The sequence below is a fragment of the Acidimicrobiia bacterium genome (genome assembly GCA_041676705.1).
GTDB lineage: Bacteria > Actinomycetota > Acidimicrobiia > Acidimicrobiales > SKKL01 > Actinomarinicola.
In genome coordinates this window covers 1-57671 of record JBAYRL010000004.1, presented here as the reverse complement: position 1 = coordinate 57671, position 57671 = coordinate 1, and the positions used below count along the sequence as shown (strand labels likewise).

General features: G+C 54.6%; 53 protein-coding genes, 2 tRNA genes, 1 other RNA gene and 1 pseudogene (1 of these 57 running past the window's edge). 34 read left to right on the top strand and 23 right to left on the bottom strand.

Going from position 1 to position 57671, the window contains the following annotated elements; genetic code table 11:
* Positions 1-1927, top strand: partial view of an AAA family ATPase gene (locus tag WC184_08020; protein ID MFA7477827.1) — the 3' portion only. It extends 1541 nt beyond the left edge of the window; 1927 of the gene's 3468 nt are visible here — the last part of the coding sequence; its start codon lies off the left edge, out of view; the stop codon is at positions 1925-1927.
* Between the two features lie 150 nt (positions 1928-2077).
* Here WC184_08020 and WC184_08015 read toward each other — a convergent pair whose 3' ends face one another.
* Positions 2078-2863, bottom strand: a complete 786-nt coding sequence (locus tag WC184_08015) for a nitroreductase family protein (GenBank protein ID MFA7477826.1) — start codon at positions 2861-2863, stop codon at positions 2078-2080.
* Between the two features lie 39 nt (positions 2864-2902).
* The gene (locus tag WC184_08010; GenBank protein ID MFA7477825.1) at positions 2903-4123 is read right to left on the bottom strand and encodes an acyl-CoA dehydrogenase family protein; all 1221 of its coding nucleotides are present in this window, start codon (positions 4121-4123) and stop codon (positions 2903-2905) included.
* 168 nt (positions 4124-4291) lie between these two features.
* Here WC184_08010 and WC184_08005 point away from each other — a divergent pair, with 168 nt between their 5' ends.
* The 6 genes from WC184_08005 (at position 4292) to WC184_07980 (ending at position 11827) form a co-directional block, all read left to right on the top strand.
* Positions 4292-5533, top strand: a complete 1242-nt coding sequence (locus tag WC184_08005; GenBank protein MFA7477824.1) for a thiolase family protein — start codon at positions 4292-4294, stop codon at positions 5531-5533.
* Positions 5534-5638: 105 nt separating this feature from the next.
* A complete protein-coding gene (locus WC184_08000) occupies positions 5639-7219 on the top strand; it encodes an AMP-binding protein (protein ID MFA7477823.1) in 1581 nt (526 codons plus the stop codon).
* Positions 7220-7288: 69 nt separating this feature from the next.
* The gene (locus WC184_07995) at positions 7289-9073 is read left to right on the top strand and encodes an ABC transporter substrate-binding protein (GenBank protein MFA7477822.1); all 1785 of its coding nucleotides are present in this window, start codon (positions 7289-7291) and stop codon (positions 9071-9073) included.
* A gap of 204 nt (positions 9074-9277) precedes the next feature.
* On the top strand, positions 9278-10099 hold the full coding sequence (locus tag WC184_07990) for an acyltransferase (GenBank protein ID MFA7477821.1): 822 nt from the start codon (positions 9278-9280) through the stop codon (positions 10097-10099).
* Between the two features lie 8 nt (positions 10100-10107).
* Complete coding sequence (locus WC184_07985) at positions 10108-11430, top strand: acyltransferase (GenBank protein MFA7477820.1); 1323 nt, start codon at positions 10108-10110, stop codon at positions 11428-11430.
* Positions 11431-11446: 16 nt separating this feature from the next.
* Positions 11447-11827 carry an FKBP-type peptidyl-prolyl cis-trans isomerase gene (locus tag WC184_07980; GenBank protein MFA7477819.1) on the top strand — a complete coding sequence of 127 codons (381 nt, stop codon included), beginning with the start codon at positions 11447-11449 and terminating at the stop codon, positions 11825-11827.
* A 140-nt stretch (positions 11828-11967) separates the two neighbouring features.
* Here WC184_07980 and WC184_07975 read toward each other — a convergent pair whose 3' ends face one another.
* The 3 genes from WC184_07975 to WC184_07965 form a co-directional block, all read right to left on the bottom strand.
* Positions 11968-13143 carry a hypothetical protein gene (locus WC184_07975; GenBank protein MFA7477818.1) on the bottom strand — a complete coding sequence of 392 codons (1176 nt, stop codon included), beginning with the start codon at positions 13141-13143 and terminating at the stop codon, positions 11968-11970.
* A 104-nt stretch (positions 13144-13247) separates the two neighbouring features.
* Positions 13248-13436, bottom strand: a complete 189-nt coding sequence (locus tag WC184_07970; protein ID MFA7477817.1) for a hypothetical protein — start codon at positions 13434-13436, stop codon at positions 13248-13250.
* A gap of 15 nt (positions 13437-13451) precedes the next feature.
* On the bottom strand, positions 13452-14399 hold the full coding sequence (locus WC184_07965) for a hypothetical protein (GenBank protein MFA7477816.1): 948 nt from the start codon (positions 14397-14399) through the stop codon (positions 13452-13454).
* 379 nt (positions 14400-14778) lie between these two features.
* Here WC184_07965 and WC184_07960 point away from each other — a divergent pair, with 379 nt between their 5' ends.
* From WC184_07960 to WC184_07940, 5 genes are all read left to right on the top strand, one after another.
* Positions 14779-15822, top strand: a complete 1044-nt coding sequence (locus tag WC184_07960; protein ID MFA7477815.1) for a hypothetical protein — start codon at positions 14779-14781, stop codon at positions 15820-15822.
* 160 nt (positions 15823-15982) lie between these two features.
* Positions 15983-16771, top strand: coding sequence for a SprT family zinc-dependent metalloprotease (locus tag WC184_07955; protein ID MFA7477814.1), 789 nt, complete (start codon positions 15983-15985; stop codon positions 16769-16771).
* 253 nt (positions 16772-17024) lie between these two features.
* Positions 17025-18611, top strand: coding sequence for an AMP-binding protein (locus WC184_07950; protein ID MFA7477813.1), 1587 nt, complete (start codon positions 17025-17027; stop codon positions 18609-18611).
* A gap of 108 nt (positions 18612-18719) precedes the next feature.
* Positions 18720-20339: an AMP-binding protein gene (locus tag WC184_07945; GenBank protein MFA7477812.1), complete on the top strand. Its 1620-nt coding sequence runs from the start codon at positions 18720-18722 to the stop codon at positions 20337-20339.
* A gap of 172 nt (positions 20340-20511) precedes the next feature.
* Entirely contained in the window at positions 20512-22167 is a 1656-nt protein-coding gene (locus tag WC184_07940; GenBank protein MFA7477811.1) for an ABC transporter substrate-binding protein, read from the top strand.
* 186 nt (positions 22168-22353) lie between these two features.
* Here WC184_07940 and WC184_07935 read toward each other — a convergent pair whose 3' ends face one another.
* Both WC184_07935 and WC184_07930 read right to left on the bottom strand, forming a co-directional pair.
* Entirely contained in the window at positions 22354-22842 is a 489-nt protein-coding gene (locus WC184_07935) for an SRPBCC family protein (GenBank protein MFA7477810.1), read from the bottom strand.
* A complete protein-coding gene (locus WC184_07930; protein MFA7477809.1) occupies positions 22839-23174 on the bottom strand; it encodes a metalloregulator ArsR/SmtB family transcription factor in 336 nt (111 codons plus the stop codon). The genes WC184_07935 and WC184_07930 overlap by 4 nt, the downstream gene beginning before the upstream one ends.
* A 342-nt stretch (positions 23175-23516) precedes the next feature.
* Between WC184_07930 and WC184_07925 the strand changes: the two genes are divergently transcribed.
* The gene (locus WC184_07925) at positions 23517-24254 is read left to right on the top strand and encodes a sulfite exporter TauE/SafE family protein (protein MFA7477808.1); all 738 of its coding nucleotides are present in this window, start codon (positions 23517-23519) and stop codon (positions 24252-24254) included.
* 30 nt (positions 24255-24284) lie between these two features.
* On the opposite strand, the gene WC184_07920 is transcribed toward WC184_07925, so the two are convergent.
* Complete coding sequence (locus WC184_07920; protein ID MFA7477807.1) at positions 24285-24749, bottom strand: GNAT family N-acetyltransferase; 465 nt, start codon at positions 24747-24749, stop codon at positions 24285-24287.
* A gap of 47 nt (positions 24750-24796) precedes the next feature.
* On the opposite strand from WC184_07920, the gene WC184_07915 reads away from it, so the two are divergent.
* From WC184_07915 to WC184_07905, 3 genes are all read left to right on the top strand, one after another.
* Positions 24797-25357: an AAA family ATPase gene (locus WC184_07915; GenBank protein ID MFA7477806.1), complete on the top strand. Its 561-nt coding sequence runs from the start codon at positions 24797-24799 to the stop codon at positions 25355-25357.
* Between the two features lie 260 nt (positions 25358-25617).
* The gene (locus WC184_07910; GenBank protein MFA7477805.1) at positions 25618-26196 is read left to right on the top strand and encodes an RNA polymerase sigma factor; all 579 of its coding nucleotides are present in this window, start codon (positions 25618-25620) and stop codon (positions 26194-26196) included.
* Entirely contained in the window at positions 26196-26870 is a 675-nt protein-coding gene (locus WC184_07905; protein ID MFA7477804.1) for a hypothetical protein, read from the top strand. The genes WC184_07910 and WC184_07905 overlap by 1 nt, the downstream gene beginning before the upstream one ends.
* 95 nt (positions 26871-26965) lie before the next feature.
* Here the strand turns inward: WC184_07905 and WC184_07900 are convergent.
* Positions 26966-27181, bottom strand: a pseudogene (locus tag WC184_07900) (HisA/HisF-related TIM barrel protein).
* A 362-nt stretch (positions 27182-27543) separates the two neighbouring features.
* Between WC184_07900 and WC184_07895 the strand changes: the two are divergent.
* On the top strand, positions 27544-28149 hold the full coding sequence (locus WC184_07895) for a hypothetical protein (protein MFA7477803.1): 606 nt from the start codon (positions 27544-27546) through the stop codon (positions 28147-28149).
* A gap of 167 nt (positions 28150-28316) precedes the next feature.
* On the opposite strand, the gene ssrA is transcribed toward WC184_07895, so the two are convergent.
* Both ssrA and smpB read right to left on the bottom strand, forming a co-directional pair.
* Positions 28317-28707, bottom strand: a transfer-messenger RNA (tmRNA) gene (gene ssrA / locus WC184_07890).
* Between the two features lie 273 nt (positions 28708-28980).
* Positions 28981-29478 carry an SsrA-binding protein SmpB gene (gene smpB / locus WC184_07885; protein MFA7477802.1) on the bottom strand — a complete coding sequence of 166 codons (498 nt, stop codon included), beginning with the start codon at positions 29476-29478 and terminating at the stop codon, positions 28981-28983.
* A gap of 103 nt (positions 29479-29581) precedes the next feature.
* Between smpB and WC184_07880 the strand changes: the two genes are divergently transcribed.
* From WC184_07880 to WC184_07850, 7 genes are all read left to right on the top strand, one after another.
* On the top strand, positions 29582-29989 hold the full coding sequence (locus WC184_07880) for a M67 family metallopeptidase (protein MFA7477801.1): 408 nt from the start codon (positions 29582-29584) through the stop codon (positions 29987-29989).
* A 54-nt stretch (positions 29990-30043) separates the two neighbouring features.
* The gene (locus WC184_07875; GenBank protein MFA7477800.1) at positions 30044-30991 is read left to right on the top strand and encodes a PLP-dependent cysteine synthase family protein; all 948 of its coding nucleotides are present in this window, start codon (positions 30044-30046) and stop codon (positions 30989-30991) included.
* Between the two features lie 87 nt (positions 30992-31078).
* Positions 31079-32323, top strand: coding sequence for an acyl-CoA dehydrogenase family protein (locus tag WC184_07870; protein MFA7477799.1), 1245 nt, complete (start codon positions 31079-31081; stop codon positions 32321-32323).
* 41 nt (positions 32324-32364) lie between these two features.
* Positions 32365-33195: a glutamate racemase gene (murI, locus tag WC184_07865; GenBank protein ID MFA7477798.1), complete on the top strand. Its 831-nt coding sequence runs from the start codon at positions 32365-32367 to the stop codon at positions 33193-33195.
* A 10-nt stretch (positions 33196-33205) separates the two neighbouring features.
* On the top strand, positions 33206-33979 hold the full coding sequence (rph, locus tag WC184_07860) for a ribonuclease PH (protein MFA7477797.1): 774 nt from the start codon (positions 33206-33208) through the stop codon (positions 33977-33979).
* A gap of 5 nt (positions 33980-33984) precedes the next feature.
* Positions 33985-34668, top strand: a complete 684-nt coding sequence (gene rdgB / locus WC184_07855) for an RdgB/HAM1 family non-canonical purine NTP pyrophosphatase (GenBank protein MFA7477796.1) — start codon at positions 33985-33987, stop codon at positions 34666-34668.
* An 87-nt stretch (positions 34669-34755) separates the two neighbouring features.
* The gene (locus WC184_07850) at positions 34756-35235 is read left to right on the top strand and encodes an inorganic diphosphatase (GenBank protein ID MFA7477795.1); all 480 of its coding nucleotides are present in this window, start codon (positions 34756-34758) and stop codon (positions 35233-35235) included.
* A gap of 140 nt (positions 35236-35375) precedes the next feature.
* Here the strand turns inward: WC184_07850 and mscL are convergent, their stop codons facing one another.
* A complete protein-coding gene (gene mscL / locus WC184_07845; GenBank protein MFA7477794.1) occupies positions 35376-35771 on the bottom strand; it encodes a large conductance mechanosensitive channel protein MscL in 396 nt (131 codons plus the stop codon).
* Positions 35772-35837: 66 nt separating this feature from the next.
* Between mscL and WC184_07840 the strand changes: the two genes are divergently transcribed.
* Positions 35838-37352 (top strand): MFS transporter, encoded by a 1515-nt coding sequence (locus WC184_07840; protein MFA7477793.1) that lies wholly within the window; start codon positions 35838-35840, stop codon positions 37350-37352.
* A gap of 112 nt (positions 37353-37464) precedes the next feature.
* Here the strand turns inward: WC184_07840 and WC184_07835 are convergent, their stop codons facing one another.
* Positions 37465-37968, bottom strand: coding sequence for a hypothetical protein (locus WC184_07835; GenBank protein ID MFA7477792.1), 504 nt, complete (start codon positions 37966-37968; stop codon positions 37465-37467).
* Positions 37969-38212: 244 nt separating this feature from the next.
* Between WC184_07835 and WC184_07830 the strand changes: the two genes are divergently transcribed.
* The gene (locus WC184_07830; GenBank protein MFA7477791.1) at positions 38213-39742 is read left to right on the top strand and encodes a DUF4214 domain-containing protein; all 1530 of its coding nucleotides are present in this window, start codon (positions 38213-38215) and stop codon (positions 39740-39742) included.
* A gap of 92 nt (positions 39743-39834) precedes the next feature.
* On the opposite strand, the gene WC184_07825 is transcribed toward WC184_07830, so the two are convergent.
* A tRNA-Leu gene (locus tag WC184_07825) sits at positions 39835-39916 on the bottom strand.
* A gap of 198 nt (positions 39917-40114) precedes the next feature.
* Between WC184_07825 and WC184_07820 the strand changes: the two genes are divergently transcribed.
* On the top strand, positions 40115-40690 hold the full coding sequence (locus tag WC184_07820; GenBank protein ID MFA7477790.1) for an ATP-dependent Clp protease proteolytic subunit: 576 nt from the start codon (positions 40115-40117) through the stop codon (positions 40688-40690).
* A 93-nt stretch (positions 40691-40783) separates the two neighbouring features.
* Here WC184_07820 and WC184_07815 read toward each other — a convergent pair whose 3' ends face one another.
* Both WC184_07815 and rpe read right to left on the bottom strand, forming a co-directional pair.
* Complete coding sequence (locus tag WC184_07815; GenBank protein ID MFA7477789.1) at positions 40784-41194, bottom strand: hypothetical protein; 411 nt, start codon at positions 41192-41194, stop codon at positions 40784-40786.
* A 3-nt stretch (positions 41195-41197) separates the two neighbouring features.
* Entirely contained in the window at positions 41198-41899 is a 702-nt protein-coding gene (rpe, locus tag WC184_07810; protein MFA7477788.1) for a ribulose-phosphate 3-epimerase, read from the bottom strand.
* A gap of 62 nt (positions 41900-41961) precedes the next feature.
* Between rpe and WC184_07805 the strand changes: the two genes are divergently transcribed.
* Together WC184_07805 and WC184_07800 are read left to right on the top strand one after the other, a co-directional pair.
* Positions 41962-43185, top strand: coding sequence for a TRAM domain-containing protein (locus WC184_07805; GenBank protein MFA7477787.1), 1224 nt, complete (start codon positions 41962-41964; stop codon positions 43183-43185).
* A 64-nt stretch (positions 43186-43249) separates the two neighbouring features.
* Entirely contained in the window at positions 43250-44302 is a 1053-nt protein-coding gene (locus tag WC184_07800; protein ID MFA7477786.1) for a phosphotransferase family protein, read from the top strand.
* A 72-nt stretch (positions 44303-44374) separates the two neighbouring features.
* Here the strand turns inward: WC184_07800 and WC184_07795 are convergent, their stop codons facing one another.
* The 4 genes from WC184_07795 to WC184_07780 all read right to left on the bottom strand — a co-directional run bounded on the left by WC184_07795 (position 44375) and on the right by WC184_07780 (position 47912).
* The gene (locus WC184_07795) at positions 44375-45826 is read right to left on the bottom strand and encodes a bifunctional glycosyltransferase/class I SAM-dependent methyltransferase (GenBank protein MFA7477785.1); all 1452 of its coding nucleotides are present in this window, start codon (positions 45824-45826) and stop codon (positions 44375-44377) included.
* Positions 45827-45886: 60 nt separating this feature from the next.
* Entirely contained in the window at positions 45887-47149 is a 1263-nt protein-coding gene (locus WC184_07790) for an acyl-CoA dehydrogenase family protein (GenBank protein MFA7477784.1), read from the bottom strand.
* A 78-nt stretch (positions 47150-47227) separates the two neighbouring features.
* Positions 47228-47374: a hypothetical protein gene (locus WC184_07785; GenBank protein ID MFA7477783.1), complete on the bottom strand. Its 147-nt coding sequence runs from the start codon at positions 47372-47374 to the stop codon at positions 47228-47230.
* 61 nt (positions 47375-47435) lie between these two features.
* A complete protein-coding gene (locus WC184_07780; GenBank protein ID MFA7477782.1) occupies positions 47436-47912 on the bottom strand; it encodes a carboxymuconolactone decarboxylase family protein in 477 nt (158 codons plus the stop codon).
* Positions 47913-48215: 303 nt separating this feature from the next.
* On the opposite strand from WC184_07780, the gene WC184_07775 reads away from it, so the two are divergent.
* Positions 48216-49298 carry an HNH endonuclease family protein gene (locus WC184_07775; GenBank protein ID MFA7477781.1) on the top strand — a complete coding sequence of 361 codons (1083 nt, stop codon included), beginning with the start codon at positions 48216-48218 and terminating at the stop codon, positions 49296-49298.
* 83 nt (positions 49299-49381) lie between these two features.
* Here WC184_07775 and WC184_07770 read toward each other — a convergent pair whose 3' ends face one another.
* Together WC184_07770 and WC184_07765 are read right to left on the bottom strand one after the other, a co-directional pair.
* Positions 49382-49972 (bottom strand): DUF4214 domain-containing protein, encoded by a 591-nt coding sequence (locus WC184_07770; GenBank protein ID MFA7477780.1) that lies wholly within the window; start codon positions 49970-49972, stop codon positions 49382-49384.
* Between the two features lie 304 nt (positions 49973-50276).
* Positions 50277-50348 (bottom strand) — tRNA-Lys (locus tag WC184_07765).
* A 276-nt stretch (positions 50349-50624) separates the two neighbouring features.
* Between WC184_07765 and WC184_07760 the strand changes: the two genes are divergently transcribed.
* The 4 genes from WC184_07760 to WC184_07745 all read left to right on the top strand — a co-directional run bounded on the left by WC184_07760 (position 50625) and on the right by WC184_07745 (position 55241).
* A complete protein-coding gene (locus tag WC184_07760; protein ID MFA7477779.1) occupies positions 50625-51368 on the top strand; it encodes a beta-phosphoglucomutase family hydrolase in 744 nt (247 codons plus the stop codon).
* Complete coding sequence (locus WC184_07755; protein MFA7477778.1) at positions 51365-53800, top strand: glycoside hydrolase family 65 protein; 2436 nt, start codon at positions 51365-51367, stop codon at positions 53798-53800. The genes WC184_07760 and WC184_07755 overlap by 4 nt, the downstream gene beginning before the upstream one ends.
* Positions 53801-53851: 51 nt before the next feature.
* Complete coding sequence (locus tag WC184_07750) at positions 53852-54355, top strand: O-acetyl-ADP-ribose deacetylase (GenBank protein ID MFA7477777.1); 504 nt, start codon at positions 53852-53854, stop codon at positions 54353-54355.
* A gap of 628 nt (positions 54356-54983) precedes the next feature.
* Positions 54984-55241, top strand: a complete 258-nt coding sequence (locus tag WC184_07745; GenBank protein MFA7477776.1) for a helix-turn-helix domain-containing protein — start codon at positions 54984-54986, stop codon at positions 55239-55241.
* 25 nt (positions 55242-55266) lie between these two features.
* On the opposite strand, the gene WC184_07740 is transcribed toward WC184_07745, so the two are convergent.
* Positions 55267-57471, bottom strand: coding sequence for a chromosome segregation protein SMC (locus WC184_07740; protein ID MFA7477775.1), 2205 nt, complete (start codon positions 57469-57471; stop codon positions 55267-55269).
* Positions 57472-57671: the final 200 nt, after the last annotated feature.

The window sequence follows — 57671 nt, the reverse complement described above, 5'->3', positions numbered from 1 at the left end:
TTTGCATGCCCGCACAGGGGGCTTGGCGTTCTTTAGCGCTGAGTTGGCCCGTGCGGCACGCAGTTCGGGGGTGCCGATCGACCCCCATACTGTTCCTTTAGCAGCCCGGGATTGGGTGGTACATCGGGTTGCGAGTCTGTCAGAACCCGAGATTCGTATCCTGGAATGGGCAGCGGCACTAGGACTTTCGGTTGACATTGAGACCCTGGAGGCATGTGCTCTTGATATTGATGCCGATGTGTTTGAGGTTTGTGATTCCCTAGTGCAACACGGTTTATTTACCGATGCCGTTGACGATGGCACGCTCGAATTTTCCCACGCCATCACTCGAGATGTTATTTATGAAGGGCTAAGCCGTACCCGTCGTTTGCGTTTACACCGCCAAATTGCCGAGGTGTTGGCCAATGATTATCAATCACAGAGCCAGCTAACCCCCCAAGATCACGGCTTGTTGGCCTATCACTACAGTCGCAGTGGTTCCAGAGGCATGCGCTTGGCCGCCGAACAGGCACTATACGCCGGTGAAAAGGCTCTGGCCCTAGGAACTTGGGAAAGTGCCGTTCTCCACTTTGACCAGGCTTTGGCGCTGAAACCTTCAGCCCATGTTACGGCTCGAACGCAGATTGGCTTAGCACGTGCCAACCAGTATTTGAACGTGACCGAGGCGGCTTACGAGCTCATTCAGTTAGCGATTTCTGAGGCCCGCGAATGGGAGCTTTCGATCGAATTGTCGGAGGCGTATTTGGCGTTGGTGGGTCGTGCTGGCCGGGGCATTGTGGAGCTCCCGGATCATGAACAGGTCCGATTGATGCGCGAGGCGTTGGCCGCATTGGTGCGTGATGAAACGAAATACTCGAACGATCTTCGTGAACCGGCCCCAGGGGTGGCCAGCAATAAGTATCGCTACGAGATGGTTCGGGGCCAGGTCGAACAAGAATTAGCTTCAGCCTTGTTGTTCTTGGCCGGTTTTGAAGAACGTCGCCAACTTCTTGAAGGCTCGCTGGCACGGGCCCAAGCACTGCAACCGATGAACCAGGCAGCTTTGGTTTCGGCCCTTTTTGGTATGCGAATCGTGAAGCTCGACGAAGCGGGAATTCGGTCTCGCCTAGGAGACCTCGACCAGGTGCTTGGGGTTCCAACTCGTAAAATTGGCCAAGAAGCTGTTGTGGCCGCCCACAAGTATCGGCATGAAGATCTGCTGCTATTACAAGACTGGCAACAGTCGAAGAATGCTTTGGAAGAAGCTGCTTACTATGCCAACCGTTATGGCTTCCCTTATTGGCAATGGGCCATACACGCTTGGCGGGGTTTGCGAGCCAATATTGCCGGAGACCTCGAGGCCGCCGAGCAAATAGCTCTTGAAGCTGCTGGAATGAGACCCGATGTTGCCGGTGCCGAGGCTTGTGTGGGTGTCAACCTGGTTAATATTCGCCTCTATCAAGGTCGGGTTCACGAAATGCTCGATTTGCTGGCCAGCGCGGTTGACGGATTTCCGTTGATCCCTTGTTATCGGGCCGTGCTAGCACTTTGCGCTATCGAAAGTGGTGACGAGAAGTTAGCCGAAGACTCTTACCGATTCTTTGCCGACCAGAACTTCACCAATCTGCCCATGGATTCGAACCAGTTTTTGGGGCTTGGAGTGCTTAGTCACGTAGCCGTGGAGTTAGGTGATCGTGCCGGTGGGGCGAAATTAGAAGAGCTTTTGCTCCCATTTAGAAACTGTTGGGTAACACTTAATTGTTATGGTGGCGGCGGTGCCCATTGGGGTCCTACCAGCCACCAGCTTGGTCGTTTGGCGGTACTCGATGGTCGCAAACGAGAAGCTGAACAACTTCTTGAAGAGGCATTGAGGGCAGCCGTGCGCGCAAATTCACCATTTGTTCAGGCCCGGATTGAAACAGATTTGACACTTCTGCGGCGCTCTTAGTTCAGGGGCGTCGGATCGCCGCTGGCTTTGGTACTGGCCAGTGGGGGACAATCACTAGCCAGCACCAAATAGGTGCAACTGTTTATTGGGTTTGGTACCCAATTCCAATCAGTTGCCAAAGTTAGCTGGCCGCCACAGCCAGTTGAGCTACTAAATAAGGCCGTGCCCGGTAAGTCCCAGTTTTTGACGAAGTTCTTCTAATTCCTCTTCGCGGCCGGGTAGAGGTGCTGGCGCGGTGAACATGCCGTCACTGGTCAGCTCTTCTACCACTTCTTCAGAGCGAGGGAAGGCTTCACCATAGGTGTTGAGCTGGAACAATTCCTCGAAAGGCAGTCGCGGCCGCTGGCCCCCAGCCTCCCAATTTTCTAAAGGGTAGCCAACTGTTTGCACCACCAAGACCCGGGCGGTTTCAGGCAGATTCAAGGCCTTGTGAATTTGCTCGGCCTTGCCGCCGAGGCAACAGGTGCCAAGCCCATCTTCAAAGGCCATGAGGGTAGCTTGAGCGATGCCTTGACCACCGTCCACCTCGCCCAAACCGGGTGCTTTAAGCGCTGGGCGAACCTTGTCAAAGAATGGAATAAGTTGCTCTTCTAGACCGGCATGCTTCTCTTCGCCGAAGCCCAAGGCGCCCACGTTTACTAGTTCGCGCAGACGATCGCCCTGGTGGTCGACCGCTTCGGTTTCTAAGTACCAGACGATAATCACCGGCGCGATACGAAGCTGCCAACCCACAATCAGCGCTTCCATAGAATCCAAAACTTCTTGGGGAGCGCTATCGCGCATTACCACTACGGCTCGCAGACTCTGGACGTTGCCCCAATGTGAGGCAATTCGAGCGGCTTCCAACATACGCTGGATTTTTTCCATCTCGACCGGACGGTTTGGGTCTAAGAAACGAATTGATCGCCGCCGACCGATAACCTCACGCAGCTCCATTGATGTTTTCTCCTGTTTGTAATCGTTGAAATTGGGTGGTTACTGAAAGAGTTTTTGGCCGCCAATAATGGCCAGTAGGTCGTTGCAACCGTCTTCAATCATCGAAGCGCGAGCGTCTCGCATAATTTTTTCGATGGGGTATTCACGAGTAAGCCCGTTACCACCAAAGATCTGAATAGCGTCACTGTTCACTTCGAAAGCGGTACGGGTTGAGAAGGTTTTGGAAGCGATGGAACGCTGCACCAATCCCGGTGGCTCGGTGGCATTTAGGGCCACGGTTTGGCGCGCTAGCGCCCTGGCCGCTTCAACCCGCGCGAACATTGAAAACATTCGGCTTTGCACACTTTGGTGCTCGGTGATGGGCTTCCCACCTTGAGTACGATTTTTGGCGTAATCTAAGGCCAGCTCGTAACCAGCACGGGCGGTTCCCACAAAGGTGCAGCCCATAGAGGCGTTGGCGCCAGTCAAAATGGTTTCCACAGCCGTGGTGTAAAGCTCGGGGCTGACCACCATGTAGCGACCTGGAATCCGAACCTGGTCAAAATGGATTTCACCTTGGTTTAAGGCCCGCTGGCCTAACTTATCGAGCGGCTTACCCCGCGAAACCCCTGGTAGATCTAATGGCACTACTGCCACACCGCCATGAGCGAAACCTTTGTCACCGTCGATAGTGCAATAAAGGGTGGCTACGGTTGCGATCGTTCCGTTTGAGACCCACGCCGATTTGGAACCGTTGATGATGTAATCATCGCCATCTCTAGTTGCGATTACGTTCGCCCGCACATTGCCGTCGTTCCAGTGGGGTTGGGTGAAAGCTAGCGAGTCGCTGCCATGGTCGGCTTCGGTTATGGCCCAGCAGCCAATTTCAGTGGAATTTTCAGTTAAATAGCGGTCAGCTAATTCAAGGTCTTCAGTTAGAGCGGCAAAGGTTTTGTGAAAGTTAGCTACGCCAAAGCTGATGGCCAAACCCGAGTCACCCCAACCGAATTCTTCGCTGATGCGAGCATTGAAAATAGCTTGATCGACGGGGTCCCAATCGGCTTGGGGTAATCGCAAGGAACTGATATCTAGTTGGCGATAGCGTTCGAACGCTTCCCACAGCGGTGAACCCGCCGCGATCACATCGGCCGGGTCGTGCATCCGGTCGAGCTCTTGTCCAATCGGTCGCATGACCTCTGCGGCGAAGCGATGAACATTACTAACGAACTCGTTCTGCAAATCTCGGTCAGAAATTGAGGTCTTAATATTCGTCTGATTCATGCTGCTACCTGCACTTTCGCACTTTTGTGTGCTACTTCGAATGGGTGCTGCTCGATAATAACAGTTATTATGGCAGGTGGCACGTGGTATACAATGTACAGCTGTAGCTGCGTGTGTCACGTGGCTACGAACACCAACCACCCGTACTTCTCGAGCAGGGGGAACCAAATGACAAACGACCAGGTTGTGGTAGCCGGAGTCGGAATGACCAACTTTGGCAAGTTCTTTGACCGTGGTCTGAAGAGTTTGGCCGCCGAAGCGGTGAGTGGCGCGCTCAAAGATGCCGGTGTGGGGGTCGGCGACATTGAAGTAGCGGTGGTGGGTAACGCGGTGGCCGGATTAATAACGGGCCAGGAGATGATTCGCGGTCAGGTGGTACTGCGCGAAATTGGCATTGGGGGAATACCGATTTTCAACGTTGAGAATGCCTGTGCCTCAGCATCCTCGGCGTTTCATCTTGCTTGGCAACAAGTTGCAACCGGTCAAGTAGACGTAGCGTTGGCGTTGGGGGTCGAAAAGCTAACGCATGCCGATAAGGCCGTCTCATTCCAGGCCTTCAACGCCGCGGTCGACGTTGAAGGCCTGGCCGCGCTCAAAGAGTCTCTTGCGGCCTCCGAGGCTGCCGCCAATCCCAATGCGGGTTCAGCGGGTAGCGGATCGGGGGGCAACAAATCGATGTTCATGGACATTTACGCCGCTGGTATCAGGCGTCATATGGACGCCTACGGCACCACCGCCGAACAAATGGCCAAGGTCGCGGTGAAGAGCCACTACAACGGATCACTTAATCCTCGGGCGCAATATCGTGATCGCTACACGGTGGAAGACGTTCTGGGCTCTCGCTTAATTGCCTACCCACTAACCCTTCTTATGTGTTCACCCATCGGCGACGGTGCCGCCGCAGCAATTCTAATGTCACCCGAATACGCCCGATTCCGGGGTATTTCAGGGCCGAGGGTGGCAGCTTCAGTGGTTCGATCGGGTCGATTGCCGGGAAGTGATGAGGCTATGGCCGATGCCCGTGCGGTGGCAGCGGCTTATGAAATGGCTGGTTTGGGGCCCGAAGATATCGACCTAGCTGAGGTGCACGACGCCACCGCAGCGGCCGAGCTGACCGCCTATGAAACTCTCGGCTTTTGCGGTGAGGGCGAAGGGGGCCGCTTGATCGACGAAGGGGTTACCGCTCTCGGTGGTGCTAAGCCGGTGAATACTTCGGGTGGTCTGGTTTCGAAAGGTCATCCGGTTGGAGCATCGGGCATTGCTCAGATATGTGAAATTGTCTGGCAACTTCGCGATGAAGCCGGTGAACGCCAGGCCGAGGGTGTGCAGGTGGGCATGACGCAAAACGGTGGCGGTTCGCTTGGAAACGACGCCGCGGCCCAAGCGGTGCACATTCTTACTAATAATTAATAATATGCCGACAGTTTGCCAACCTATTTAATGTAAGTCGGTTGGTGAATTGCGCTGGAATAGGTGATTGTCGGTTTATCCGTTGGTTTATTGAAGGAGGGGTTAATGAAACCAGTTGAGGGCACAGTAGGTGCAACGCTGCTTAATGCAAAAGCACTACGTGGTGATGATCCATTTCTAGTCTTTGGCGAAGATACTTATAGTTACGCCGATACCGAGCAAGAATCAGCTAAAGCGGCGGCTGGCCTGCGTGAGCTTGGCATCGAGCGGCACGCACATGTCGGCATGATCATGCCTAACTCGCCTGAGTTTCTGTGGTCGTGGTTCGGCGCTGCTCGAATTGGGGCCCCGGTGGTGCCCGTTAATACCGCGTTGCGTGGCGACGGACTGGTACATATCCTCGATCATTCCGATGCGGAAAGCTTGATCGTTCACGCTGAATTTCTCGACCGCTTCTTGGCCGTACGTGACCGTCTGCCGAAGCTGAAGCGGGTGATTGTTGTTGGGGGTGATGGCCATAGCACGCATGGCGACGACATCGCCTGGGAAAAGCTAATCGCCAATGTTTCGAACGACATCGACGATGTAGATGACAGTTCAATTTCACCCACCGACCTTATGATGTTGATGTACACATCGGGCACCACCGGGCTTCCCAAGGGCGTAACAATTCCCCAGGTCAGCGGCAGTGGTGGTTCATCCAGTTTACTGACTATGGCGGGGTTAACCCCCGAAGACGTGTTCTACACCTGCCTGCCGCTGTTCCACGCCAACGCGGCCTTGATCTCGGTTTGGGGCACCTTTGGTTTGGGCGCTCGATTGGTATTGAGCCCCCGATTTTCAGCATCTCGATTCTGGGACGAAATTCGTCATTACGGCGCTACGCAATTCAACGCCTTGGGCGCCATGATGCCCATCCTCTATAAACAACCCGCCAAACCCGACGACGCCGATAATCCTTGCCGCATAGTGCTTTCCGCCGCTTGCCCTAAAGAAATTTGGGAAGACTTCGAACGCCGTTTCGGGGTGAGTATCGTCGAATTTTATGGCACGGTTGAAGGTGGCATGACCATGGCCGGTCCTGACGCACCCATTGGCTCCATAGGTAAACCTTTGCCAACCAACGAAATGCGGGTGGTTCGCGATGACGACACTGATTGCGATGCTTTTGAAGTGGGTGAGTTGATTTCCCGTCCTGTAGGTGGGCGGCCAACGGTTCAATATTATAAGAACCCCGATGCCACGGCAGAAAAAACTAAAGGTGGTTGGCTTCGTTCCGGTGATAATGCCTATTTCGATGATCAGGGTTATTTGTGGTATTCCGACCGTAAGAAAGATTTCATGCGAAGGCGAGGGGAAAACATTTCTTCGTTCGAAGTTGAAAAAATTCTGAACAAACACCCCGACGTTTTAGAAAGCGCGGTTTATGCCGTTCCTTCAGAACTAGGTGAAGACGAGGTCATGGCAGCTTTGGTGATGCAGCCAGGTGCCAACTTGGACCCTTTGAGCATCATGGCGCACTGCGAAGAGCACATGGCCTACTTCATGGTGCCAAGATACCTGCGAGTGGTGGATGAGTTCGAGAAAACCGGAACACACCGAGTGCAGAAACAGTCACTGCGCGAGGTAGGAATCACCAGCGAAACCTGGGATCGTGAGGCCGCTGGATATGAACTTAAGCGTTGAACTCCGCACGCTAAGCCATGCCATAGACGTTAGAGGTGAACGTTCATAAGCAAAGTAGATGGGGGATATATGAAAAGAATGTTGGGTAGCAGGTCGAGCCAAGCCTTAAGCGCCTTGGTGCTGGTGCTAGTGCTAGCTCTGGTGGCGACTGCTTGTGGTGGTAACAGTAACGACAACTCACAAGGATCAAATTCATCGACCACGGTCGACCCGACGGGAAATGAAACCACAAGCCCCGGCACCGAGAGCGGAGATGAAACCGAAGCTAGCTATGGGGGAGCGATTTCGGTCGGGTTACGGGCTGAGACCGCCAACTGGATTCCCGGGGAAGCAGTGGGTACCGGTGCCTTGATGGTCGCCCTCTCTATATACGATCCCCTGGTGTCATTAACGGCTGATGGCGACTTCGAACCGTTCTTAGCCGAGTCAATTGACCACAACGATGATGCCTCGGAATGGACCGTGACCTTGCGTGACGGGGTTCTCTTTGCCGACGGCTCGCCTCTAGATGCCGAAACTTTGAAGTGGAACTTCGACACCATCCACCATCGCGAGGGTTCTCGCACTCTAAGCACACTCACTAATGCTGGCGTGCTGGATATGGAAGTTGTTGATCCACTAACCGTGCGTTATCTACTCGATGGTCCAAACGCCGGTTTCCCCGATGTTTTGCGTGGCGCCGTGGGCTGGCCAATTTCCAGGTTGGCCTATGAAGCCGACCCCGAGGGCTACGGTCAGAACCCCGTTGGCACCGGTCCTTTCGTAATGACCGAATGGATTCGCGACGACCGAATTGTGGTGAAACGGAACGAGAACTACTGGTTCAAGGCGGCCAACGGCGATCAGCTGCCCTATCTCGATCAAATCACTTTCCGACCGATTCCCGATGAGAACAGCCGTACTCAAAGCTTGGCCTCAAACGACCTGCAAATGATTCACAGCTCGCGGGGCAGCTTCATCAAACAGATCATCGATCTTGTCGAGGCCGGGCCATATGAATACAACCTGCACACTGGTAACACGGCGGCGGCCACCTATTTGAATGTGTTGGTGCCTCCATTTGATGACACCCGGGTGCGTCAGGCGTTGGCTTATGCCAGCAATATGGACGCCATTGCACAGATTCTGGGCGACGATGGGCTGACCGAACCCACCTTTCAGTTATTTAGCACCGACAGTCCTTGGTATTCACCGGCTGCTGACGCCGCCTATCCCGAAGCCGACGGTAGAAACCTTGACGCTGCAATCGAGCTGCTAGATGCGTACCGGAATGATCCTAACCGGTCCGATGGTAAAGCCGTGGGTGCCGCTCTCGACCCCATAAAATATATGTGTCCAACCGATCCTGTACAGGTGCAGATGGCAGCGCTGTATCAAGGATTGTGGGATGACCTTGGTGTCGAGGTGAAGGTTGACACTGTAGATGAGCCAACTTTGGTAAGCCGCTTTGTTGGGTCGGCCGACACCTCACCACCCTTCGTAGGCGACTACGACACTAGTTGCACCTATATCTCCGGTGGGGAAGGTGACCCCTTCACCGCCATTGCCGGTGCCTTCGGGCCGGTGGCGACCACCCCCGGTAATATCACCAACTTCACCGACCCGCGTATCGACGATCTGCTCGAAGACCTCAAGTCCACCGTCGATCTGGCTACGCGTAAAGAAATCGTTGAGAAGATCAGCATCATTGTGGCCGAGGAAGCCCCCATAATTTGGGCTTCAAAAACACCCACCATCGTGGCCTACAGCAACAAACTTCACGGCGTTAAAGACTGGAGGTTACCAAGTGGCGAGCTGGGCAATGGCACTCCAGTAGGAGATGCTCGGTTCCACCAGGTCTTTATCGCCAAATAGTGTCATATGGTCCCTCTGAGCTAGCTCTATTGGTGGTAGGCAGCTAACCATATGACCTGTTACGCCGAGGCGGTCATCCCCTGTACTATGTACAGCCGTGAACCGTCTCGGCGTTAACAAACATTTTCACCACGTTCGTGGCCCAAGTCGTGAGCGTCGCATTGTTGAGTTGAGCGTTATAGCGCGGTCTTGCTGGTCGCCATCTTGAGCACGCCACGCCGAAACTTTGGTCTCGATTCGTTGCGAGGCTTGGCAGTGGTGGCCGTTCTGGCTTACCACCTGGGCTTCCTAAGCGGGGGTTTCCTAGGCGTAGACGTGTTCTTCGTGCTGTCAGGGTACCTTGTGACCGTCCTGGCGCTTAGAGAGAAAAGCACGACCGGAACGTTCAATGCCAAGCAATTCTGGCTACGACGCTTCAAACGCTTAGCCCCAGCTGTTTTTGTGGTGGTACCCACAGTATTGCTGGGTGCCTACTTGCTTGGCTGGGAGCGGTCTGGTTTCAAGAGCTTGGGTTGGGATGCCACGGCCACTCTTGGCTGGTGGGCCAACTGGCGACAAGCCTACGGTGCCGACACCGGTTATTGGGGTGGTGCCCCATCGCTGTTTCGCCACACCTGGAGCCTTTCGGTCGAAGAACAGTTTTATCTGGTGTGGCCTCTCTTGTTGCTAGCGGCTTTCGGTATGGCGTCTCTAATGCAATCGTTCATTGGGAAGCGGCGCCTTCGCTTAGATGATCGCTCACAATTCGCCGACGAAACTGGCCCCAGTGGTGCTGCTCAGCTGAGTGTGGGTACCAGTGCCAAAGCAGGCGTCAGCATTTCGGCGGCACCAAAGGTGGGCATTACCGACGAAAATGGCATGCGCAAGTCGGCGGCACCAAGGGTGGGCATTGCCGTGGCCTGGGTAGCAGCGGCCGTGGTAGCCACTTCGGCTACTTGGATGTTGTGGTTGTCGCACCAAGTAGCGCCCGGTGGATTTAACCGCATCTACCTGGGCACCGACACTCGCATTTTCGCTCCCGCTTAGGTGCACTTTTGGCGGTTGTTTGGCCATTGGATCGACAAATCACTAGGCGGACATCTAAATCAGCACTCCGAGTCGCGGCGCTTGGCTCGGCTCTGGTGGTGATTTGGCTCATGACCAAGGTTGAGGTTTTCGACCCAGCTCTTTATCGCCACGGGGTGCTGCTGCTCGTGGCCGCGTTGAGCGCGGTCATGCTGGTGGGTTTTTCAACCTTGCCCCGGGTTGATCCGTTGACCAGCTGGCTAGGTCGCCGCTCTTATGGCATCTACTTGTGGTCTTGGCCGATTCAACTTTTTGTCAGTGACAAGTGGCCCTATGCCAGCCAGACCGTGGTGGCCTCAATAGTTGTCGCCATATCGTTGATCGCTGCTGAAATTTCCTGGCATCTAGTTGAATACCCTGTGCAGCGTGGTGTGCGGTGGGCACGGTATTCCACCAACCGACGCCGGGTTGGCGCAGTTATGGCGCTCGCCAGCTTGGTGGCAATCTCGGCGGTGTTTACAACTTCGACGGCCCGATTCGGTTTGCCCCAGGTTCCCGATGACCTGCACCTGGTGACAGCGGCCCTTGCCGAGGGTGGTACCACGTTAGATTCCAATGGTCACGGCCTACCCACAGAAATGTCTGATGATTCCGTCAGTGCTGACCAGGTGGTATTGCTGTACGGCGACAGCGTGGCTCTCACTATGTATGAGTACTTCCCTTGGGGCGACCCGCCTGACAATATTGTCTCGGTGATTGGCCGTGCCGACATTGGCTGTGGGCTCCTAGCGCCCCTCAAATACGAATTTCCCTATGTCGGTATTTATGCTTCGGTAACTCGTGAACACTGTGTTAACAACGATGCGTGGTTTGCAGGTGGATTAGCGCTTCATCCTAATGTTGTTGTCTTGATGCCGGGGGCCTGGGAATGGTCGGAAGCGCGTTCACCAAGCGGCGAAATGATTGAATCTCAATCTCCACAAATGGCAGCCTTGCTGGCCGCACGAATTGGGGAACTGGCTGGACGTGCCGATGCCGCCGGTGCGCGCACCGTGGTGCTGCCGTGGGCATGCCCCGGACATCGTGATGATCTGCCACAGCGGCGTGAAGCTTCTTATATCAGATGGATAAACGATGTCTTAGAAGGTGCAGTGGCCGACGTCGACCATCTGCCAATTGAAATGGCCAAACTTCCGCCGGGCGTGTGCCAGGGCGATGACCCGGCTGGCCGCCCAACCAGTGCCAAGAATGATGCGTTCAGGAACGAAATCCATGTGCGTGACGCTGCGGGTGGCAGGTGGGCTTGGCACCACTGGATTGGGCCCTCCATTGCCGCGACTGGTGCTCTCTAGAGGGTAGAGTGCACGAATGTCTGATCTCCAAAAACCTGTTGTTGAAGTCAATTCGTCCGATAACCCGCCCGATCAATTGGTGTTGGAAGACCTCAATGTTGGCGACGGTGCCGAAGCCAAACCCGGTCAACAAGTAGAAGTTCACTATGTGGGTGTTGCCTGGAGCAACGGTGAACAATTCGACGCTTCGTGGGATCGCAACGATACCTTCAGTTTCGGGCTCGGCCAGGGTCAGGTTATTGCTGGCTGGGATGAGGGTGTTGCTGGAATGAAGGTTGGTGGCCGTCGACGCATCACCATTCCACCACATCTGGGCTATGGCGAATACGGTGCAGGCGGCGTGATCAAAGGTGGCGAGACCCTGGTTTTCGTGGTTGACCTACTGGGCGTCAGCTAACCCCGGCACCACAAGCCGCCATGGCGCCGGATCCATGTCATGGTCTGCGGTTAGGTGGTGCTTACTCGCCACGATCTTGTTATGAGTTTTCTTCGCTAAGCGCATCAAACTCATAACAAGATCAGCAGAAAGTTGCCGTGCTAACCCTTGAGCACGACCTCAGGAGGTTGAGGCACCACCGCTGGACGCTCATAGATCAGCGGCACACCGTCGAACATGTCGAAGTTGATGGTCAAGCGGGTCTTGGTACACGTGTAGCTTCCCGAACCCGATGGCGTAATTATTTGGCCCGGACCATCCATAACTACGGTCATGCCGTCGCTTTCGCTGATATGGACATTGGGGTCGGTGTAACTCTTGTAATCCTCTTGATCGGTGCGCGATGCGAAATCGATGACAGCGATGTTCCAAGCGGTAAAGATCTTGCCGTCAGCGCTGTAATCGAGCCCCTGGACCCAGCGCATGAAATACGAAATGTCCAAGTTTCCAGCCGGGTTCTTGAAATGATATCTAGTTTCAAAATCATCTCCCCACGTGAACGCTCGGCCGTCGCCTTTGAAATGGATGAAGTAGTCGCCGATGAAGCGAACTGTGGAACCATCGAGCGATAGGCCTTCGTTGGTCACCATCTTCAAAATGGCCTCTGAATAGGTGTCATTGACCAAGGTCCAAGTGCCGCTTAAGCAGGCATCGCATGGATAATGTTCAATCTTGGAAACTTCAAACTTAAACTCGTGTTCGTCGGTGGTCGTGGTGGTTACAGCAGCCAATATGGAAAGTGGATCATCACATGGGGTTCGGATTGTGGGAAGTAACCCGCTCCAGGCGTCGCGGTTCATTCGTTCTTTCACCGGTGCTAGGTGTGCAGCTCCCTTGGAGGTGGTCACATCTTCTTGTTCAAATAGGTGAGCCTTCTTATATCTGATTCCGTGGCGTGCTGCGACGAAGGGTTGAACCTTGACGGTAATAGTTTTGCCTTCGGCAGGCTCTGGTAAATTAATACCGTGGGAACTTGCTGGCACCGGTCGGCTGTAGGTCGGCACCCCAACGGTGATGAGGTCGATCGTGAAACGCTGAAAGCGTTCAGCTATTTCTGGGTCTTTTCGCAGAGCGTTCAGACCTTGGGGCAACAATTCGGCCTGTAAGTTCCACACATGTTTAGGTGAATGCTCATTCACCAGAAACATCCACCAAACCCAAACTTCATAGCTCATTTGATCGAGAGCGGTGTGAACCGAGCGTTTCATAAAATCGCCCATCAACTTACGTTCCACACCGCCGTCAGGAACGATCAGGTGTGAGAACATCTCGGCCATAGCTTCGACGATCCAATTGTTTTAGCGTTTATGTGTTCGGTTCCGAACGAGGCAAATTGTTGACAGTGCAGCTGTTCGTGCGCGACTACCTGGTTGAATTCCCGTTATAGATCATGCTTTGCCGCGTAGAACTCGCCGGTAAACATTGAGATCATGCATTGCTCGCCCATGAGGTCTCGGTCGCGGTTTATGGCAACGCCAAGAAGGCCCGGGTTTCGCGCTTCGGTTATAAGTAAGACTGAATCCATGTTTTCTCCACCCCAATCTGTGGTGGTTTCGACGGTTTCTTGCATTACATCGAGGGCCGATTAAGCTAGTGAACGAAGTGGCGAAGGAAAGATGACCTTCAGCTCGACGCTGTTTACGTCTCGGGAAATAACCTGCCAGCAATCAACTTTGGTCCGAGGGTCAACGTCATCAAACATATTTAGCGCCGGTTTAACGCAGTCCTCATCAGAAACCCGTACCAGCCGACCGGTGTTTACAGTGAGGTACCCGTCTGGGCCATCGGCTTCATGTAGCCCATTTGATGAGCTAACAGCCTTTAGCTGGCTGGCCATTTCTCGCGGAGAATCGCCATCAAGTGCGGCACGGCCACGTAGGGAACCGGCCTCCTCAAGGTGGTCTTGATGCGAGACGCTTGCCGATTCAGACCCTTCATCGACATTAAATTCGGAGGGGAAAAGTTTGTGAACCGGCGGCAACACAATGTTTAGAAGGCGGCGCAGCTCATCTTTTTCGGCTTGCGATATGTTGTTACTATCTAGCAGCTCGAAGCCCAGCTGGGTGACTTCGGTGAAGCTGTGATGAATGACGTCATCCCAAACGTCGATCGTCTCTGCGGGCAGCTCTCCAATCAGAACCTGTAGCACGGTGGTGGTGCCTTCTGCCCAGCCCCACACACCCGTTTCGGCACCTTCGGTGATCAGCTCTTCGAAGGAAACATAACGTGTGCTGGTGTCATCGGGGTACGGGTCGTCGTCGACGTCGGTGTGTAGGTCGGTGTCGTCGTCATCATCATCATCAAAATTAACGATTTCAACCGTTGATGATCGGGTGCCAAATTTATAGCGGACTAGCGAGTTGGTGTCGCTTGGTGTGTCGGTGGAACCCGGTTGGCGAGTTTCTGACGCGTCTTTTGAATCGTTGGCGTTGGTACACCCAAAAGCTACGAGGAATATCAACACCAATAAGAGGCTTCGTAACCAAGCTGTCAGCCGCCATGAGGCGTAAACGTTGTGGATGTCAGACCTCATGCGCCGGGACCTTAGACCAAAGTCGAGATGGCTGCGCCAAAAGTGGTTACTAGGTGATAAGCAGGCAATACGTGTGAGGTGCGATTAAGCATCGGCGTTCACCACTGCTATGGTTCTCGCCAATCAGATGGCTTTCGAACCAACCGGCGCAATTCCAATGGAAGGGCTGCGTTGTTGGTGACTGTAGCGAGCAGCTCTTGGGCTGATTCGCTTGGTGAATATGGTTCTTATCGGTTTTGGGGTGCGGGGGCGAGGCCCGGCAAACCCGGGTGGATGCTGTACAGGTTCATCGAACAAGATGACCTTTCATGACGGGAGCAAGATCACGGTGATCATCACAAATCGCAAACAAAGTTGTGCCAGGCGTAACAAGGCAGCAATGACCTCACGGAGTTTTGCCGTGGTGGTTGTTGCATTGATGGCCTTGGCCGCAGCCTGTGGTTCAGGCTCGGGTGAGGAAGCAGAGGCGAGTCGCAACAGCACGACTACTACTGCCAACACGTCAACGTCGCAAGGATCCACCAGCTCGACCATTCATCATGGTGAAGAATGCGCCGAGTTGGACGAAATCGCTGAGATTCTGGGTGGCCCGGTAGTGGATTCAGTAACCGGCGGAGCTGAGTTTGGACTAGCGGCCGATTTGGGTTTCGATGACGACGACTCGGTTGAGGCAGTCGAATTGGGATACACCTTCAGCGGCTGTGCCTACAGCCTTGCCGACTTGGATAATTGGGGCGAAGTGGCGATTGTGCGCATTAGTTCCGACGCTTTCGATTCCACCGATTTGTACGACGCGTTGGCGGTGCGAGCCGAACAGCTCGCGGCGAAAAATGGTTTCAACGCCATAGATGACTTCGAGCATGAGGCCTATAAAGACGGTCAAGGGGTGGTGCTTTTAACGGGCGAAGCCATGGTCTTCGTGACATTCGAGCCCACCGTGGCTGGCGATTCTTACCAAGAGGCTTTCTTGCTTGCGAAGCTGGTCGAACAGCTCGGTTTAGTCGCCACCGATGCCCCGCTTGAATGTGAAGAATTAGCTCAAACCGTGTCGCAAGGTTTTGGTGAAGTTGTCGATACCCGAGCGTCGGGTGGGGCGTCTTCGATCGACGAGTTGAGCTTTGACCATTGGGCATGTGAATTTCGGTTTGATGATGCGGCCAATGAATTTGATGGGGTAGGCACCGTTCGAATTAGCCAACCCCACTATTGGGATGATTGGGTGACCGCCAAGCAAAACTCTCCGTTTACAAGAACGTTTGTTGAACATCGTTTAAACGGCCTCGAGGCCTTTGATACCGGTCATGAACTGTTCGTTAACCACCCAGACAGTCCGATTCGTATTACTGCTACCGGCGACGATCTCTCACTTGGTGCGACCGAAACTCGGCTAGCGATTGCCCAACTGGTCGCCATCACTGACTAGTGGCCGCTTGTTTGGTGTCTTCGTTCCCGATCTTGTTATGAGTTTTCTTCGCTAATCGCACAAAACTCATAACAAGATCATCTCCGGGTTCCGTGTGAACAGTTTGCCGGGTATTCTCGGCAAACCCGGTGAGGACAGGAATGAAAAGCGCTATAACTCCATGAAAAGCACTACAACTCGGCTGACTATCCAAGGGCTTGAAATAGAGCTCGTTCGAAAAAGTATTAAGAATCTACACATTCGTGTCTACCAGCCTGATGGCCGGGTGAAGGTGTCCTCACCCCGAAATCTGCCCAATGCCGAAATTCATCGGGCTGTGGTTAACCGTATGGCATGGATCCGTGAGCAGCAGAACCGTTTCCGGGCGGCCCCGGCACCGTGGGTTCCCCAATTTGTCACTGGTGAAACGCATTTCGTTTGGGGTGTCGAACGTCAACTAGATCTGGTGGAACGACCTGGTCGAGCTCTGGTTGAACTAAAAGATGGGTGGCTGTGCCTTGGAATCCCCCCGGGTTCCGATGCCACTAAACGCCAAAGGGTGCTGGAAGACTGGTATCGCCAGCAACTTAAAGATGTTATGCCTGATGTAGTGGCTAAATGGGAGCAACGGCTGAATGCCCCGGTGGCCGAATGGCGTATTCGGCGTATGAAAACTCTGTGGGGGTCTTGCAGCATTCGAGCTCGTCGAATTTGGCTAAGTTTAGAACTCGCGAAAAAGCATCCGCACTGCTTGGACTATGTAGTGGCGCATGAGATTGCTCACCTGTTGCAACGTAACCACGGACCGGCGTTCGATGCCATCATGACGAGCGTCTTGCCAGAATGGCGCGATCGGCAGCGCTTGTTAGAAACGCCGACGCCCGCTTCTCCGGCATCGTTGCGGCCAACATTGTTTAATCCACACATTCGCCAAGAATCCGGTTCCAGCTATAAGTGGTTCGTTGCTTGATTCGCCTTGATCTTGTAGTGACTTTCAAGCGGATAGCGCATCAAACTCAATACAAGATCGGAAAACGTCGTGTTTGGCGACAGGTCGCCACCAGATCGTCTAAGGTGCAAGGTACTCGTACTAATCGAGTCACAGGGGGGGCCTGTGGGATCCAAGGAACTATCGCTCTGGTTTGATGCCGGGTTCGTAGTTTTGGCATTGCCGGGTGTCTCTTCACAGCGAGAGTTTCGCTCACTGAGATGAGGTAAAACTTATGACCGACCAAGCGCTACTCGACGCCGCGTCCGAGGGCATGGCTCTTGCTTTCTGGGCCGAGCGACAGCCTGATTTGCCAGCCGTAATCTCCATCAACGGCGATCGTACCTTTGCTGAATTGAATGCCAATGTGAACCGGCTTTCGCGTGCCCTGCGCGAACGAGGGGTGGAAGATGGTGACTCGATGGCGGTCATGATGGCTAATCGCCCAGAATTTTTCGAAGCCGTTCAGACAGCGCAGCGAATCGGCATGCGTTATACCACAATTAATTGGCATCTTACTGGGGAAGAAGCTGGTTACATTCTGAATGATTGTGAGGCCAAAGTCTTTGTGGCTGATGCAAGATTTGCCGGTACGGCTGCCGAAGCGCTGACCTATGCCCCGAATGCCACCATGCGTATCTCCGTTGGGGGAGAAATCGAAGGTTTTGAGCGCTTAGAAGAGGTCATCGCGGGGGTGGAGGGTTCCGACATAGAGAACCCAAGCCCAGGTGTTCACATGCTATATACCTCGGGCACTACTGGGCGACCCAAGGGCGTTTCGAGAGAGCGAACCCCCGACGTGGCCCGAGACATGGCGTTGCTATTTTTGGAAGGCACTGCTCAATACAAAGCGGGTGAATCGGTGAATTTATGTACCGGGCCGCTTTATCATGCTGCGCCGCTGTACCAAAACCTTAATGCCCCGATGATTTGTGGTGTGCCCGTGGTGATGATGGATGGTTGGGATGCCGAAGAAACATTACGACTAATCGATGAGCATAAAATTACGCACACTCATATGGTACCCACCATGTTTCATCGGCTGTTGTCGCTGCCAGAGGAGGTACGTAATAAATATGATGTTTCTTCACTTGAATATGTGAATCATGGCGCGGCGCCATGCCCAGTTAGTGTGAAGCAGCGGTTAATCGAGTGGATCGGTCCGGTGGTATATGAATATTATGCGGCTACCGAAGGCGGTGGCACTACGGTTGACAGCTATGAATGGCTTACTAAGCCTGGCACTGTGGGCAAACCGCCCACCGATGATCACGTGGTTATTCTGGACGAGGCCGGAAACAAGGTTGGTGTCAACGAAACCGGCACTATATACCTCAAAGCACCCGAAGTAGGACGCTTTGAATATTATAAGGATGCTGATAAGACAGCTCGTAGTTATAGTTATGGCTCGGGCGGTTATTTCACCCTGGGTGATGTGGGGTATATAGACGACGATGGGTATCTATTCCTAACTGATCGCGATTCCAACCTAATTATTTCGGGTGGCGTGAATGTCTATCCCGCGGAAGCTGAAGCCGAGCTGATCGCCCATCCAGCCGTTGGCGATGTGGCGGTGATTGGTATTCCTGATGATGAGTGGGGTGAGCTGGTAATTGCCATTGTTGAACCGCAGCCCGGGGTACAGCCGTGTGATGAGTTAGCGGCCGAATTGATTGCTTTTGTACGTGAGCGTTTGGCTCATTACAAGTGCCCTAGACGGGTTGAGTTTCGTGATGAATTACCTCGACATGACAATGGCAAATTGTATAAGCGGCTATTGCGTGACGAGTATCGCCAGGCCGCTTCGCCGCAAACCTCGTAGGCAACGCGTGTAAAGAATTTAGCCACCAATAGGTTTCTTTGCTGCGAGGCGGGTATGGCTCTAAGGAATTAGAAGCTTCGCACAGCCCTTTGTGGCAGGGACCTTCGAATGAATGAAGAGGCACAAATGACTGATCAAGCGCTACTCGATGCCATCGGGCAGGGAATGACTGTGGCTTATTGGGCCGCTCGCCAGCCCGACGTGGCCGCCATTATTTCTGAGAGTGGAAACCGTAGCTTTGCTGAGTTGAACGCAAACATTAATCGTCTGGTGAGGGCCTTGCGCGACCGTGGCGTCGACGCAGGAGATTCGATGGCGATAATGATGGCCAATCGACCTGAATTTGCCGAATCGAATCAAGCCGCACTGCGAAGCGGACTTCGATACACAACAATTAATTGGCATCTAAGTGGGGAAGAGGCCGGCTATATTTTGAACGATTGTGAGGCCAAGGTTTTCGTAGCCGACGTTAGATTCGCCGATGCCGCCCAGGAAGCCTTGCAGCACGCGCCTAACGCAACGGTATGTATTTCAGTTGGGGGCGAGATTGAAGGATTTGAAACCTTTGAGTCGGTAATCGAAGGCCAGGATGGCAGTGACGTCACCGATCCTGAAATCGCTAGTCAAATGCTCTATACCTCGGGCACCACTGGGCGGCCAAAGGGAGTGTCACGAGCACGGTCATCCGATGTGGCGCTGCAGCAGGCCATAAGAATTTTGGAGGGACCGACCAACTATGTGCCTGGTGAGTCAGTTCACCTGGTGACTGGTCCCCTCTATCACGCCGCCCCATTGGGAATTTCATTAAATTCCTCGTTAATTGCTGGTGCTGGCGTGGTGCTGATGGACGGCTGGGACACTGAGGGAGCGCTGGCTTTGATTGAAAAACACCAGGTCACGCACAGTCACATGGTGCCAACCATGTTTCATCGCATGTTGTCGTTACCTGAAGAGACACGCCAGAGATACAACCTGTCGTCACTAAGGTATGTGAACCATGGAGCTGCGCCATGCCCGGTGAGCGTGAAGCAACGCTTGATCGAGTGGTTAGGCCCAATTGTGCATGAATATTATGCCGCTACTGAGGGCTCGGGCACCACGGTAGATAGTCATGAGTGGCTAACAAAACCCGGTACTGTGGGCAAGCCCCCGACCGATGATCATGTGGTAATTCTCGATGAGAACGGTGAGGCCGTGGGCGCTAATGAAACCGGCACTATATACCTCAAAACACCGGAAGTGGGCCGTTTTGAGTATTACAAAGATGCTGATAAGACTGCTCGCAGCTATAGCTATGGTTCAGGGGCGTATTTCACCTTGGGTGACATTGGTTATATGGATGAGGATGGCTATCTCTTCCTCACCGACCGTGATGCCAATCTCATCATTTCGGGTGGTGTAAATATCTATCCAGCCGAGGCTGAGGCCGAGTTGATTGCCCATCCGGCGGTTGGCGATGTGGCGGTGATTGGTATTCCAGATGATGAGTGGGGTGAGCTGGTAATTGCCATTGTTGAGCCGCAGCCCGGGGTGCAGCCGTCTGACGAGCTAGCGGCCGAACTGATTGCTTTTGTACGTGAGCGTTTGGCTCACTACAAGTGCCCCAGGCGGGTTGAGTTTCGCGACGAACTCCCACGTCACGACAACGGGAAATTGTACAAGCGACTACTGCGGGATGAATATCGCCAGGCCGCTCGCAAGGCCGTTTCTGAAGGGTTGGCTCAATGAGGTGAACATCGGGAATATAGGCAAATAGTTGTTGAGGCGGATGTGCGTGGGTTGCCGTCAAATTGGATGAAGTTCACCGATTTAGGGATATGAAGTACTAGCTACATTAAGTGTAATGAGATAGGTAGAGATAAGTGTCATAACAAAATACAAACAATAACTGGGGGGAATAATGCGAACTAAAAATCGCAAAATTATAATGCTGTTCGGTGTCATAATGATCACCGGTATGTTGGCAGCCGCATGTGGCTCTAATGCCGACACCAACGGCGGTGCTCAAGCACCTGGGCCTGGGGGAGGCGGTGGTGATGAAGCGCCAGTGGATGAAGGCGAGCCGATATCAGGTGGGTTTTTAAAAGCCCACATGGTTTCTGATGCTGACACTCTTGATCCGCATGCTTCGGGTTCGTTCAACGTGCACGACCGGGTCGGGGCGGCATCGAATCGCCTGCTTAAGCCCGATATGGACCCGAAATATGAGTATGGGGAAGCTCCGCTCGTGGGCGATTTAGCAGAACGTTGGGAAATCTCGGACGACCAGCTTACTTATACGTTTTACCTGCGTGACGATGTCTTTTGGCATGATATTGCGCCGGTGAACGGCCGCCAATTTGTAGCTGACGATGTGCTGGCCACCTTCGAGCGAGTACGCGAGATGGGGCATCAATCGTACATGTTAGAAAACGTGGATTCTATCGAGGCGCCCGATGATTTTACGGTGGTGTTCAACCTTTCTGAACCGTTCGCACCATTACTCAACTATTTGGGTAATCACTTCATGTGGATAATGCCCCGTGAAGGTGTTGAGGGTGAATATGATGTGGCCAAAATGGTTATTGGCACAGGGCCATTCATAATGACCAAATGGGAACAAAACGTAACGACTGAGTATGTGGCAAACCCAAACTACTTTGAAGAAGGGATACCTCGCATTGATGGATTTTCTCTGCCTGTCATCGCAGAGACAGGCGCTAGGGTCGCCGCTTTTAGGGCTGGCGAGCTTGACTTAATCAGCTCTATTGACCCACGCGAGAAAGACTCGATCTTGAGTAGTATTCCAGGCTCAAGGCTGTATAGCTATTTAAGTTTCTCACCGACGAATCTTTACATAAATACTGCTGTTAAGCCATTTGATGATATTCGAGTACGCAAAGCGATGAGCATGGCGATTGATCGTGAAGCTGGTGCGGAAGCGCTGTTTAGAAACTGGAGTTACACCGGTCCGGTTAATACTCACTTAACCAAGTTTGCACTTCCACAAGAAGAACTAGCCGAGCTATTGCCCTACGACCCAGAGCGCGCCAAAGAGCTGTTGGCCGAGGCCGGATATCCAGACGGATTTTCCACCAAACTAATTGTGACGAATGGTTACGGTCCGGTCGTTGTTAGCGGGGCGGAATGGCTGGTTGCTGACCTTGCGGAGATTGGTATCAAGGTTGAACTCGAGCTACTCGACTATGCCACCTACTGGAGTAATCGCTGGAGCCTTCAGAATTACGAGATTGGTTACGGTCCGATCACGCCGTTTATGGAGCCTGACGAATGGCTGCGTAGCCAATTAGGAACTGGTAGCCCACGAAATTGGTTTGGGATTTCGTCGCCGGAGCTTGACGAGATGCTCGATGAGCAAATTTCGATCATGGACGAAGACGAACGCATCGAGAAAGTCCAAGACATTCAACGTTATGTTATTGAGAACATCATGGACCCCATTCCAACCTGGTTGGCGGTAACCGAACTTGTGCTCGGTCCAGACGTGCGTGGTTACCACTACCAGCCCCAATACGGGCTCAACCCGTACAAGTATCTGTGGTTGGACCGCTCGTAATTACGTTGATTGGCGGAATAACGATCTGTCGAACTTGTAGTGAGTTTCATGCGGATAGCGAGTAAAACTCACTACAAGTTCAAGCGCCACCAGTGGCGAACGCTGTCATGTGGAGTACCAGAATCACTGCTGACGAGCCTTGCCCACGGGTCTAAGTTGGTGGCCCGGCCATGTGCGCCAACGCATTTACGACTTCTGGATGTGTTCAACCAGCTGGTCAAGTACTGTGCCCCAACCACTTATGAAGCCCATATCGTCGTGCTGTTTACGTCCTTCGGGGTCTTGATGAATTGCCAATGCGCGATATTGGCAACCGCCAGAGGCGGTCGGTTGCAATTCGAGAATGGCGGTAAATGGCATCGAGCTAGGCTGTGGACGAAATCCGGTGCTAAGGGCCTCCGTCCATACCAAGCGTTGGTTGGGCACAATCTCTAGGTAGCAGCCAGTATTGTCGAATAGCTCTTCACCATCAGGCGAAGCCATGGCGGTGCGAAAGCCACCACCCGGTCGCAGGTCAATCTCACAAGTCGTTATGGAATATGGCCGAGGCGCAAACCATTCTTTGACTGACTCGGGATTGGTCCACGCCGCGAAAACGGCTTCGGGCGAAACGGGTACCTCCCGAATGAGTTCGAGGTCTAGTTGCGGGTTGATTGTGTAAGGAGTGAAACTCACGAATTCTCCGTTTGGTTGATTGCGTACTGGTCAAGCTGGTCAAGCCGTTGTTCCCATATTCGACGTTGGTCTGCAAGCCATCCTTGTGCGGCGGCGAGCCCTTTGGTGGAGAGGGCGTAAGTGCGAGTGCGACCTACTTTTGTCGATGTCACTAGACCTGCTGATTTCAAGATCGCGAGATGTTGAAGAAACGACGGCAATGCCATATCGAACGGTTCGGCCAGTTCCGAGGTGGTAGCTACACCTGAAACCAGACGTTCAATCACTTGTCGCCGAGTTGGGTCGGCAAGAGCTTTGAAGATCTTGTCGATCTCCACCAGACACTTAGGCATTAACCTAACTATTGCATGTCAGTAAAGAGTCGTCCATGGCGCCTCAACGGGTGGCCCTTCGAACTTGAGCTGGCCAATGGGGCTAAAGCTGAAATTTGATAATTCTGCACCGAGGGATGTGGGAACAGCGGAATGTGGGCCCCATGGAATCTGTGGTCGTTGGTGACTGATCCACCGAGAGTAGGAGTGGCTTAGCTTCGCGTCGGTCGGGAGATGCATGGCCGCGGTTGAGTGGCAGAGCTTCACGTCGGTCAGGGTCGGTCGAGTGTTTGTGGAGCGGTACGCGGTGCAAATGCATGCAAGTACAAGACAAGTTATAATACAAGTGTTATGCAAGTATGAGTGAGTCTTACTGTTGCGATTTTCATCGGTGTGGCGGCACTCGCCACCTCGGCTATGACTGCCATAGTTGGCTTCGGCGGTGGCATGGTGCTTATTGCCGTGTTGCTGGCATTCGTTGACCCTCAGGTCGCCATCCCAGTCCATGCCGCCATCCAGCTAATGTCGAATGGTACGCGCTCAATCATCAGATGGCACGAGGTGGAGTGGTGGATAGTTGTGCGCTTTAGCGCGCTTCTTCTTCCTTCTGGGGCGTTAGCCATGTTGCTAGCCACTAGCATCCCAACGCCGGTACTCCGGCTAGCAATCGCCGTAACCGTGCTGGCCGCCACCTGGGTGCCTGAACGCCTGGGGCAAGAGATTCGTAAACCCGGCACTGGCACATGGATTGCGACTGGTGCAGTCATAGGCGGCCTGAACATAATTGTCGGCGCTACAGGACCACTCCAAGCTCCGCTTTTTCGTTCAGCCACCAGCACCCGCATGGCCTTCGTCGGCACATTTGCCATGTGTCAAACCCTGGGACACCTCACGAAAATTGTTCTGTTCGGTGCCACTGGATTTGGACTTCAGGAAAATCTAGCTGCGATAGCGTTTGGTGCCGTCGGGGTTCTCATTGGAACACGGCTGGGTAGCAGCGTGCTGGATCGAATGCCTGAAGCTGGTTTCCAATATTTGTACTTAGTGTCAATTACTGCGGTAGCGGTGTACCTTCTCATTGACGCCGCGTTCCGCTTCTGAGCTGCCCCACTGGCTTTATTTTGAGAAGCTTTACGGCTTGGAAACAAACCGTTGAGCTGTTCCCTCGCTGTTCACTGTCTCGGTGAAATCTGTGGGGATTATCCGCCGCCAGAATGCAACAGCATCATCATTGCCTGGGATTTCTTCAAGTAACCACTCGCCTGGGAAGAGCCGGAAGATCTCTTGGGCCGCGATGGTACCTACGCCGTTGCGGCGATGTTTCCGCACGATGAAGAACTCGCCGAAACGGTGCGGAGTGCCAGCTCGCACCAATGCCAACCCGCCGATGTAACCGTCAACCCGGACTATATAAGGAAAACGGTTCTCACCTTCGAGCCAATAATGATCTAGATATGGGTAGCCAAATTCCCCGTGCAAGCCCAGCTCGCGACCGTCAATTTCTGAGAAATCATGTGAATTCAGCTCTAACAGACGCCGCACAATGGGCTTCTCGTCCACGGACGCCTGCGTCACCTCAACCTTCATTCGTGCCATTCTACGCGCCTTGGTTGACGAGCGGTGGGTGTGGTGAGATGTCTTGAATGAAACCGCAGCGAGTACACATCACGGGGGCAAGCGGCACCGGCACCACCACGTTAGGGCGTGCCTTGGCCAGCGAATGGTCGATTCCTCACGCCGATGTGGACGATTATTTTTGGGAACCTACCGAACCGCCATACACCACTAAGCGTGACCCGCACACTCGACTAGAGCTCATGGATGCCGTATTCGTCGGCCGCAAAGCATGGGTGCTTTCGGGCTCGCTGCTGGGTTGGGGAGAGGCCTTAATACCAAACCTTGATGCGGTAATTTTCTTAACCTTAGAACCCACTGAGCGCCTTGGCCGGCTTAAAGAACGCGAACGCCAACGTTATGGCGACCGTATCGATGCTGGTGGTGACCTAGAGGCTGCGACGTCCGAGTTTCTTAGCTGGGCCGCAGGTTATGACGACCCAAACTTTCTCGGTCGAAGCTTGGTGTTCCATGAAGACTGGCTATCGAAGTTGCCGTGTCCAATTCTTCGCTTAGACAGTGGCCGCTCAATTTCTGATTCTGTGGCAGCGATTCTTAAGTGGGAACCAGCCGAGCAACATCATCTGTGATCTGACAGTCCTCCAGCGGATCTTGTAGTGAGTTTCACGCGCTATGCGAAGAAAACTCACTACAAGATCACCCGATGCGGGTGCCAGAGCCGAATTCTCGATTCAAACGACTTGGATATGGCTGCCGGTGAGGCTCGGGTGCGGCCATCGAGGAAGTTGTAGCTAGGCCGAAAGAAATATTTTGGCTATAAGCCAGATAGCGAACCGTGGTGACATTGCGGACATATACAGGGTGACAGACATTTTGCCCAGGAGTCCTGATGACTGAACTCACCGATGCCGAGCTGTGGCACCGGGTCCGATCTGGCGACGCCGAGTCGTTCGGTGACCTGTTCCGCCGGCACGGCCCAACGATTCATCGTTTTGCGCTGCGCCGCACTGGCCACCTCGACCAGGCGGATGACGTGGCAGCGGTAGTGTTCTTAGAGGCTTGGCGCTCCCGCGAGCGAACAGAACTGGCGAGTTCTTCGGCATTGCCTTGGCTGTATGGAATAGCCACCAACGTCATTAGAAACTGGCGGCGCAGTCGCCGTAGGCACGAAGCCGCACTTCAACGTATAGGTGACTTGCCGAGGGCAACATCGCGAGAAGTGGGAGAGCAAGTGGAGGCTGCCACAGAAGCCCGCCAAATCCTCGAGCAGATACCACGCCTGCCTCCCAAAGAATTCGACGTTCTAGTGCTGTCCACCTGGGAAGGGCTTTCTACTTCTGAGGTGGCGTTGGCGCTGGGTATCCCGCCAGGAACGGTGAAGTCACGCCTCAACCGAGCTCGAAACCGCCTGGCGATAAGTCAACCTCTGGCGCCGATTCCACAACTGCCACCCACATCGAAGGACTAATGATGAACGTTTTTCCTCATCACCCGGTACTAACTACTCTTACCCCGGCTGACACCGAAAGAATTGGCCAGGGCCTAATCAATGAGGTTCGCATGTCTCTAGAAACCACTAGTTCTGCGCACGGTTTTCGTGCTAGTCGTTGGCGTTCGCCCTACACCGTGGGTGCTGCCCTGATAGCTGGACTACTACTTGTGGTGGGGTTGGTGGTACTGGATGTAGGCCGTTCACCCTCAACCGCTGAAGCAATGTTTGTTGTTATCCCCAAAGGCGATTGGGTCGATATTTCTCCGAACTTAGACGCCCCAGGTTTCGATGCCGACGCTGCGGTGAAAGAACTGCGGGAGCTTGGGTTTAGCGCAGAACGCGCAACCTATCTTGAATCGCTGGACGAGAACGGTGTCCCGACTCATCGAGCCCCTGACCTAGAAGGAATGAGCCTGCGATCTGTGGGGTTAGATTTTGCAGACGGTACCGAAGCAATGTTCAACCTGCGAGCGCCGGTGGGCGCCGAGATGCCTACGACGGCCGACGGCAAGATGGTCGATTGGGAGGCCGCGGCTGAACAGTTCGGTTTACCTAGCCCGCACGATGAACAGGGAAATCTGCGGGAGGGAAGCGTTCTAACTCTTCGGCTTGATGCTCCTATAACGATCTGGGTGCTGACCGCCCCATGACATCAACTCAAAAAGGTGAGTTACTGCACGGCTTCGAGGGCCTCGGCGAAGGTGAACCGGCCATCATAAAGTTCTTTGCCTACTATTGAACCTTCGAGAAATATTCGAGAGCAGCCAGTGGATAGGGCGCGTTGCACAGAGACGTTGTCAACAACTCCGCCGGAGAGGTGTACCTCGATATCTAGCTGTCCAATAACGGAGGCAAGTAGTTCCGTATTGAAACCGCGATCGAAGGCCGCATCGAGATCGACTAGGTGAATCCACTTTGCGCCCCTGGCTTGCCACTCGAGCACTGCGTCGAGCGGGTGCCCGTCGGCCCGGAACCTAGCGACGACGGAAGCCGATTCCGCCGCGTGCGCCCAGGAGAAAAAGAACGATAAGGATAATCAGAAACGTTCGCATATGGTCACCCTACCCACCGATGATGGCCTTACCCAGTGCCGATGCAGCTGTAGAAGCGGGGGTCGGATAGCTCAGCTAGCGGCCCGAAAACTCAGGGGTCAACGCTCTTGGCCGTGGTGGTATCAAAACTACTGAAGAACCTTTGAGTCTTCACTAGTTGGTCGGCAATTCGGGCATCAATTGGCCAGCAACGCTGGGTCCCTCGAAGAGGGTCGGCAAATGTTTCTCAACTCCCGAACCTTGCCAGCTTTGAACGTGCTATGAATGCGTGATGAATTTTGACTCAAGCCAAAAACGAGGCGCGGCTGCTGCCCTGGTCATTGTGCTTTTATTGATTGGCGGTTGGTTGATGTTCCGCTCATCTAACGACGAAAAACACGACGCAGAGGCTAATACGAACAGCACCTCTGAAACCGAGGCTTCGGTCACGGTCGACAAGGACGCGGACCAGGACAAGGACGCTGATGAAAAGACGTCTGGAGCTCTCGAACCTGACAACGACTCCGGCGATGAATCGACGCCCGATAAACCGGTCGAACCTTCCTCCGGCTCTTCAACGTCTGACACGCTGCCTCGACCGCCCGCTCCGCCCGCTTCTACGCCCACCACCGTGCCGGCGTTACCATCGGGCCCCCAAGTGACATCTCTAACAGCATCGCCGGTGAACTGCCCAGACACGGTAACTTTGACCTGGCAAAGCGAGAACGCCACTGGCGTTGAAATCTCAATCGCATATCCTGGCGGGCTTTACGACAGTGGCCCTGCCAATGGTTCGATGGAAGTGCCTGGCCCCTGCGGAGGAGATTCTCAGACGTACTACGTGGTGGCCGTTGCCAGTAATGGTGATCGCCAAACCCGAACCCTGACACTGCCATAATCTGCCACGCCTAGGTTCTTGGCGCTGGGCCCAGGTTCTTGGCGCTCGGCTGCTGTGGATCTTGTAGTGAGTTTTCTACGCATAGCGCGACAAAGTCACTACAAGATCGGCTGGCAGACGCGTTGGGTGGGAAGGTGAATCACACCTTCCCACCCTTGACACATTTGTAGTGGAGCTGGCGGGAATTGAACCCGCGTCCGTCAAGTGGTCACCGACCGCGATACGACCATTTCCGAATTGTGGCTTTAGCGGCTACCACACCGTCGAATCGGCTAGATCCGAAGATCTTCCGCTGGGTCTTTCCCCAATGTCAGTGGTCTTTCGCACCGTCAGCGGTCTCTCCCAGCTGTCCTCCACTGCTTCTGTTGCCGGGCTGCAGTGAACTGGCCCCGCGTACCGTTACCGGTCGCGATTTGCCTCGATACTTAATCTAACGATTACGCAGCGAGAGCGAGGTCATCAGAATTGGCCTCTATTTTGGTTGCCCCGTTTAGGGAGTCTGAGCAACTCCGGTCGCACGTCCGACTTCCGAGCTTCACGTCGAAACCGATCAGCCCCATATCGGGCCCGCCCCCATAGCGATCAAATCTCTTTGAAAACTTTGGTGCGGGTGTCAAAAAACAAACTCGCAATGTTGCCAAGGCCTGCACGGAAACCTGCCAAAGCGCTATTGCTAGCTCATCTATACTACCCGGTTTGTAAGCCAAATCAACGGGCAAACTACTGATGGTCCGAACCGATAGGTCTGAACCGATGGTCCGAGTCGGCAGGTAGAGCCGAGATGGCAGTTAGGCCCGAATTGCTCGATAGGTCGGGTGGCCATCATATGGCTCAGCCAAATTTCGAACGGCTAATGGCGGCCTGGGCCTCTCGGGTAGCATCTCGTTCAGCAATCACTTGGCGTTTGTCCCACTCTTTACGACCCCGCGCCAAGCCCATTTCAACCTTGGCTCGTCCATCTTTGAAATAAATCGATAACGGCACCAATGTGAGATGTTCTTGGTCTAACCGGGCACCTAACCGCACAATTTCGTGCTTGTTCAAGAGCAGTTTCCGTCGACGTTCCGGGTCGATCCGGTCGTGCAATCCCGTGCTAAGCCAGGGCGAAATGTGCACCGAATGTAGCCAAGCTTCGCCATTAGAAATGCGTCCAAACCCTTCGGCCAGCTGCACCTTGGCGTCGCGCAGTGACTTCACCTCGGAACCGCGTAGCACCAAACCGGCTTCCACGGTTTCCAAAATTTCATAATCGCGATAAGCGCGGCGGTTCTTGGCTACCACCAAAATTCCGTTCTTGTTGCCTTGGGGCTTCTTCTTCGGCGTAGCCATGGGTCTATAGGCTAGTCGCCCTTCTCGAAGCTGCTCGCCTTGACCGCTAACGAAAGGTTTCGCCAAACCGTTGTTGCAACCCGGCTGCACTAAAGTCGCAACCATGCTGTTTGTTCCCCCCGAAGTATTAACAGAGATGGTGGCCCATGCCTTTGACGGGCTTCCTAACGAAGCTTGTGGCCTGCTAATAGGCAATCCCGCCACCAGCGAAGTCTCCAGTTTTTATCCCACGGCAAACGCCGCCAACTCATCCAAGGTTTATACCGTCGCACCACTCGACCACTTAAAGGCCGACCGTGTAGCAGAAGAACAAGGCCTTGAAATTATCGGGGTCATGCACAGCCACACCCACACCACCGCTTATCCTTCACCAACCGACGTGGCCCAAGCCCCCGACCCTGGTTGGCATTACCTAATTGTGTCGTTGCGTGAGTCGGAACCAGCGCTTCGGAGCTACCGGATAGAAGAAGGAATCATCACCGAGGAGGAGATTCGTCCTCAACCTCGGTAGAATCCCTACTGCTTTTGTCAACAATCCTCAAAGGCGATTTAGGGAGATTGGGTTATGGCTGTGTATTCCTCGGTTCTCGGGTTAATTGGGAACACGCCGGTGGTCGAGGTCACCTCCCTAAGCCCCAATCCGAAAGCCCGAATCTTCATAAAGCTAGAAGGTCAGAACCCGTTCGGTTCGGTGAAAGATCGCATCGCGAAATCGATGATCGAAACCGCCGAGGCCGATGGTACCTTGGCCCCCGGCCAGCGCATCATCGAACCGTCTTCGGGAAATACAGGCATTGCATTAGCGGCCATTGCGCGAATTAAAGGTTATCCGATCACCATTGTGCTGCCTGAAAGCGTGTCGGTGGAGCGCCGTCAGCTCCTTGAAATTTACGGCGCCGAAATAATCTCAACCCCCGGCGGAGAAGGCTCGAACGGCGCGGTGCGAGCGGCCATGAAACTGGCCGATGAACATCCCGAATGGGCCTTCCTGTATCAATACGCCAACCACGCCAACCCCCAGGCCCACTACGACAGCACCGGACCAGAAATTCTGGCTGACCTGCCCGACCTAACCCATTTCGTAGCGGGGCTAGGCACTTCGGGCACGCTAATGGGGGTGGGTACCTACCTGAAAGAACAAAACTCTGGCATTAAAGTTTTGGCAGTAGAGCCACCGGCGGGCGAGCAAGTAGAAGGCTTGCGCAACCTTGATGACGGTTACATCCCGCCCATTTATGAGAAATGGGGTGGCACCGAATTGCTCGACGGCAAGCGTATCGTGCGCCCTCAAGAATCAATTGAATGGGTTCGAAAGCTGGGCGAGTTAGGGCTTTTTGTAGGGATATCGGCTGGTGCGGCCATGGCCGGAGCCGCCAAGGTAGCCGCCACGATCGACTCGGGAACCATCGCCGTAATTGCTGCTGATGGCGGCTGGAAATACATGTCAACCGGAGCTTGGACCGACCCAATCGACGAAGTCGTACAACGCGCTGAGAAGATCATCTACTTCTAAGCTGCGCGTAGAGGCACCTGTAGCGTAACGTGGACAGCCACAGGGGAGCGTGCTAAAAGAGCGCGCCGCTTTCGCCGGGGGGCCTTTGTGGATCCTACTTATAACCAAGAAGCCGAGAATTATCGCCAAGTAATTCGTAGTTTTTTATCGGACAATCTGCCTGCCAACTGGCAAGGCGTGGGTGCCTTACCAGAGTCTGAGCGTGGTCCGTGGACTGACGAATGGCGACAGACGCTAGCTAAGAACAACCTGTTGGCCGTAGCTTGGCCTAAGGAATACGGCGGTGCGGGCCTCAGCCCCATCGAGCAGGTGGTGCTTAACGAAGAGTTCGCCAAAGCCAAAGTGCCAACGCAAACCGGTAATGATGGTTTCGGAATTGGCATGGTGGGCCCAACCATCATCGTGTGGGGCACCGAAGAACAGAAACGTCATTTCTTGCCACGCATCATTTCGGCCGAAGATAAATGGTGTCAGGGTTATTCGGAACCAAACGCTGGAAGTGACTTGGCCAATATTGCCACTCGGGCCGTGCTTGACGGTGATGAATGGGTGGTAAATGGCCAAAAGATTTGGACGTCTTCAGGTCACACCGCCGACTGGATTTTCACCCTAGCCAGAACCGACCCGACGGCTTCTAAGCACGCCGGTATTTCGTTCCTGCTCATTCCCATGACCCAGCCAGGCATCGAAGTTCGACCCATTAAAGAGATGACCGGCGAAGCCCTCTTCAACGAGGTGTTCTTCACTGATGCCCGTACCGCTAAAGAGAACGTGGTGGGCGAGGTGAACAACGGCTGGACGGTCGCTAACACTTTGTTGGGCTTTGAGCGTGGTGGCAGTTCAACCACTCTTTCCATCGGCTACCAAGCCGAGCTTGACGCCATTATCGAAATGGCTAAGAAGAAGGGTGCGGCCAGCGATCCACTAATTCGCCAGCGGCTGGCCTGGGCCTATAGCAAGGTGCAGGTGATGCGGTATTTGGGCATGCAAACCCTCACCCGCTCCTTGAGTGGTCGCGAACCAGGGCCCGGCTCTTCAATTATCAAGCTGTATCACAGTGAATATCACAAGAAAGTCACCGAGTTGGCCATTGATATTTTGGGGGCCGACGCTTTGATTGAAAGCGGCGACGTTTCCGGTTCCTCGATCGGTGTGTTCTCGGGCGGCGAAATGTCGAGTGCTCAAGCCATTCGCTCCTTCTATGGTGCAAGGCCTGGCACGATTTATGCTGGTACTTCCGAGGTTCAGCACAACATTATTGGCGAACGTGTTCTGGGTCTTCCCAAGGAACCACGTGCCGACAAAGGTCCGTGGAACGAACTTCCCAAATAAAACGAACCTTGGAATTAACGCCAGTCGGGTAAATTCATAGGGTGGATTCCCGCCCCATAGGCATGTTTGATAGCGGTTTTGGTGGCCTAACGGTCGCCAGAGCCGTTATCGACCTTTTGCCCAACGAGGATCTGGTGTATTTCGGCGACACTGGGCGATATCCCTACGGTTCAAAACCTCTTTCCGAGGTGCGAGATTATGCGGTGGAAATTACTCGTTATCTGGTCGAAGAAGCCGATGTGAAAATGGTGGTCGTGGCATGCAACACCGCGGCCGCGGCTGCCCTTGAGTACCTGCGTGAGCTGGTAACAGTACCGGTGATAGGCGTAATCGAACCCGGGGTTCGGTCGTTGGTTCGGGCCACCGCCACCGGCAGAGTAGGTGTGATTGGAACTGTGGGCACTGTACGTTCTGGCGCCTACCAACGAGCATTGGCGGCCACCGGATCGCCCGTTGAAACTACGATCGCGGCGTGTCCAGGTTTCGTTGAGTTTGTGGAACGCGGCGACACCCACTCGGATGAGGTTCAGATTTTGGCCGAGCGTATGCTGGCGCCGATTAGGGAGGCCGAGGTTGACACCTTACTTTTGGGATGCACGCACTACCCATTCTTGGCCCGGGCCATCAGCGATGCCGTAGGACGAGAGGTGACCTTAGTGTCATCAGCAGACGAAACGGGTTTTGAAATTCGGCGCTTGTTAGAAGATGGAAATTCTGATGGTTCCGACCTGGCCGCACCTCCAGATAAGGTGACCGTGAACCATCGTTTCTACTCCACCGGTGACGTGGAGTGGTTCCGACAAATCGGTCAACAGCTACTCGGGCCAGAAATCACCTATGTGGAACCGGTGGCGCTGCCCTCTGGCACCTAGCATTGAGAGCGTGGATAGCAACGCCTCTAACTCGCCTTCAAAAACCAGTAGCTCACGCCCCGATGGGCGCTCATCGAATCAGCTTCGCCCCATAACTTTCCAGCGTGACTTCACCCAGATGTCGGCCGGGTCGGTGCTGGTTTCGTTTGGAAACACTCGAGTCTTGTGCACGGCTTCGGTTGATGAAGACGTGCCACGTTGGATGCGAGGCTCGGGCAAAGGCTGGGTGACAGCTGAATACTCGATGCTGCCCGGTTCAAGCCCGGAACGAGTACGGCGTGAGGTTTCGGCTGGCAAACCTTCGGGAAGAACCCAGGAAATCCAGCGCTTAATTGGTCGTTCGTTGCGGGCTGTAACCAATATGCACGCTTTGGGGGAGCGCCAGATTCTGCTCGACTGCGATGTGCTTCAAGCCGATGGAGGCACTCGAACGGCATCAATTTGTGGTGCCTGGGTGGCTTTGCACGACGCTTGCACTCGGCTTATGACGGCCGGAAAACTTCAAACACACCCGGTTGTCGACCAATGCGGTGCCATTTCGGTCGGCATTATCGATGGTCAGCCCCGACTTGATCTTCCCTATGTCGAAGACGTGGCGGCCGATGTTGATATGAACGTGGTCATGACCGGATCAGGCGGGCTCATCGAGGTACAAGGCACGGCCGAGGGTGAACCGTTCAGCCGTGGCGAGCTAGATGCACTGTTGGGCCTGGCTGAAACGGGTATTGGTGAAATTGTGAAGCTGCAACGCGATTTGGTTGCCACGCCACCAGAACCGAGGTAAACACCATGTCACCCAACCGCGAATCACTGCCGGTTCTGGTTCTAGCTACGGCAAATCGTGGCAAGGCCCGCGAGTTTGAAGAAATGTTACGCGGCTACTTTCGGGTTGTGCCAAGACCACAGAGCGTTCCCGACATTGAAGAAAATGCTGGCACGTTGTTGGGAAACGCTCGACTCAAAGCGCACGCCATAAGCCGAGCCACTGGCATGGCTGCTTTGGCCGACGATACCGGGTTGGAAGTTGAGGCCTTGCATGGAGGTCCCGGCGTTGACAGCGCCTATTTCGCGGCTTTGGCCAACCCCGATGCACCAGCCCCCGACGATGTTGATGTCGCTAACACACAACAATTGTTGTCGGCCCTGGAGCAGATTGGGGCCATGCGTCCTTCGCAGCGCCGTGCTCGTTTCCGCACGGTATTGGTTTTGTTAGAGCCCGACGGTACGGAACGATTGGCCCAAGGGGTTTCAAACGGCGTAATTTCAGTGGCACCCAAAGGGGCGAACGGTTTCGGCTATGACCCGGTTTTTGAACCCGATGAGCTTGAAGGCCGCACGTACGCGGAAATGAGCCCCACCGAAAAGAACACTATTTCGCATCGCTCAAAAGCGCTCTTAGCATTGCGACAAACCTTGGAACCCACACCGCCAGCCGTGATTGGTGTTCCTAACGAAACAGATTTTGAGGAGTAATTGGTAGTGACCGAAGAAGCAAACAACGCAACCGACGCATCTCAAGTGCCAGAAGCCGGAGCAGAACCGGATACCGAGGTGGAAACTATTGAGGTTGTGATTGAGATTCCTCAGGGCTCAAGGAACAAGTACGAGATCAACCACGAAACGGGTGAGGTGTGGTTAGACCGCCATCTGTTCACTGCGATGAGGTACCCCTCTGACTATGGCTTTGTGCCGGACACATTGGCCGAAGATGGTGATCCTCTTGATGCCTTAGTGATTCTTGATGAACCTACTTTCCCTGGGGTTCACGTGCAGGCGCGACCGATTGGGGTGTTTTGGATGCGGGACGAAGCCGGACCTGACGCTAAAATTTTGTGTGTGCCTGCCTTTGATCCTAGGTATGAGCACATCAACGATCTGGAAGATATTGGCCCGTTCTTAATCGCTGAGATTGGCCACTTCTTTAAGGTTTATAAGGCGTTGGAGCCGCGCAAATACACCGACGTTCGCGACTGGGACAACGTGGACGCCGCCTGGAAAGAAATTAAGGCTTCCCAGCAACGCTATCTGCAGTCACACTGAACGCCAGGGAAAAGCGTCACGCACGCGAATGTCACGCACCCGAGCGTCACGCACGCGAAACAGCGAAACTTCGCCCGATGGGAAAATGATTTGCTACCAGTCAGGCCGAAAATGGCACTAGCTGGTAGCAAAAGAGAGTGCTAGTCGTTGTCTTTGGCCAGCAGATCGCGAATTTCGGTCAGAAGTTGCTGATCTTGGGTAAGTGGCTCATCGGGTTCGGGCACTTCTTCACTGCGGCGAGCCCGCTGCAGCCGGTTGAGGGCTTTCACCACTAAGAACACGGCCATAGAGATTATTAAAAAGCTCACTAGGGCATTCAGGAAGAGTCCATACCGAATATGGCCATCACCAATGTCGATGGTGAGCGTCTTAAAGTCGGGTTGGCCACCAATGGCAGCAATGATCTGCATTAGGATGTCATCTACGAACGAGTCGATAATGGCACCAAATGCAGCACCGATAACCACCGCTACCGCCAAATCAACCACGTTGCCGCGGTTGATGAAGTCTTTAAACTCTTTAGCTAATGAGCTCAAGGCGCGTCTCCCTGTATTGAATAGTGTGAAGAACTTAGCAGTTTATAGCGCCATGAAAGTGTTGCCGTGCGGAATGCCAACTTAGCCAAAAGAGCTTTTGGGCCACCGTCGTTAGCACGCCTCGCTCAAACCACGGCCTTTAGCTCAGCGGCCGACGCTTTCGTAGCGGTGTCTTTGGCGGGCTCTTTGTTCTTTAACCTATCGATTGACGCTGCCCGCCCACGCATAATTCTTTACTTGGTACTCACCATGGCCCCGTTTGCCGTGGTAGCGCCGTTGTTAGGCCCCGTTGTTGACCGGGTTCGAGGCGGACATCGAGCCGTAATTGCCTTAGCGTGTGTAGGCCGAGCCCTTTTGTGTTTAGCGCTATCATTCCAGCTTCGAAGTTTAGCGTTATACCCGCTGGCGTTTTCGATTCTCGTGTTGAACAAGACACATTCAGTGGCTAAAAGCGCCTTGGTTCCTCGCTTGGTTGACGCCCCGGAACAACTAGTTGAAAACAACGCTGTTTTGTCTCGTGTTTCGGTGGTGTCGGGTGCCATCGGGGGCGGTATCGCCGGAGGGATTCTCACGCTATTTGGCGGCCCGGCAGTGTTGCTGGTTGGCGCGGTATCGTACTTTCTAGCGCTGCTAATGGCACTCAATATTCCTAAGCCACAAGCCGTTCTGCGGCTGCTCGGCACTCGAATTGTGGAAGAACGTGAGCTCCGCTCGCCGGCCTTGGTGCTAGGCGTTTCATCCATGGCGCTCTTGCGGGGTGCCGTTGGATATTTCTCGTTCTTTGTTGCCTTCACCCTGAAAGCCCTGGGCGAAGCGACTTTGGTATTCGGCTTGGTGGCGGTGGTCGGTGGCCTGGGTGGATTGTTGGCAACTTTCGTGGCGCCAGGTTTACGACGCTTGTTAATTGAAGAACGCATTATTGAAGCTGCATTAATTTTGCCAGCGACGGTGGCGCTAGTGGTGCCGAAAGGCCTGGTAATAGCGAGTTTGACGTTAGCTTCCTTTGCCCTGGGCATGGCCGCCAACGTGGGTCGCCAAAGTTTCGACTCGTTGGTGCAGCGCGAAGCGCCCGACGCTGAACGGGGCCGGACCTTTGCTCGTCTTGAGGTTCGATTACAGCTCATGTGGGTGGTAGGTGCCCTGATCCCTGTTTTGGTACGACCAAGTCTTACGGTGGGCATGTACTTAATGGGTGGGGTGCTAGTCGTCGGTGCGGTGGTTTATGGAACCGGTGCTCGCGGCGCGGTGCGGAACCAGTGGGGTCAGTGGACAAATATGGTTTCAGCGGCCGATTGGACCGCCTCAGACCAAAGCGTGCCACTGGATGAACAATTGTTGGATACAGCCCGCTGGTTGGCAGAACGAGGCTCAGCACGACAAGCGGTGATGGTGGCTAACGCTGCGGTTGAATACCTAGCCCGACAGGAATCGAGCAGTCAGCGCCGCGAACTTGTCGATGCTTTGTTAGAGCTAGAAGGCATTGTGGCACGGGCCACCAAGAATGACAGCGTTTCAGCCGAAGACGTGCAGCGTGCCTTGGCTTTAGCTGACGGAGCGCGCCAACCTCCAACCGTGGAATGAACGGTTGGCCAACAATTTAGTGTGGTAGATGCCGTGGCTGAAGAGCCTGTTGGTTGGTAAAGGCCTTACTGGTTGGCGAGGCTGGTTGGCGAGGCGCAGCGAGGCCACAAGGCTAGTGGCTGGCGCCGACCACCATGGTTGGTTGCAATGGTGCCTCAAGTTGCCATTCCCCGCCCCTCAAAACGAGCGATACATCAAAGACCCAGGTTTCTTGGTCGGAGACGTAAGAGTCAGCGTAAACACGAGTGGTGGTTTCTCCGGCCCCAATGTTGCCAAGACCAATCAACATGCCTTCGTTCTTGGGTGGGCTCATGGGTGCTGCGGTGTCGATAGCTTCTTGAAGATCATCAATAAAGCGAATGCTGGCCCAATCTTCTAATGCCAACACCACACCTAATTGCACCTCGGCGCTCAGAGAATTATCAGACAAATTATTCACAAAGATGAGCAGCGGTTTGTCGGTCTTTTCGGTGGAGGCACCCATGTGCGCAGCTACCGATTCAATGGTGGTGCTGTAAATTTCAATAGTGCGAGCGTTCGGATCGACTTTGGTACCTTGATCATCAGAACAAGCCGCAGCCCCAATGGCCACAAAAAGTACCAAAGCCAGGAACATTCTGAGAGGGCGTTTCGTGCGGGGTAGGTTCATACCGTGGTGAAAGCGTGGGGGTGGGCAGCCAACATTGCGATGAATTTAGCCTGAATCGTGGGGCAATGTTCAATATACGACTCTGGTGAAACCGGTATTTTGTTTCGGTAACTGGGTGGCATATACGGCACGGCACATGGTGAGATATTTGGGTACGGCCGTCGATTCCTAGGCCAGCCCTGTAAGTTTCGTAATCTGAAGGAGGGGCCATTTGACCCCCTCAATAAAGAGGCAATGGCGTAGGCTCAGCCTTGTTTTAGCGTTGTTCTTCGTTTTGGCAATCGTCACGAATGTCGCGCCAGCTAGTGCCAACAACAGGGCCGTAGACCTTGAAACGGTTTCGGCCGTTCCCAGCAACTCAGGCTCTTCTAACGCCATCACTACCGACGCTCTCGATCTCGATGGCTGGATCGCCACCTCGTCAGATTCGGTGGTTCAGTATTTCGATGCCAATGGTCGACCAATTGGTCCAAGCTCCATCGGTGCCATGTCGAGCGAGCCATTTGATGTGGTACCAACAGCACGCACTGGCCAGGGTTACATCGTGGGGGCAGATGAGCTTTTAGATAGCTATGTGATCCGCTTGGTGGCGGCACCCAATATTGAGCGACTGCGACCATACGCCGAGCTGGTAGCGAGTGAGCTTTCTCGCTCAACGGCACGCCGTTTCACCGTGGCACCAGGTGTGATCAGTGCTTCGAATGGTGCTACTGGCTTCATCGATTTAACCGCTAACGCCGGGGTAAGCCCCTGTGGAACCTGGGGAAACTCAAGTGGCGGAACGTGGGGCTGTGGGGGTTATCGAGCGCAGTTCAGCATGGGCGGCCACGCTCAGGTGACATCGGGTTCGGTGTGGCTAGCCCCCTTTGTTATTGACGGATTGAGCGAAGCAAACCTGGTTACGCTCATGCTGCATGAATTCGGCCATGCCGTGTCGCTCGATCACTACAGTGAGCTTTACGATGGCCAGCGCCAGGTGATGTATCCCCAAATTTCTCCCGCCACTCACTCGCGAACCTATCGAAGTGGTGACGCGAACGGCTTGCAGTATCTCACCATTCCAAAAAGTTCGTCGTCGGGTCAGCCCGTGACCCCAGCTGATCGACTCGACCCGCAGAACCAAGCCTGGGTGAGCGCACTTTTACACGATCTGTTAGGCCCGGAACGAGCGGCGGCCGCCATATCTGAGTGGCAGCAAAAGGCACGGTCCGGTCTCACCCGCACTCAAATGGCACGGTTCCTCACGACAAGCCCAGTGTGGACCGAAAAAGTTGTCAGCGATCTATATCGAGAAGCGTTAGGCCGGGCACCCGATGCCGGGGGCGCTCAGTATTGGGGTGCCCAGTTGGCTCGCGGTGTGCAAACTCCAGCGATCGCCGCGCATATTTGGGGTTCGGCGGAACGCGTTGCGCAGGCTGGCAGTGCCGAGAACTGGGTAAGAGCGCTTTATGACGGTTTGCTGGGCCGGGCCGCTGATAGCTCGGGAATGAACTTTTGGGTAGGTGAAAGCTCGCGGGTCGGGTTTCCCCGGGTAGCTTCCACGTTTTATCAGTCATACGAAAAACGTGTCGGCCGTGTTACCGAGCAATACAAACTTTTCTTAGGGCGCAACCCTGATGGTCAAGGTGCCGCCTATTGGGCCCGACGCCTGTTGAGCGCTGGCGACATTGAACTCACCGTTGAGCTGGTTAACTCCCAGGAATATCGCATGCGCGCCATTAACCGGTTCCCTAACGGTTAGACCAGCCAACCATTCACCAAACAGGCAGATCCAACGATCAATGGATGGGTGGATTCGCCAGGTTCCCACCGGTTCCATCTAATAATTTTTCGTGCGGACGGGGGGACTCGAACCCCCACGCCTTTCGGCACCAGGACCTAAACCTGGCGCGTCTGCCAATTCCGCCACGTCCGCGTAGCGGTATCTACGATAGCCGCTGGTAAGGCGCGCAACATAGCGGAACGGCTAGCTTTGGTAAGCCACGCCACTGATTCCCAGTATCGCGGGTAAATTGGTTAAAGAACTATCGCAACCTCTTCAACTCATTAAGGGAGATCCATGGACAACCCAGGCCTTGTCACTTCGCCATTGGCTGCTTCTAACGCTCAATCTATGGCCGGTGGCCCTGGTGGATTCGATCCGTCGATGGACATTTTTAACCGGCTCTTGAAGTCGCGAATTGTCTATTTAGGTTCAGAAGTAAACGACCAAGTAGCGAACTTGCTTACCGCCCAAATGCTGTTTTTGGAAGGTGAAGACCCTGAAGCCGATATTTGGCTCTACATCAACTCACCAGGCGGTTCGGTAACGGCCGGCATGGCGATTTACGACACCATGCAATTCATTAGCCCCAAGGTGGGCACTATCTGCATGGGCCTGGGGGCATCAATGGGCCAGTTCCTGTTGTGTGCAGGGGAACCGGGTATGCGATTCTCATTGCCCCATGCTCGGATCCTTATGCACCAGCCGTTGGGTGGGGTGCAAGGTCAAGCCACCGACATCGCCATTCAGGCTGAACAAATGGCGTACACCAAGCGTTTGATGGCGGAACGGATTGCTTTCCACACGGGCCAAAGCGTGGAGCAAATTACTGCTGATTCCGATCGTGACCGTTGGTTTACCGCTGAGGAAGCCAAAGATTACGGAATTATTGACCGAGTGATTTCTCGGCGCGGGGACATCAACTAAGGCTCGTCAACGAAGGGTCGTCGAGCCACATTTAGTGTGCTTGGCTAAATTTAGAAGTCGTCTCAGCTAGCCCACATCAATCTCGTAGGTGTTCTAGCTCACATCAACTTCACAGATGTTGTTGAAATAGCTAATTACCGCTAGCTGAGCCGAATCGACACTGGCCTTGGTGGGCGCTTCCGGTATTGACACGTCGGGGTTAGAGCTCTGTCGGGCCTCAGCTTGCGCAACCAGGGCTTCAGCCTCAGCTACCAATATTTCTAGCTCAGATGACACTTCGTCTGGCGCTTGATCCGACAAATCGCGGAGCCATTCCAGGGCTTCATAATTCGGCACCGGCTCACCATCAAGTCGGTGCGGGAAGAGCGGACCGACGCTTTCATGGGTCTTAGCTAGAGCACAGAATTCCTCTACCGAGTTAGCGCTGGAACAAGCTGTGCTGAGCGCGATTGTCGCGATGGCGACGGCGCTCACAGCGGCACGAATGAGGCTTGTACTTCGCACGGGTCAAGCAGAGGTGATGGCGCTGGTGGCTAATTCACGTAGTTCGGCAACGGCATGAGTTAAGCCTTGTGGATCACGATAGAGCGCTGAACCCGCTACTAATACGTTGGCGCCGGCATGAGCCGCGCCTTTGATGGTGGTTGGCCCAATACCGCCGTCAACCTCGATATCAACATCAAGATTTTGATCAACGATTAGTTGGCGCAACTGGCGAATTTTCGGCTCCATGGTGGATATGTAGGCCTGCCCCCCAAACCCAGGGTTCACGGTCATAATCAGGACCATGTCGACTAGATCCAACACGTGCACAATATCTTCCACCGGGGTGGAAGGGTTGAGCGCCACCGCTGGTTGGGCACCCAATTCGCGTACCAGCTTCAAACTTCGGTGTAGATGTTTGGTGCTCTCGGCATGAACAATCAACATCTCACAGCCCGCCTCAACGTAACGATGGGCCAGCTCATCGGGGCGTTCCACCATCAAATGGGCCTCAAATGGAACCGTTACGTGTGGACGTACGGCCGCTATTACATCAGGGCCGAAAGTGAGGTTGGGAACGAAGTTACCGTCCATAACATCCCATTGAATGCGATCTACACCAGCTTCTTGTAGCGCTACACACTCGTCACCTAAACGAGAAAAATCGGCTGGCAATACCGAGGGAACAATTTGGATTCGACGCTCGGGTAGCGATGACACAGGCATGGGGATGATGTGTTCCTATAAGAAAGCGGATGTGGGTCCTATATAGCCTACGCTTAAGCAACGTGGCCCTAAGAAATGACCCACCCGAAGTTGTAAACGCTACGATCACATCGGTGGCGGTGGGCGGCGACGGGGTAGCGCGCTTGCCAAGCGGCGAAGTGGTCTTTGTGGAAGGGGCCTTTCCTGGCGATCACGTTCAGGCGGTGGTGCACACACGGGCTAAACGGTATTTGAAGGCTGAAGTTTCTGAAGTCTTGAACGCCGGAGCTGAGCGGATTCACGGGGTGTGCCCACATTTACACCAAGGTTGTGGTGGCTGCGGCTGGGGAAATTTGGCTTATGAAGCCCAGCTTCGTCACAAGCTAGACATGGTCACCCAAGCAGTTTCCCGACTTGGTGGACATGTTGATCCGCCGGTTGAACTTGGTGCTCATTTAGTTGAGAGCGGTTTTCGCACGACGGTTCGAGCTTTGGTTGACGCGGGCCGTGGCGGCTTTCGCGCCAAACGTGAGCACCGCGCCGTGGTGGTTGATTCGTGTCGAATGGCGCATCCCTTAGTTGAGGAGTTGTTGGTCGAGGGGCGGTTTGGTTCGGCTCATGAGGTAGTGCTGCGTGCCGGAGCTAAGACCGGTGAACGCTTGGCGCTGGTGTACCCCAATGCTGCCGAGGTAATGCTGCCGTCCGACGTAGTCGTGGTGGGTGCCGATGAGTTAAAAGCTGGCCGCCGTGCCTGGTACCACGAAGAGGTGAATGGGGTTACCCTTCGAATCTCAGCTCAATCGTTCTTCCAAAGCCGCCACGATGGTGCCACCGCCCTTGTTGACACGGTATCTAAAGCTTTAGTTGAGGTTGAGCCCCAAGCTCGGGTGGCCGATCTTTATTGCGGAGTTGGGCTCTTTAGTGCCGTGGCACCTGTTGGTACGCCAGTGGTGGCGGTCGAACGTTCGGCCAGCTCGGTAGCCGACGCCAAAGTTAATTTAGCTAACGCGAACCTAGTACACCATCGCTCAACGAGGGTGGATAGGGTGGCGGTTGAGCGCTGGAAGCCGGTAGCGGTTGACGCCGTCATTGCCGATCCACCACGATCCGGTTTGGCCAAAGACGGAGTCGCAAAAATTAATGCTACCGGAGCGACCAGTTTGGCTTTGGTTAGCTGTGATGCTGGTGCCCTAGGGCGTGATGTGTCGTTGCTTCGAGCTAGTGGATGGCAGCTAAAGCGGTCGACCTTGGTTGATCTATTTGCCGATACTCCGCACGTCGAGGTGGTAAGTCATTTCGTGCGTTAACCACTTAGGGCGCGGAAACGACTAGCGTCTTTGGACGTAAACGATTCTCTCTATGGGGGCTTTAATGGATGGCATTGACGTAGAAAAGGTCACGGATTGGATGGTGACGAACACTCCGCCAATCACCCCACCCTTGACCTTTGATCTGATCGCTGGTGGCCGTTCGAACCTAACCTACGCCGTGACCGATGCTGTTGGTCGCAAGGTGGTGTTACGTCGTCCACCCGTTAGCCACGTTTTGGCCAGTGCCCACGACATGGGTCGTGAATATCGAGTGATTTCGGCGCTTCAAGACACCAACGTGCCGGTACCTGAAACTTATGGCTACTGCGACGATCCGACGGTGAACGGCGCCTCGTTCTATGTCATGAGCTTCATGGATGGATACATTCTGCGTACCCTCGAGGATGTTGAGGCCGCTTTCCCAGTTGAAAAGCGCCTCGCCGCCGGGCTCGATTTGGCCGATGTGCTAGTAGATTTGCACAACGTCGACCCCGACGAGGTTGGTTTGGGTGACTTGGGTAAGCGAGAAGACTATCTGGGTCGTCAACTAAAACGTTGGAACAGCCAATTCCACGCCTCACAAGATCAAGCCCGAGAAGGCGGAGTTTTTAGACCAGCTGAGATAGTGACGCAGGTACACGACCAGTTGGTTGCCATGAAGCCAGAACAACAAAGAGTTTCATTGGCCCATGCTGACTATCGGCTCGATAACTGTATGTATGGTGCCGACGGCAAAATCATCGCCGTTTTGGACTGGGAACTATGCACGCTCGGTGACCCGGTGGCCGATTTAGCCACCATGTTGATGTTCTGGGCCGACCGTGAAGACGAAGGGGCCGCTATCGGTGCTGCTTCAGCCGCTCCAGGCTTCCCAACCCGGGCCGAGCTGATAGAACGGTACGCGTCGAAGTCTGATCTTGACCTGTCAGATTTGAACTACTACATCGCCTTTGCTCATTGGCGGCTGGCCTGCATTTTGGAAGGTGTTTTCGTTCGTTTTGCCACTGGTGCCATGGCTGACGCCAGTGAAGAATCGGTGAAAAGTTCGGTTGCCATGGGGAACGAGGTCATTCGCCGTTCAGGACTAGCTCAAGATCTTCTGGCCCAGAAATAATCAAGCTGCTCAGCTAGAAACAGCCCAAGCTGAAACGGTTGGCTGGGCTAGTGATCGCTTTCGGGTACTAGTTCATTCGGGTACTAGTTCAAAGAGGAACTGGTACCCAAACATGGTGGGCCAAATCGAAGCCAATAGGCGATCGGCTTTAGTGAGTCGACCGGGCTCATGATGTGGTGAGGTGTCTGGTTGTCCGTCTTGGTTCGGCTTGGCCGCCCCCCGGTCTTTCACCTCTAGGGGTAGGCCAGTGCTGTCGAAACGGACGGGTTTCAAACCTGAACGTGAAGCTAGTGATAAGAAGCTGCGTTTGGTGAAGAAGCGTACGTGGGTGACATCAAGAATGCCGCGGCGGTCGTAATCGAAGACTCCCAGCAAGGTGCGAAACCGCGGATACCAATGCCCAAAGTTGGGCACGCTGACCAAGATGCGTCCACCAGGGGCCAAGCGTTTTTTGGCATCTTCTAGAAGGCGCTCGGGGTTACGAACGTGTTCTAAAACATCGGCTGCCAGTACGAGGTCGAATTGGTCGTTAATCTCGTCGGGGATGCCAAGATCTAGGTTGGCCTTAACGAAACGTTCGCATCGGGTGGCAATATTAGGGTGGGCCTCAATATCAACGGCGGTAACGGAATGGCCAGCGCGGGTTAGATGTCCGCTAAGCACCCCATCTGAACAGCCCAAATCCAAAATCTTTAACGGTTGGTTGGCGTTGGCCCAGTCGAGAAGCTTGGCGTGAGAGCTGTGGGCGCCAACCTTGGTTTCATAAACATTCGACGCAAAAGCCAATTCACCGGTACCGAAGCCCATTTTGTGGAGGCGATAGCGCAGCACATCATTGGTGATGTCTTTGGCGTAGACCAGACCGTTCACATAAGAGATTTCGTCGCCATAGTAGGTAGGAATCGGAATCTCTTTGATGCGCTTTCCGGCTTCCAACATCTGCACAATGATCTGGGTGTCGAAGTTGAAGCCGTCGTCGTTTCGCTCAAAGGGAATATCGGCCAAGGCATCGGTGGCATAGGCACGATAGCCCGAGTGCCACTCCGACAAGTTCGCACCAGCTACCGCGTTTTCCATACGGGTGAGAATCTTGTTACCGACATACTTGTAAAGCGGCATACCGCCCTTGCGAGCTCGGCCGCGTTCCATCATTCGCGAACCAAAGACAGCATCGGCACTGCCCGCTTCAAGCGGTGCCACAATGTCGGGTAGAAGCTCAGGGGCGTACTGACCATCACCGTGTAAAAGCACGACGATGTCGAGGTTGTTTTCTATGGCCCAGCGGTAGCCTAGCTTTTGGTTGCCGCCATAGCCCAGATTTTCATGTGTCCGAATGACCGTGATCGGAAGATTCGACTGCTGCTGGTAGCCGAGGCCGATTAGATAGGTGTCGTCGTCACTGTGGTCATCACTCACCAAGATGGCATCAATGCGGGGACGAAAGTCCTCGGGTATGCGATCAAGTGTCTTTGCGAGCGTGGTGGCAGCGTTGTATGCCACCACCAAGATACCTATTCGTTTCATGGTGATCAGAAACGCTAGTCGTTTAAGCTCGCGGCCCCACAATACCTATGAGGCGGGTGGTTAACGTTGTGTTCCAACCCGCAGCTCTTTGAACGGAACGTCTCGGTCGACCTGGGGTTCTTTTGGTAGACCTAAGACCCGTTCGCCGATGATGTTGCGCTGAATTTCATCGGTTCCACCGGCAATTGATGAGCCATGAGCCGACAAGGTGATCTGTTGGAAGACCCCGTCTTGCGGTGCGTCATCACCAATCAGGGTGCCATATGGACCTAAGATCGCCATCGACAAATCGCGGACCCGTCGCACTTGTTCCGAAGCGGCCAATTTCGCAATGGAAACCTCGGGGCCGGGTTGACGCCCGGCAGCTATGGCGGCACGGGAGCGCAGGGCCGTGAAGCGCTGCACTTCCGAGAAGATATAGAGGTCGGCTAGGCGTTGACGAATGATCGGGTCGTTGGTCTTGCCCATTTCTTCGGCCAGCTTAATTACCGAACGTGGTCCACGGGCGGTTTGGGCCCGCTCGGCAGCTCCACGCTGTTTGGTGGCAATATCGATGAGCTCACTCATCGGGCGGTCAAGATCGCCCAACTTCTGTCCAGGGGTTCCAGCCACAATTCCACCTGGTGCGCCGCGACTGCCTAGGCCCTGGCGTTCATAGGCCAGGGTGGCCACCGCAACCTGCCAACCAACGTCGACGCCAGCCAGCATGTCTTCGTGACGCACAACAGCGTCGCTAAAGAACACCTCATTGAAGTGGGCTTGGCCGTTCATTTGCTTTAACGGGCGGATCTCGATGCCGGGTTGATCCATGTCGATTATGAAGTAGCTGATGCCGCGATGTTTGGGGGCGTCCATATTGGTGCGAGCCACCAGCATGCCCCGCGTGGCACCAACGGCACCTGAGGTCCACACTTTTTGACCATTAACGATCCAAACGTCACCATCTCGCACGGCTCGAGTTTGGGCACTCGCTAAGTCGGAGCCAGCGCCAGGTTCGCTAAAGAGCTGGCACCAGCCTTCTTGGCCGGATGCCAATGCTGGTAACCAACGGTCTTTTTGCTCGTCGGTTCCAAAGTCGATCGTGATCGGCCCGCCCATCATTTGACCAAGTCCTCCCGGAGGAGCGACGGCCTTAGCGGCGTGAAGCTCTTCATTAACAATGCGAGTGTCTTCACGAGTTAAACCACGACCACCGTAGCCCTTGGGCCAGTGCGGGAAAGCCAAGCCTGCATCGGCTAAGGCTTGCCACCACTCACCCAAGGTCTTGTTTGGATCCCAGTTTTCTGCGATCCAGGCGCGAGCTTCGTTACGTATGTCAGCCATTCTTCCCCCCAGAAAAACTTGTGCTGAAGTTAGCATAGCGTTTTGGGTCGAGAGGTGAAATTGCTGACGGTGAAGGTGCTAGCCGCGACGTGTGGTAGCGAAACCGGCCAAGGCCGCCGCGATGAAGAATGCGGCACCCAGAATGAAAGCCCAAACGAGGCCTTTCATTACGCCACCAACACCAAAAATTAATATGGCAATGATTAACAGCAATAAAGCAGTCATAAACTTATGCTACCCGCTTTCTGCTGGCATTAAACGATATTTTTATCTTTGGAATGGCGGTTTAGGCAGGTCGACGTAGTTGGAAAGGTTCATCGCCAATTTGGGTTTGCATGGTCACATTCATGCGGTTGTATACGTTGATGGTGGCAATCGCCATTAACAACTGCACGATCTCTTTTTCTTCAAAGTTGGCTTTCACATCATCCCAAACGTCATCTGGCACACCGTCTTCGCTGATTAGTGTGACTGCTTCGGTGAACGCCAAAGCGGCCTGTTGACGAGGGGTGTATAGCTTTCGAGCCTCACGCCACGCTGGAATGAGATCTAGCTGGCGTTGGGCGATGCCAGCCTCTCGGGCTTGTACCTGGTGCATTTCGAGGCACCACGCACACTTGTTAATTTGTGAAGCGCGAATATCAACGATGGCGAGTAGACCAGCGTCGAGATTGCCGCTGCGTACGTAGCGGCCAAGTCCGCCCATCGCCTTATAAAGTTCAGGGTCAACATCGCGGATGATCATGCGGGGTTCAGTAGACATGTCGTAATCCATACTTGAGAATCCTAGGTGGCGCTTTTCTCTGTACTGTAGACCCGTCATCAAGCATTTTTTCAACAACACACTAGAATTATGCGGATATTCGAGTGTGCAGAAAATCCTCGTGATTTGATGTTTTGGGAACAGACTTGGACGATCTCAAGATTCGGACCTCTTGCCTTGATTTGTGACCTGGGCACTTGAAGGATCGGAGTTTCTTATATCTCAGCAGAGGGTGGGTAAAACTGAAACTGTGGTTTTCGGTCCCATGCGACGCGCTTACCGAGCTTGTGCAACCATGACTGCATGAAACTGCTCTGGGCGAAATTTCGTACTTGGCCCACCTGGGTGCAAGCGGTGTGTTGGGTTGTCCTTGGGCTTGGGCTTGCGGTCACTGGTGCAGTTCGTGATGAGGAAAAGGCCAGCCAATCTGAGACGACCGCACAGACGACCGTTGCTTCAACCACTTCCACCGTCTCGCCCCTCAATACCACGACTTCTGACGCAGAAATCGAGACAGAGTCAGATCTTGATTTGTTGGTTGATGAGCTCCTGGAACACATTCCAGGGATCGTTTTGCCTGAGCCGAGCGTGGTGATTTCCCTGCTCGATCAACTTGTTATTGCCGAAGAACATGCACCGCAAGTATATGATCGGGCGTCGTTTGAACATTGGACGGGGCCGTCCTCATGCAACACACGATGTCTCGCATTGGCTCGGCAGCGTCTTGAAACTTTGCCGGGTCTCCCAGGAGGCGGATGGCTATCCATCTACGACAATTACTGGACTGATGATCCGGGTGAGCTAGAAATTGATCATGTGGTCGCCCTAGCTGAGGCATGGCGCTCAGGAGCATGGGAATGGGATGAAGCCCGTCGACGGGAATTCGCTAATGACCTGGACTCACCCCAATTAATCGCAGTGACGATGGCCTCGAACCGCTCGAAATCCGATAAAGACCCTGCTAATTGGCAGCCCTCAAACCGTGACGCCTGGTGTGATTATGCGGCTTCGTGGATCATGATAAAATCCAAATGGGGGTTAACCGCGGATCAAGCTGAGGTGGATGCGCTGCGCAATATGTTGCGTGGTTGTGGAGGTCACCTTGAAGCGACACCGCCCACGTCGACAAATACCTCGTCTTCGACGTTACCATCTCAGTCTCCGACTACAGGGCCTGAGGTCGCTGTGGTACCGCTGCTGCCCCCGGCAACGGCAACACCACTGGTGACTGAGCCTCATTGCGACCCGGCGTACCCAGACATTTGTGTTCCGCCTTACCCACCGGATTTAAACTGTAAGGATATACCGCATAAACGCTTTCGAGTGTTGCCGCCTGACCCTCACGGCTTTGACCGTGATAAGGACGGAATTGGTTGTGAATCATAGATAACCCAGCGGTTCTCTCCTGTCACTCGCCATTCCAGAATTCCCAGCTGGGCTGTGGATTAGAGCTTGTTGGTTGCTTCGATTCATGTGGGGAGGCTGGATGTTTTCGCTTTGAACTCAGCCGAATTAGAGAATCCAATCATTACCCATCCTCGGGTTCGTCCAGCAGCCATCATGGACGTCCAATAGGCAAGTCCGGCGTGGTCAGGGTTGCGATCCAGCACGTTGTTGTAAACAAGTGTGACGAATCCAGAATCGCTGACATCGCCGTAACGTTCAGTGAATTCGTTCGACTGCGCGAACTGTAGGGAAATTGCTGAGAGGGTTCGGCCTCGTGCATAAAGCTCTGACCAGTAGTTGGTCCCACCGGCATCGGGTTCGCGTTCAAAATATGCCAGATAGAGGCGGCGGATTTCGCCTTTCTGTTCGTCAGTGGGCAGAGGTGTTGGGGACGGTGGAGCTGTTGTTGGTGGTTGAACTGAGGGTGGGTCTGGTTCATGGCAATGGTAATCGCCCGTTGGTAGACCCCAACTGGCACAGTTGGTACGACAAGTGTGACAACCGTCGGCATCGGTTCGGCCTGGGTGAGCGGCAGCCGTGGGATTGAACGGAAGCGTGGTTTCTCCCAACAGCATGCCGCCTGCGAGGAGCGAACAAAGCAACAATTTTCGCAAAGTGTTCAATTTGGTAGACCCCAATTTCTCGGCGTTACGGGTTGAAACTAGCAAAAAGAAATTGGCGGGCGTCGAAAGTTGTGATTCCTGGACGAACCAATGCGCCAGTTACGTGATTTGAGGATGGGGCAGAACGGCTGCTGTTGGCATTGCTTTCGCTTCTCGGCGAGACATTCTCACGGTGTGGGAACTGGGCGCGATGCCGCGTGTAAGTGATTGGCCTATAAACGGTGTTAGCCCGTGTGTTCCCGACGGTAGACTAAGTGCCAAAACAGAAAAACCCGCCGTGTAGCGGGTTTTTTAGTACGCCCCCCGGGACTCGAACCCGGAACCTGCAGATTAAGAGTCTGTTGCTCTACCATTGAGCTAGAGGCGCTTGTAACTGGATGAACAAGCATAGCGCGCCGGTCTTAATAGCGAGAAGTTGCTCTGCGCCCATTTTGTGCACGCACCAAGCTCAACGGGCCACGCAACTGCATTAGCCTTGGTTCCTTGCCCCAGAGCTTGGTCAGAAAGTGTTCGAGCAGCTCGGTGCCCTAATGCTTTTGGCGCTGGTTACACTCCACGAGATGCAGGTTTGGGCGCACAATCACGTGAGCGCAAATGGTCAGGTGACCACCAGTGGCGCGGCGCAAAGCTTGAAGAGGAGGCCATGTTGTTCGGATTGCCGGACGGAACGTTAGCTTGTTTATTCGATATGGATGGGGTCTTAACCGACACCGCCACGGTGCATACCACGGCGTGGAAAGAGACCTTCGACAAATTCCTGCAAAGTGCAGCGGCAGCGAGCGGCAGTGATCTTAGACCATTTAGTGATGAAGACTACGCCCGTTATGTCGACGGTAAACCCCGTGTTAATGGAGTTCGTGATTTCCTTGTCAGTCGAGGCATAAATCTTCCCGAAGGACAGCCTGATGATCCACCGGGAACCGCCACCATCACTGGGGTGGGAAACGCCAAGAATACCTTGGTCCAACAGATGATTGAACATGGCGGTGTGGCCGTTTTTGAGGGCACGATCGACTACGTGCAAAAAATTCGCGAAGCCGGGTTAGTCACGGCGGTTGTTTCAAGCAGTGCTAATGCCGTTTCGGTACTTTCAGCTGCTGGCATAAGCGATCTATTCGATGTTCGAGTGGATGGAATTGTGGCCCTTGAACACGGATTGCCTGGAAAACCGTACCCCGACACATATCTATTTGCTGCCGAGCAATTGTCGGTTCAACCGCAACAGGCCGCCGTTTTCGAGGACGCTCTCTCTGGTGTTCAGGCTGGCCGAGCTGGTGGTTTTGCCTTGGTGGTCGGAGTTGATCGGCTTAATCAAGAAGAACTGCTGCGCCAAAATGGTGCCGACGTGGTGGTGAAGGACGTGGCGTATATGTTGGATTCGGTATGAAGGTTTCCGATTCACGCTTACGCTTCCAACCGGAACCCTGGACAATCACCGAACGACGAGTTGATCTAACCAAACTCGGCCAGACCGAATCGGTATTTGCCCTCTCAAATGGCCACATTGGCTTACGCGGAAACTTTGATGAGGGCGAACCATCGGCGATACCAGGTACCTACCTCGGCGGCTTCTATGAAGAACGGCCATTACCCTATGCCGAAGCGGGCTATGGGTACCCCGAAACCGGGCAAACGGTGGTCAACGTTACCAACGGCAAGCTTATTCGCCTGATGGTTGACGATTCTCCTTTTGATGTTCGTTACGGCACCATTGAAGACCACCGGCGGGTGCTAGACATGCGTGCTGGCACCCTGAAACGTCATGTCACCTGGACTTCACCAGCTGGAAGAACTGTTCGGGTTGAATCGACCCGTCTCGTGTCGTTTACTCATCGCGCTCTGGTTGCGATCCGTTATCAAGTTACGGCTCTTGATGGGCCGACGCGTATTACCTTGCAATCAGAACTTGTGGCGAATGAGGCCCCTCCGGTGACCACAAGTAACGACCCTCGGGTGGCAGCGGCGCTGGATCAACCCCTCGAGGTGATATCGAGCGAAGGCGCTGATGGTAACGCCATGCTCATCCATCGAACCCGAGCCAGCGGTCTCACCGTTGCCGCGGCCATGCGCCATAACGTTGACACGCCGCTGACAACCTTTACTTCCACCGAAGCGTTTGATGATTGGGCCAGATTCACTGTTATTGCTGATCTGGCCGAAGGCGAAGACCTGACTATCACCAAGTTCGTGGGCTATGGATGGTCAGCAACTCGTTCGACCCCGGCATTACGAGACCAAGTGGCGGCGGCTTTAGATGGAGCGATGTTTACCGGCTGGGACGGTATCGCTAGTGAACAACGCCGCTATCTCGATGAGTTTTGGGATGTCGCGGATGTACAGGTTGAAGGGGCTTTGGAACTGCAACAGGCGGTTCGTTTTGGCACCTTTCATACCTTGCAAGCCGGAGCACGGGCCGAGCGGCGGGGGATTGCGGCCAAGGGTTTAACCGGACCTGGTTATGACGGGCACTGTTTTTGGGACACCGAAGCTTTTGTGCTGCCGTTGCTTATCATGACGCATCCACGCGCCGCTGCGGATGCCTTACGTTGGCGGGCATCAACCTTGCCGCAGGCCAAACATCGGGCGGCTACATTGCACCTTCGTGGTGCCGCTTTCCCTTGGCGGACCATTAACGGCGATGAAACCGGTGCTTATTGGCCAGCCGGTACGGCAGCGCTTCACCTTAATGCCGATATCGCCAGCGCTTTTGAAGACTACCGTCGGGTGACTGGCGATAATGAGCTTGAGCGTGAATGCGGTATTGATGTGATCGTGGAAACCGCTCGGATGTGGATGTCGATCTCACATCTGGACCGTGACGGATTGCGCCATATCGACGGTGTGACTGGCCCTGATGAATACACCGGAGTGGTCGACGACAACGTTTTCACCAACATGATGGCGGCGCGCAATCTGCGGATCGCGGCGGCTGCTTGTGGTCGCCAGGCGAAACGGGCTTTGGATCTTGGTGTTACCGAAGACGAGATTGAATCGTGGCGGGCGGCGGCTAAGAGTATGTACATTCCCTACGATGAGGAACTAGGCGTACATCCCCAGTGTGAAAATTTCACTCGTTATGCCGAATGGGATTTTGAAGCGTCGCTTGGTCGCTATCCTTTGATGCTCCACGCCCCTTATTTTCAGCTTTATCGCACGCAGACGGTGAAACAGGCCGATTTGGTGTTGGCGATGCAATGGTGTGGTGAGAATTTCACGCCAGAACAAAAGGCCCGCAACGTCGATTATTACGAACGAATAACGGTACGAGACTCATCGTTGTCGGCCTGTACACAGGCAGTTATGTGTGCCGAAGTGGGGCACCTGGACCTGGCCTATGAATACTTACGGGAAGCAGCGCTTATGGATTTGGCCGACTTGCAGCACAACACGCAAGACGGTCTTCATATTTCGTCGTTAGCTGGTGCTTGGACAGTGCTGGTGGAGGGTTTTGGTGGTTTGCGTGAGCACGGTGAGACGATTTCGTTGTCGCCGGCGTTACCAGATCGCATCACCTCGCTTGGCTTTGGTCTGCGTTGGCGTGGGGCTCGGTTGCAGGTGAGCATAAACCATGATGAGGTGCGCTTAGAACTTCCTAACCAGCGCGATAAAACGGTGCCGCTGCGTCTCTATGGGGATGATGTGGTGGTGAACTGCGACGAGCCTTTGATCGTGCCGATGGAGAAGCGAATTCCGCTGCTGCCACCGCCTGAACAGCCGGCTGGACGACAGCCTTTTGCCAAGGATTTGGCACCCCTGGCCGATGGGACGGAACAAGCGACCCCTCGGGAAGTGGAGCCAGAATACCCGGACGTTTGGTAGCCGCCGTAGTTGCGAATCGGTGGTTGCGACTGGGGGGTGGAGGAGGTTCGAATGCAGCTTTATGCTCGCCTTGGAGACATAACAGCTATTGCTACTGATGCCATAGTGAACGCCGCCAATGAGGCCATGCGAGGAGGTGGCGGGGTAGATGGGGCGATTCACGCAGCTGGAGGCCCCGCAATTTTGGAAGATTGCATTCGTCGCTTTCCCAACGGATTACCGACCGGCCAAGCGGGTTGGACTACCGCTGGAGAGCTGGCGGCCCGCTGGGTTATTCACACTGTGGGGCCCAACTATGCGGCTGGGAACCGCGATCGCGACCTGCTAGTGGATTGTTACCGAAGCTCTTTGGTGGTGGCGGATGAGTTGGGGGTTTCATCGATAGCGTTTCCGCTGATTTCAACCGGAGTGTACGGCTGGCCGCTTAGCGACGCCGTGGCCGTAGCAGTTTCTACTCTAGCTACCGCCGAAACTCAGGTTGAAGAGTGTTATGTAGTGGCTTTTAGCGCCGAACTCTACGACCTAGTGAGTAATGAAACAAAACATTTAGAGTAGTACAAGCTTGGGTGGCGAATGACGCTGCCGGAGAACGAACCGTAATCACAACCTAGGCACCTGCACATATACACGGTTTAATTGTCTGTATTTACGGCTTTCGCTCCTGCTGCGGTAGCGGTTTAGCTAGAGCCCAACCAAGAGTCAACCCACCCGCCGGACATAAGTTTCCTCCCCCTAAAAAAGTCACAGCCCCGGCAACTTGGCTAAAAGCCAGCGGTCCACACGGGGCTAACGATGTTTAGTTTAGGCGGCTTCGCCTCAACCCTTCAAGAAGCACTTGTCACACCATGACCGGCCATTAGCGCTCGAGAACCATGTCCGGCTCGGTGTCGTTATCAGTAGCGACGGCGCTCTACGCGCACTTGTAATACTGCCCATGGTAGACCTTGGTATCAGTTCTAACTTGGCATGTTGAGGGTGCCTAAGTAGCACGTTTGGCAACTTTGTCCCCAAGACAAAAACCCTGGTCAACCGCCTGTTGCGAGGCGTCTATCAGGTGTCCAGACGGCCCCAGAGTGGCGCTCCGAGGGATGATCGGGGGCCTGTCGTGAGGACTATCGAGACGGCTCAAACTTTTCTCACCGCCTCCGAGGTGGACCGGCTCGTCGGTGACTACCTGGCCGGGATGAGTGTGAAGTCCCTAGCCGAACGGTATGGCATCCACCGCTCCACCGTGTTCTCCCACCTCCGCCGTCGCAACGTGCCGAGCCGCCGCCCAGGGCTCTGCCCCGACGAGAGAGCCGAGGCTGTGCGCCTCGCCCGAGCGGGAGTCTCGATGAGGGCGATCGCTCGTCGGATGGGTGTAGACCGCAAGGCCGTACGCGCAGCGTTGGTCGAGGCTGGTGTCATTATGGACGGCGGGCCGAGCGCATCTCATCGGTGACACACAAGCCATGGAGACCTAGGGATCAGGACAGCTCGGGGAACGCTTCGTATTTGTGTCGCCGATTGTCGAACGCTGGCTTGGTTCCTTCGAGGATGTTGAGCGCGAACTTCGCCACGTCGAGTTCGGCGATGCTTCCACTGCTTACCGTGAAGCGTCGATCGTTCATTTGGCAGTGCACGATCTGGTCGGCATCACCGACGACGGCGAGGTTGGCGTTGTGAGTAACGACGATCGTCTGTCGGCGTCCTGCGGCTTCATGAATTGCTGGTACGAGCTTGGACGCGATGGTCTCGTTGTCGAGGTTCTCCTCAGGTTGATCCAGCAACAACGGAGTAGTTCTCCGGTCCACGACAAGGTAGAACAGCGCGAGCACGAGACCACGCTGTCCGGGTGACAGCTGGGAGAGCGGTAGCCCGTCACCAGTGAGGCCGAAGCGGACCTCCAGCCAGGACAAGTCGAACATGCTCAGTAGGAAATCGTCGATCGTCGTGTTGCTGCGGAGTGCGGTTGCTGGGTTCCGGTACTCGCCCCCTGCTTCTCCGCGTTCGTGCTCTAAACGCTCGAATGCCTCATGGAGTTGGGCCGCGAGCTGGTCCCAGCTCGTGTCCTCAACGCGCTGTGGAAGGTCGATAAGCCAGTCGGAGAACTCGCCGTTCTTGCGCCCGTCCAAGCCGGCTGCGACACTCCTCCATCCGGGGAGAATACGTAGTTCGGCGTTGAACTCAAGTCCTGCGTTCTTGACCACATCGGACTGTGCGATGAACGTGGACGCCGGAGTGTACAGACTCTCAACCGCGCGCAACTGCGCTTCCAGTGCTTCGTGGACGCGGCGTGAACACAGCATGATCTCGTCACGCAGTTCAGACATCTTCGTCGGCGCTTCGCCGATACGGCGTAGCAAGGATGAGAGTCCAGCATGAGACTCCTCGTCATCCTCGTCGCCTATAAGCGCCGCAACCCGTTCCTCTGACTGGAGGACTCGTTGTCGGGCGCGTTCACGTGCACTGTCGGCCGCGGCGAGCGCATCTGCGTTCTCGCGCCTCGCCTGTTCCTGCACTTCGAGGTCCTGATCGATCTGATCGCGCTCTCGCTTCAGGGCGGCGAGAGACTCTTCCTCGGTCGCGCGCCAAGTCTGGTATCTCCCAGCGTCGACAGTCAGCTGGAGATAGGGGCTCTCGGCTCTTCCACCGCCAAGAAGGGCCTCCGCCTCGCTGTTCAGCGAGGCAACGTCGGCTTGAATCGCTTCTGTCCGGTGAGCGATCGCTTCCATTCCGCTGAGCCGCTGGCGTGACTTGGCCTGTTGCTGTTCGTTGGCACTTCGGCGGGTCGCCAGTTCAGACCGCGAAGCCTCAATCTGCTCCGAGCGCTGCATCAGCCCAGCGAGGTGCCCGTCATCCTTGCTTGCAGTGTCCATCTCAGCGAGCGCGGCCTTGGCAGTTTCGAGGTCCTTCCTCGCCGCGTCAATATCAGCCTGCTTGAGGTCCAGACGACTCTGGACTTCGGGTGCTTGATTGCTTGCCCGGAAGGCGGCGATCCCGACATAACCACGTACCGCAGTCCGCAGCTCTGCTCGGAGCCTCGTCAGGTCGTCTTGGGAGGTTCGAGTCTTCTGGGTCAAGAGGGCGTCGAAGGTCTTCTCGCCAGCGCGTTCCTCCTCCGGGATGTGAGTGAAGAGGACTGTACGAAGCTCGCGTTCGAACTCGTCTGCGTCGTCTGCCGCTTGGTCAAGGTTGCACACTCGCTCGACGAACATCTGGGGCAGGTACTCGACCAGCACCGGGGTCGCGTTGTCGTGTGGTTGATTCAGTTTGGCCTGCCGTGCCGTGCCCGTGGCCCAGACGAGTTCCGCGTGATACTCCCTCGCGACCTTCTGGTTCTGAGGACTGAGGAACCGAGTGGGGCTCAGGAAGGCGAACTCGCTACTACGTGACGAGTTCCCGCCGAGTGCGATGCAGTCGAGGAGCGCGGACTTGCCTTGACCCTTGTTCCCGACGACGGCAACGAATCCGGGATTGAGTGGGAGGTCGTGGCTGAAGAGATCGCGATCCTCCTGTTCGGAACCGACCCGGATTCTCTCTATGAACCGCTCCGGGTTCTTCCGCATTCTTGCGAGCGCGGGTGGTTCGAGTCCGACAAAGACGCGGTGCTCGAACTCTTCAATCGCGTACGCAAGGCCAGCAAGGGTTGGAGTCGTGTTGAGCCAGGTCTGGCACGCTCCGAGACGCATGTGCTGATCTGAGCCCGAGAAGTGATGCGCGTCGCTACAGTCCAAGATTCGATGTGTAACGTTGCTGTTGCGGAGTTCGGCTCTGTTGCAAAAATCGTGAAGCTTGAGCATGCTTGGCGGAGATTGGACGGACGGAACGATGACGGATTTCAAGTGGCGCCATTTCCAGGGTGATGTGATCCTGTGGGCGGTGCGCTGGT

What these genes read in the sequence shown, in the direction of transcription:
- WC184_07820 (MFA7477790.1), top strand. Translation starts at nt 40,115, where the DNA reads ATGGCCGGTGGCCCTGGTGGATTCGATCCGTCGATGGACATTTTTAAC.
- rdgB (MFA7477796.1), top strand. Translation starts at nt 33,985, where the DNA reads ATGTCACCCAACCGCGAATCACTGCCGGTTCTGGTTCTAGCTACGGCA.
- WC184_07945 (MFA7477812.1), top strand. Translation starts at nt 18,720, where the DNA reads ATGAATGAAGAGGCACAAATGACTGATCAAGCGCTACTCGATGCCATC.
- WC184_07750 (MFA7477777.1), top strand. Translation starts at nt 53,852, where the DNA reads ATGCAGCTTTATGCTCGCCTTGGAGACATAACAGCTATTGCTACTGAT.
- WC184_08000 (MFA7477823.1), top strand. Translation starts at nt 5,639, where the DNA reads ATGAAACCAGTTGAGGGCACAGTAGGTGCAACGCTGCTTAATGCAAAA.
- WC184_07940 (MFA7477811.1), top strand. Translation starts at nt 20,512, where the DNA reads ATGCGAACTAAAAATCGCAAAATTATAATGCTGTTCGGTGTCATAATG.
- WC184_07955 (MFA7477814.1), top strand. Translation starts at nt 15,983, where the DNA reads ATGAAAAGCACTACAACTCGGCTGACTATCCAAGGGCTTGAAATAGAG.
- WC184_07975 (MFA7477818.1), bottom strand. Translation starts at nt 13,143, where the DNA reads ATGGCCGAGATGTTCTCACACCTGATCGTTCCTGACGGCGGTGTGGAA.
- WC184_07780 (MFA7477782.1), bottom strand. Translation starts at nt 47,912, where the DNA reads ATGTCTACTGAACCCCGCATGATCATCCGCGATGTTGACCCTGAACTT.
- WC184_07905 (MFA7477804.1), top strand. Translation starts at nt 26,196, where the DNA reads ATGATGAACGTTTTTCCTCATCACCCGGTACTAACTACTCTTACCCCG.
- WC184_07775 (MFA7477781.1), top strand. Translation starts at nt 48,216, where the DNA reads ATGAAACTGCTCTGGGCGAAATTTCGTACTTGGCCCACCTGGGTGCAA.
- WC184_07875 (MFA7477800.1), top strand. Translation starts at nt 30,044, where the DNA reads ATGGCTGTGTATTCCTCGGTTCTCGGGTTAATTGGGAACACGCCGGTG.
- rpe (MFA7477788.1), bottom strand. Translation starts at nt 41,899, where the DNA reads ATGCCTGTGTCATCGCTACCCGAGCGTCGAATCCAAATTGTTCCCTCG.
- WC184_07790 (MFA7477784.1), bottom strand. Translation starts at nt 47,149, where the DNA reads ATGGCTGACATACGTAACGAAGCTCGCGCCTGGATCGCAGAAAACTGG.
- WC184_07795 (MFA7477785.1), bottom strand. Translation starts at nt 45,826, where the DNA reads ATGAAACGAATAGGTATCTTGGTGGTGGCATACAACGCTGCCACCACG.
- WC184_07915 (MFA7477806.1), top strand. Translation starts at nt 24,797, where the DNA reads ATGAAACCGCAGCGAGTACACATCACGGGGGCAAGCGGCACCGGCACC.
- WC184_07950 (MFA7477813.1), top strand. Translation starts at nt 17,025, where the DNA reads ATGACCGACCAAGCGCTACTCGACGCCGCGTCCGAGGGCATGGCTCTT.
- WC184_07760 (MFA7477779.1), top strand. Translation starts at nt 50,625, where the DNA reads ATGTTGTTCGGATTGCCGGACGGAACGTTAGCTTGTTTATTCGATATG.
- WC184_08005 (MFA7477824.1), top strand. Translation starts at nt 4,292, where the DNA reads ATGACAAACGACCAGGTTGTGGTAGCCGGAGTCGGAATGACCAACTTT.
- WC184_07960 (MFA7477815.1), top strand. Translation starts at nt 14,779, where the DNA reads ATGACCTCACGGAGTTTTGCCGTGGTGGTTGTTGCATTGATGGCCTTG.
- WC184_07920 (MFA7477807.1), bottom strand. Translation starts at nt 24,749, where the DNA reads ATGGCACGAATGAAGGTTGAGGTGACGCAGGCGTCCGTGGACGAGAAG.
- WC184_07980 (MFA7477819.1), top strand. Translation starts at nt 11,447, where the DNA reads ATGTCTGATCTCCAAAAACCTGTTGTTGAAGTCAATTCGTCCGATAAC.
- WC184_07785 (MFA7477783.1), bottom strand. Translation starts at nt 47,374, where the DNA reads ATGACTGCTTTATTGCTGTTAATCATTGCCATATTAATTTTTGGTGTT.
- WC184_07800 (MFA7477786.1), top strand. Translation starts at nt 43,250, where the DNA reads ATGGATGGCATTGACGTAGAAAAGGTCACGGATTGGATGGTGACGAAC.
- WC184_07755 (MFA7477778.1), top strand. Translation starts at nt 51,365, where the DNA reads ATGAAGGTTTCCGATTCACGCTTACGCTTCCAACCGGAACCCTGGACA.
- WC184_07880 (MFA7477801.1), top strand. Translation starts at nt 29,582, where the DNA reads ATGCTGTTTGTTCCCCCCGAAGTATTAACAGAGATGGTGGCCCATGCC.
- WC184_07930 (MFA7477809.1), bottom strand. Translation starts at nt 23,174, where the DNA reads ATGCCTAAGTGTCTGGTGGAGATCGACAAGATCTTCAAAGCTCTTGCC.
- WC184_07995 (MFA7477822.1), top strand. Translation starts at nt 7,289, where the DNA reads ATGAAAAGAATGTTGGGTAGCAGGTCGAGCCAAGCCTTAAGCGCCTTG.
- WC184_08015 (MFA7477826.1), bottom strand. Translation starts at nt 2,863, where the DNA reads ATGGAGCTGCGTGAGGTTATCGGTCGGCGGCGATCAATTCGTTTCTTA.
- WC184_07740 (MFA7477775.1), bottom strand. Translation starts at nt 57,471, where the DNA reads ATGCGTCTCGGAGCGTGCCAGACCTGGCTCAACACGACTCCAACCCTT.
- WC184_07895 (MFA7477803.1), top strand. Translation starts at nt 27,544, where the DNA reads ATGAATTTTGACTCAAGCCAAAAACGAGGCGCGGCTGCTGCCCTGGTC.
- WC184_07835 (MFA7477792.1), bottom strand. Translation starts at nt 37,968, where the DNA reads ATGTTCCTGGCTTTGGTACTTTTTGTGGCCATTGGGGCTGCGGCTTGT.
- WC184_07970 (MFA7477817.1), bottom strand. Translation starts at nt 13,436, where the DNA reads ATGCAAGAAACCGTCGAAACCACCACAGATTGGGGTGGAGAAAACATG.
- WC184_08010 (MFA7477825.1), bottom strand. Translation starts at nt 4,123, where the DNA reads ATGAATCAGACGAATATTAAGACCTCAATTTCTGACCGAGATTTGCAG.
- WC184_07910 (MFA7477805.1), top strand. Translation starts at nt 25,618, where the DNA reads ATGACTGAACTCACCGATGCCGAGCTGTGGCACCGGGTCCGATCTGGC.
- WC184_07965 (MFA7477816.1), bottom strand. Translation starts at nt 14,399, where the DNA reads ATGAGGTCTGACATCCACAACGTTTACGCCTCATGGCGGCTGACAGCT.
- WC184_07745 (MFA7477776.1), top strand. Translation starts at nt 54,984, where the DNA reads ATGAGTGTGAAGTCCCTAGCCGAACGGTATGGCATCCACCGCTCCACC.
- smpB (MFA7477802.1), bottom strand. Translation starts at nt 29,478, where the DNA reads ATGGCTACGCCGAAGAAGAAGCCCCAAGGCAACAAGAACGGAATTTTG.